Origin of the sequence: Ensifer sp. R-19, assembly GCF_049905105.1 — a bacterium.
GTDB lineage: Bacteria > Pseudomonadota > Alphaproteobacteria > Rhizobiales > Rhizobiaceae > Ensifer.
The window spans coordinates 2,075,054-2,129,398 of sequence record NZ_CP184569.1 but is presented as its reverse complement, the minus strand read 5'-3'; the positions used below and the strand labels follow the sequence as shown (position 1 = coordinate 2,129,398).

55 protein-coding genes and 1 pseudogene (2 of these 56 only partly in view) are annotated in these 54,345 nt (G+C 63.4%); 35 read left to right on the top strand and 21 right to left on the bottom strand.

Annotated elements, in window-relative coordinates; translation table 11 throughout:
- Window positions 1-342 carry the 5' portion of an FMN-binding negative transcriptional regulator gene (locus ACN9MO_RS10470; RefSeq protein ID WP_057253740.1) on the bottom strand. It extends 282 nt beyond the left edge of the window, so 342 of the gene's 624 nt are visible here — the first part of the coding sequence; its start codon is at window positions 340-342; the stop codon falls past the left edge of the window.
- An 87-nt stretch (window positions 343-429) separates the two neighbouring features.
- Here ACN9MO_RS10470 and ACN9MO_RS10465 point away from each other — a divergent pair, with 87 nt between their 5' ends.
- From ACN9MO_RS10465 to ACN9MO_RS10450, 4 genes are all read left to right on the top strand, one after another.
- The gene (locus tag ACN9MO_RS10465) at window positions 430-1,914 is read left to right on the top strand and encodes a PLP-dependent aminotransferase family protein (RefSeq protein ID WP_244495690.1); all 1,485 of its coding nucleotides are present in this window, start codon (window positions 430-432) and stop codon (window positions 1,912-1,914) included.
- Between the two features lie 170 nt (window positions 1,915-2,084).
- Entirely contained in the window at window positions 2,085-2,768 is a 684-nt protein-coding gene (locus tag ACN9MO_RS10460; RefSeq protein ID WP_057253744.1) for a redoxin domain-containing protein, read from the top strand.
- Window positions 2,769-3,060: 292 nt separating this feature from the next.
- Window positions 3,061-3,465, top strand: coding sequence for a hypothetical protein (locus tag ACN9MO_RS10455; protein ID WP_210334445.1), 405 nt, complete (start codon window positions 3,061-3,063; stop codon window positions 3,463-3,465).
- Window positions 3,466-3,536: 71 nt separating this feature from the next.
- Complete coding sequence (locus ACN9MO_RS10450; RefSeq protein ID WP_057253746.1) at window positions 3,537-4,520, top strand: threo-3-hydroxy-L-aspartate ammonia-lyase; 984 nt, start codon at window positions 3,537-3,539, stop codon at window positions 4,518-4,520.
- A gap of 30 nt (window positions 4,521-4,550) precedes the next feature.
- Here ACN9MO_RS10450 and ACN9MO_RS10445 read toward each other — a convergent pair whose 3' ends face one another.
- Window positions 4,551-5,486 carry an IS110 family transposase gene (locus tag ACN9MO_RS10445; protein WP_425984772.1) on the bottom strand — a complete coding sequence of 312 codons (936 nt, stop codon included), beginning with the start codon at window positions 5,484-5,486 and terminating at the stop codon, window positions 4,551-4,553.
- A gap of 329 nt (window positions 5,487-5,815) precedes the next feature.
- Here ACN9MO_RS10445 and ACN9MO_RS10440 point away from each other — a divergent pair, with 329 nt between their 5' ends.
- The 8 genes from ACN9MO_RS10440 (at window position 5,816) to ACN9MO_RS10405 (ending at window position 12,233) form a co-directional block, all read left to right on the top strand.
- Window positions 5,816-6,286 carry a c-type cytochrome gene (locus ACN9MO_RS10440; RefSeq protein WP_425984769.1) on the top strand — a complete coding sequence of 157 codons (471 nt, stop codon included), beginning with the start codon at window positions 5,816-5,818 and terminating at the stop codon, window positions 6,284-6,286.
- Between the two features lie 518 nt (window positions 6,287-6,804).
- Window positions 6,805-7,467: a peroxiredoxin gene (locus tag ACN9MO_RS10435; protein ID WP_057253750.1), complete on the top strand. Its 663-nt coding sequence runs from the start codon at window positions 6,805-6,807 to the stop codon at window positions 7,465-7,467.
- 353 nt (window positions 7,468-7,820) lie between these two features.
- Window positions 7,821-8,870, top strand: a complete 1,050-nt coding sequence (locus tag ACN9MO_RS10430; protein ID WP_057253752.1) for an MBL fold metallo-hydrolase — start codon at window positions 7,821-7,823, stop codon at window positions 8,868-8,870.
- A 54-nt stretch (window positions 8,871-8,924) separates the two neighbouring features.
- Window positions 8,925-9,140: a hypothetical protein gene (locus tag ACN9MO_RS10425; RefSeq protein ID WP_057253754.1), complete on the top strand. Its 216-nt coding sequence runs from the start codon at window positions 8,925-8,927 to the stop codon at window positions 9,138-9,140.
- A gap of 137 nt (window positions 9,141-9,277) precedes the next feature.
- Window positions 9,278-9,808, top strand: a complete 531-nt coding sequence (locus ACN9MO_RS10420) for a metal-dependent hydrolase (RefSeq protein WP_057253755.1) — start codon at window positions 9,278-9,280, stop codon at window positions 9,806-9,808.
- A 380-nt stretch (window positions 9,809-10,188) separates the two neighbouring features.
- The gene (locus ACN9MO_RS10415) at window positions 10,189-11,103 is read left to right on the top strand and encodes a glycine betaine ABC transporter substrate-binding protein (RefSeq protein WP_113133713.1); all 915 of its coding nucleotides are present in this window, start codon (window positions 10,189-10,191) and stop codon (window positions 11,101-11,103) included.
- Entirely contained in the window at window positions 11,100-11,807 is a 708-nt protein-coding gene (locus ACN9MO_RS10410) for a L,D-transpeptidase (RefSeq protein WP_057253759.1), read from the top strand. Before ACN9MO_RS10415 ends, ACN9MO_RS10410 begins: the two co-directional genes overlap by 4 nt.
- 123 nt (window positions 11,808-11,930) lie before the next feature.
- Complete coding sequence (locus ACN9MO_RS10405; protein ID WP_244495711.1) at window positions 11,931-12,233, top strand: hypothetical protein; 303 nt, start codon at window positions 11,931-11,933, stop codon at window positions 12,231-12,233.
- 98 nt (window positions 12,234-12,331) lie between these two features.
- Here the strand turns inward: ACN9MO_RS10405 and ACN9MO_RS10400 are convergent, their stop codons facing one another.
- Window positions 12,332-13,783, bottom strand: a complete 1,452-nt coding sequence (locus tag ACN9MO_RS10400; protein WP_244495691.1) for an arylsulfatase B — start codon at window positions 13,781-13,783, stop codon at window positions 12,332-12,334.
- Window positions 13,784-14,495: 712 nt separating this feature from the next.
- On the opposite strand from ACN9MO_RS10400, the gene ACN9MO_RS10395 reads away from it, so the two are divergent.
- Together ACN9MO_RS10395 and ACN9MO_RS10390 are read left to right on the top strand one after the other, a co-directional pair.
- Window positions 14,496-14,891, top strand: a complete 396-nt coding sequence (locus tag ACN9MO_RS10395; protein ID WP_425984763.1) for a DUF4339 domain-containing protein — start codon at window positions 14,496-14,498, stop codon at window positions 14,889-14,891.
- Window positions 14,867-15,709, top strand: coding sequence for an RDD family protein (locus ACN9MO_RS10390; protein ID WP_425984760.1), 843 nt, complete (start codon window positions 14,867-14,869; stop codon window positions 15,707-15,709). The genes ACN9MO_RS10395 and ACN9MO_RS10390 overlap by 25 nt, the downstream gene beginning before the upstream one ends.
- Before the next feature lie 170 nt (window positions 15,710-15,879).
- Here the strand turns inward: ACN9MO_RS10390 and ACN9MO_RS10385 are convergent, their stop codons facing one another.
- From ACN9MO_RS10385 to ACN9MO_RS10375, 3 genes are all read right to left on the bottom strand, one after another.
- The gene (locus ACN9MO_RS10385; protein ID WP_058322434.1) at window positions 15,880-16,476 is read right to left on the bottom strand and encodes a class I SAM-dependent methyltransferase; all 597 of its coding nucleotides are present in this window, start codon (window positions 16,474-16,476) and stop codon (window positions 15,880-15,882) included.
- 283 nt (window positions 16,477-16,759) lie between these two features.
- Entirely contained in the window at window positions 16,760-17,206 is a 447-nt protein-coding gene (locus ACN9MO_RS10380) for a hypothetical protein (RefSeq protein WP_057253765.1), read from the bottom strand.
- Window positions 17,207-17,368: 162 nt separating this feature from the next.
- Window positions 17,369-19,006, bottom strand: a complete 1,638-nt coding sequence (locus ACN9MO_RS10375) for an arylsulfatase (protein WP_082616045.1) — start codon at window positions 19,004-19,006, stop codon at window positions 17,369-17,371.
- A gap of 553 nt (window positions 19,007-19,559) precedes the next feature.
- Here ACN9MO_RS10375 and ACN9MO_RS10370 point away from each other — a divergent pair.
- The 3 genes from ACN9MO_RS10370 to recX all read left to right on the top strand — a co-directional run bounded on the left by ACN9MO_RS10370 (window position 19,560) and on the right by recX (window position 22,653).
- Entirely contained in the window at window positions 19,560-20,789 is a 1,230-nt protein-coding gene (locus tag ACN9MO_RS10370; RefSeq protein WP_057253767.1) for a PLP-dependent aminotransferase family protein, read from the top strand.
- A 270-nt stretch (window positions 20,790-21,059) separates the two neighbouring features.
- A complete protein-coding gene (locus ACN9MO_RS10365) occupies window positions 21,060-21,830 on the top strand; it encodes a siderophore-interacting protein (protein WP_113133712.1) in 771 nt (256 codons plus the stop codon).
- A gap of 310 nt (window positions 21,831-22,140) precedes the next feature.
- On the top strand, window positions 22,141-22,653 hold the full coding sequence (gene recX / locus ACN9MO_RS10360; RefSeq protein WP_113133715.1) for a recombination regulator RecX: 513 nt from the start codon (window positions 22,141-22,143) through the stop codon (window positions 22,651-22,653).
- Between the two features lie 21 nt (window positions 22,654-22,674).
- Here the strand turns inward: recX and ACN9MO_RS10355 are convergent, their stop codons facing one another.
- Together ACN9MO_RS10355 and ACN9MO_RS10350 are read right to left on the bottom strand one after the other, a co-directional pair.
- Window positions 22,675-23,142, bottom strand: a complete 468-nt coding sequence (locus ACN9MO_RS10355; protein WP_113133711.1) for a truncated hemoglobin — start codon at window positions 23,140-23,142, stop codon at window positions 22,675-22,677.
- Window positions 23,143-23,292: 150 nt separating this feature from the next.
- Window positions 23,293-23,802, bottom strand: a complete 510-nt coding sequence (locus ACN9MO_RS10350) for an NUDIX hydrolase (protein ID WP_113133710.1) — start codon at window positions 23,800-23,802, stop codon at window positions 23,293-23,295.
- A gap of 339 nt (window positions 23,803-24,141) precedes the next feature.
- Between ACN9MO_RS10350 and ACN9MO_RS10345 the strand changes: the two genes are divergently transcribed.
- Window positions 24,142-24,573, top strand: a complete 432-nt coding sequence (locus ACN9MO_RS10345) for a GNAT family N-acetyltransferase (RefSeq protein WP_113133709.1) — start codon at window positions 24,142-24,144, stop codon at window positions 24,571-24,573.
- A 138-nt stretch (window positions 24,574-24,711) separates the two neighbouring features.
- Here ACN9MO_RS10345 and ACN9MO_RS10340 read toward each other — a convergent pair whose 3' ends face one another.
- The 8 genes and pseudogenes from ACN9MO_RS10340 to ACN9MO_RS10305 form a co-directional block, all read right to left on the bottom strand.
- Window positions 24,712-25,053, bottom strand: a complete 342-nt coding sequence (locus ACN9MO_RS10340; protein WP_065376314.1) for a DUF6616 family protein — start codon at window positions 25,051-25,053, stop codon at window positions 24,712-24,714.
- A 388-nt stretch (window positions 25,054-25,441) separates the two neighbouring features.
- Window positions 25,442-26,236 (bottom strand): DUF1194 domain-containing protein, encoded by a 795-nt coding sequence (locus ACN9MO_RS10335; RefSeq protein ID WP_113133708.1) that lies wholly within the window; start codon window positions 26,234-26,236, stop codon window positions 25,442-25,444.
- Between the two features lie 139 nt (window positions 26,237-26,375).
- A pseudogene (locus tag ACN9MO_RS10330) lies at window positions 26,376-27,257 on the bottom strand (NAD(P)/FAD-dependent oxidoreductase).
- A gap of 271 nt (window positions 27,258-27,528) precedes the next feature.
- Window positions 27,529-27,963 (bottom strand): Rrf2 family transcriptional regulator, encoded by a 435-nt coding sequence (locus ACN9MO_RS10325; RefSeq protein ID WP_065376267.1) that lies wholly within the window; start codon window positions 27,961-27,963, stop codon window positions 27,529-27,531.
- 529 nt (window positions 27,964-28,492) lie between these two features.
- On the bottom strand, window positions 28,493-29,224 hold the full coding sequence (locus ACN9MO_RS10320; RefSeq protein WP_113133707.1) for a hypothetical protein: 732 nt from the start codon (window positions 29,222-29,224) through the stop codon (window positions 28,493-28,495).
- Between the two features lie 66 nt (window positions 29,225-29,290).
- A complete protein-coding gene (locus ACN9MO_RS10315; RefSeq protein WP_113133706.1) occupies window positions 29,291-30,214 on the bottom strand; it encodes a DMT family transporter in 924 nt (307 codons plus the stop codon).
- Window positions 30,215-30,230: 16 nt separating this feature from the next.
- Window positions 30,231-31,202, bottom strand: a complete 972-nt coding sequence (locus ACN9MO_RS10310; RefSeq protein ID WP_425984749.1) for a DMT family transporter — start codon at window positions 31,200-31,202, stop codon at window positions 30,231-30,233.
- Window positions 31,199-31,774 (bottom strand): TetR/AcrR family transcriptional regulator, encoded by a 576-nt coding sequence (locus ACN9MO_RS10305; protein WP_113133705.1) that lies wholly within the window; start codon window positions 31,772-31,774, stop codon window positions 31,199-31,201. Before ACN9MO_RS10305 ends, ACN9MO_RS10310 begins: the two co-directional genes overlap by 4 nt.
- Before the next feature lie 305 nt (window positions 31,775-32,079).
- On the opposite strand from ACN9MO_RS10305, the gene ACN9MO_RS10300 reads away from it, so the two are divergent.
- The 4 genes from ACN9MO_RS10300 (at window position 32,080) to ACN9MO_RS10285 (ending at window position 35,406) form a co-directional block, all read left to right on the top strand.
- Window positions 32,080-33,483 carry a DUF1254 domain-containing protein gene (locus ACN9MO_RS10300; RefSeq protein WP_113133704.1) on the top strand — a complete coding sequence of 468 codons (1,404 nt, stop codon included), beginning with the start codon at window positions 32,080-32,082 and terminating at the stop codon, window positions 33,481-33,483.
- 276 nt (window positions 33,484-33,759) lie between these two features.
- A complete protein-coding gene (locus ACN9MO_RS10295; protein WP_057254411.1) occupies window positions 33,760-34,455 on the top strand; it encodes an SOS response-associated peptidase in 696 nt (231 codons plus the stop codon).
- 10 nt (window positions 34,456-34,465) lie between these two features.
- Window positions 34,466-34,744 (top strand): hypothetical protein, encoded by a 279-nt coding sequence (locus ACN9MO_RS10290; RefSeq protein WP_057253802.1) that lies wholly within the window; start codon window positions 34,466-34,468, stop codon window positions 34,742-34,744.
- A gap of 56 nt (window positions 34,745-34,800) precedes the next feature.
- Window positions 34,801-35,406 (top strand): histidine phosphatase family protein, encoded by a 606-nt coding sequence (locus tag ACN9MO_RS10285; RefSeq protein WP_057254414.1) that lies wholly within the window; start codon window positions 34,801-34,803, stop codon window positions 35,404-35,406.
- 67 nt (window positions 35,407-35,473) lie between these two features.
- Here the strand turns inward: ACN9MO_RS10285 and ACN9MO_RS10280 are convergent, their stop codons facing one another.
- Entirely contained in the window at window positions 35,474-36,397 is a 924-nt protein-coding gene (locus ACN9MO_RS10280; RefSeq protein ID WP_057253804.1) for a bifunctional helix-turn-helix transcriptional regulator/GNAT family N-acetyltransferase, read from the bottom strand.
- 353 nt (window positions 36,398-36,750) lie between these two features.
- Here ACN9MO_RS10280 and ACN9MO_RS10275 point away from each other — a divergent pair, with 353 nt between their 5' ends.
- On the top strand, window positions 36,751-38,487 hold the full coding sequence (locus ACN9MO_RS10275) for an adenylate/guanylate cyclase domain-containing protein (RefSeq protein WP_057253806.1): 1,737 nt from the start codon (window positions 36,751-36,753) through the stop codon (window positions 38,485-38,487).
- A 212-nt stretch (window positions 38,488-38,699) separates the two neighbouring features.
- Here the strand turns inward: ACN9MO_RS10275 and ACN9MO_RS10270 are convergent, their stop codons facing one another.
- Window positions 38,700-39,353 carry a hydrolase gene (locus ACN9MO_RS10270; protein WP_025430698.1) on the bottom strand — a complete coding sequence of 218 codons (654 nt, stop codon included), beginning with the start codon at window positions 39,351-39,353 and terminating at the stop codon, window positions 38,700-38,702.
- Between the two features lie 155 nt (window positions 39,354-39,508).
- Here ACN9MO_RS10270 and ACN9MO_RS10265 point away from each other — a divergent pair, with 155 nt between their 5' ends.
- The gene (locus ACN9MO_RS10265) at window positions 39,509-40,402 is read left to right on the top strand and encodes a LysR family transcriptional regulator (RefSeq protein WP_057254416.1); all 894 of its coding nucleotides are present in this window, start codon (window positions 39,509-39,511) and stop codon (window positions 40,400-40,402) included.
- A 322-nt stretch (window positions 40,403-40,724) separates the two neighbouring features.
- On the opposite strand, the gene ACN9MO_RS10260 is transcribed toward ACN9MO_RS10265, so the two are convergent.
- Window positions 40,725-41,636 carry a LysR family transcriptional regulator gene (locus ACN9MO_RS10260; RefSeq protein ID WP_057253809.1) on the bottom strand — a complete coding sequence of 304 codons (912 nt, stop codon included), beginning with the start codon at window positions 41,634-41,636 and terminating at the stop codon, window positions 40,725-40,727.
- A gap of 310 nt (window positions 41,637-41,946) precedes the next feature.
- On the opposite strand from ACN9MO_RS10260, the gene ACN9MO_RS10255 reads away from it, so the two are divergent.
- Complete coding sequence (locus tag ACN9MO_RS10255; RefSeq protein ID WP_113133736.1) at window positions 41,947-43,389, top strand: MFS transporter; 1,443 nt, start codon at window positions 41,947-41,949, stop codon at window positions 43,387-43,389.
- Between the two features lie 79 nt (window positions 43,390-43,468).
- On the opposite strand, the gene ACN9MO_RS10250 is transcribed toward ACN9MO_RS10255, so the two are convergent.
- Window positions 43,469-43,843 carry a DUF4180 domain-containing protein gene (locus ACN9MO_RS10250; protein WP_057253813.1) on the bottom strand — a complete coding sequence of 125 codons (375 nt, stop codon included), beginning with the start codon at window positions 43,841-43,843 and terminating at the stop codon, window positions 43,469-43,471.
- Between the two features lie 388 nt (window positions 43,844-44,231).
- Between ACN9MO_RS10250 and napE the strand changes: the two genes are divergently transcribed.
- The 9 genes from napE (at window position 44,232) to ACN9MO_RS10205 (ending at window position 52,858) form a co-directional block, all read left to right on the top strand.
- Window positions 44,232-44,420: a periplasmic nitrate reductase, NapE protein gene (gene napE, locus ACN9MO_RS10245; RefSeq protein ID WP_057253815.1), complete on the top strand. Its 189-nt coding sequence runs from the start codon at window positions 44,232-44,234 to the stop codon at window positions 44,418-44,420.
- Between the two features lie 2 nt (window positions 44,421-44,422).
- Entirely contained in the window at window positions 44,423-44,929 is a 507-nt protein-coding gene (gene napF / locus ACN9MO_RS10240; RefSeq protein WP_375293055.1) for a ferredoxin-type protein NapF, read from the top strand.
- Entirely contained in the window at window positions 44,922-45,206 is a 285-nt protein-coding gene (locus ACN9MO_RS10235) for a chaperone NapD (protein WP_113133737.1), read from the top strand. The genes napF and ACN9MO_RS10235 overlap by 8 nt, the downstream gene beginning before the upstream one ends.
- Complete coding sequence (gene napA / locus ACN9MO_RS10230; RefSeq protein WP_113133738.1) at window positions 45,203-47,710, top strand: periplasmic nitrate reductase subunit alpha; 2,508 nt, start codon at window positions 45,203-45,205, stop codon at window positions 47,708-47,710. The genes ACN9MO_RS10235 and napA overlap by 4 nt, the downstream gene beginning before the upstream one ends.
- Window positions 47,711-47,820: 110 nt before the next feature.
- Window positions 47,821-48,276 carry a nitrate reductase cytochrome c-type subunit gene (locus ACN9MO_RS10225; protein WP_058322419.1) on the top strand — a complete coding sequence of 152 codons (456 nt, stop codon included), beginning with the start codon at window positions 47,821-47,823 and terminating at the stop codon, window positions 48,274-48,276.
- Between the two features lie 4 nt (window positions 48,277-48,280).
- Window positions 48,281-48,973: a NapC/NirT family cytochrome c gene (locus ACN9MO_RS10220; RefSeq protein WP_162733738.1), complete on the top strand. Its 693-nt coding sequence runs from the start codon at window positions 48,281-48,283 to the stop codon at window positions 48,971-48,973.
- 536 nt (window positions 48,974-49,509) lie between these two features.
- Window positions 49,510-49,932, top strand: a complete 423-nt coding sequence (locus tag ACN9MO_RS10215) for a YciI family protein (protein WP_113133739.1) — start codon at window positions 49,510-49,512, stop codon at window positions 49,930-49,932.
- 475 nt (window positions 49,933-50,407) lie between these two features.
- On the top strand, window positions 50,408-51,256 hold the full coding sequence (locus ACN9MO_RS10210) for a hypothetical protein (protein ID WP_058327127.1): 849 nt from the start codon (window positions 50,408-50,410) through the stop codon (window positions 51,254-51,256).
- A gap of 162 nt (window positions 51,257-51,418) precedes the next feature.
- A complete protein-coding gene (locus ACN9MO_RS10205; protein WP_113133740.1) occupies window positions 51,419-52,858 on the top strand; it encodes a DUF1254 domain-containing protein in 1,440 nt (479 codons plus the stop codon).
- Between the two features lie 181 nt (window positions 52,859-53,039).
- Here ACN9MO_RS10205 and ACN9MO_RS10200 read toward each other — a convergent pair whose 3' ends face one another.
- Window positions 53,040-53,396 carry an antibiotic biosynthesis monooxygenase gene (locus tag ACN9MO_RS10200; protein WP_057253833.1) on the bottom strand — a complete coding sequence of 119 codons (357 nt, stop codon included), beginning with the start codon at window positions 53,394-53,396 and terminating at the stop codon, window positions 53,040-53,042.
- Window positions 53,397-53,521: 125 nt separating this feature from the next.
- On the opposite strand from ACN9MO_RS10200, the gene ACN9MO_RS10195 reads away from it, so the two are divergent.
- Window positions 53,522-54,345, top strand: the 5' portion of a protein-coding gene (locus ACN9MO_RS10195) for a LysR family transcriptional regulator (protein WP_058327125.1). The gene runs 64 nt beyond the window's last position; 824 of the gene's 888 nt are visible here — the first part of the coding sequence; it begins with the start codon at window positions 53,522-53,524; its stop codon lies off the right edge, out of view.

Below are 54,345 nucleotides of genomic sequence, written 5' to 3'. Positions count from 1 at the left end.
CTCGACCTCGCCATAGGCATGCACGGCCGAATAGTTCCAGGTCGGCACGACCTTTCCGTGCTCGCGCTTGGAGGCGTACCAGGAGGGGGTGACATAGGCGTCCGGCCCCATGAAGGTCGCCATGGCCGCGCCGATCGGCGCGGTCGTCCCTTGCGGGTTGGCGCGGGCGAGGTGGCCGTAGAGCGTGCCATGGGGGCCTTCGTCGCGATCAAGCAGCAGCGGCAGCGGCGTGGCCAGCAGGCCATCGGCCGTGGCGGTGACGAAAGTGGAAAGCGATGCGGCCTCGATGATCGCGTGCAGCACGCTCAGTGTTTCCTTCTTGAAGGCTGCGGGTGTGTACATGATCTCGCTCCTTGTGCTTGCCACTTCATAGAGGCAAACTGGACCAGAACGAATATCCAGTTTCCGTATAAATGAGTGGGCCAGTTGGTGACGGAGAGCAACGAGGCGAGGGGCGGGACCACCCGGCGTATCTACGAAGCGCTGAAGGCGCAGATCCTCGGCGGCACCTATGGTCCTGAGGATCGGCTGCCATCGACGCGGGCGCTGGCGGCCGAGCTCGGCGTCTCGCGCACCACCGTGACTGCGGCCTATGAGCAGCTTCTTTCCGAGGGGTTTCTGGAGAGCCGGCAGGGCGCGCCTTCAAGGGTGGCGCTGCTGCATGCGCATGAGGGTGTCAAGCCACGCCCCGCAGGGACGACTTTCCGGCCTGCGCCGAGACCGGCAGCCCCTGTTCGCCTGTCGCGCTTTGGAGCGGCCCTTGGCGACGGGCCGACCTGGGTGCCGCCGCAGTCCGGTGGGTTGATCGCCGATTTTCGCTACGGCGACCTGTCGGCCGCCGATTTCCCGGCGGAAGCCTGGCGCCGGTCGGTCAACGCCGCACTTCGGCGGCGCCAGCCGCGGCTCGCCTATGACGACCCCGGCGGCTCGGCGGAGCTGCGGGCAGCCCTTCAGGCCTATCTCTGGCGGGCACGCGGGCTCAGATGTGCGCCGGACCAGATCATCATCGTCAACGGTTCGCAGCAGGGACTGGATCTTGCCGCCCGCGTGCTCGTCGACCCCGGCGACCGCGTTGCGATCGAGGATCCCGGCTACGTCATGGCGCGCCGGGTGTTTGCGGCCGCCGGTGCTGAGGTGGTTCCGATTGCCGTCGACGGGGAGGGGCTGCGGACCGAGGCGCTCGCGGGGCTTGACGCCGTCAGGCTCGCCTATGTCACGCCCTCGCATCAGTTTCCGCTCGGCGGCGTGCTATCGGCCCGGCGCCGGCAGGAGCTTCTCGCCTGGTCGCAACGCAGCGGCGCCTACGTGATCGAAGACGATTACGATGGCGAGTATCGCTACGATATCCGCCCGATCCCGCCGCTGCAGACGATGGGCCATGCGGAGAACGTCCTCTATCTCGGCACGATCTCGAAGAGCCTGTCGCCGATGCTCCGGCTCGGTTATCTCGTCGTGCCGCCGCCGCTTCGCGCCGTCTTCGCCGCCGCCAAGCAGCTCGTCGACCGGCATTCGCCCAGCCTCGAGCAGGAAGCGCTGGCGACGATGATTGCAAGCGGGGCCTATGAACGCCACATCCGCAGGAGCCGGCGCAGCAATGGCCGCCGCCGCGAGGCGCTGCTCGCGGCGCTCAAGGCGGAACTCGGCGACGAGGTGACGATATCGGGCGCCGATGCCGGATTGCACGTCGTCGTCTGGTTCGAGCGGCTGGACCGGACGCAGGAAGGCGAACTGATCGCGCGGGCGCGGGCAGCGGGCATCGGCCTTTATCCGATCTCGCCCCTCTACGGCGCCGATGAAGCCGGTCACCGGCCGGACCGCGCCGGCATCGTCATGGGCTACGCAAGCCTCGAAGTGCCGCAGATCGGTCAGGGTGTCGCGGCGCTCGCGAAGCTGCTGGGTGATTGGCTCGATTAGCACCGGCGGCACAAAACGCCATGCAGATCACCATTCGGCGTGGGCCGTGCGTCCACCTGTGATAGGGTGGGGCTATCTTCCGCCATGGCCCGGCCTCGGGGCGGGCGGCAATGGGAGCGAAAATCACGGGCAGGGACGGAGCGGCGCAGGGGCGTCGACTGGGGGAGCAGATGGCAGACCGGAGAGTGCAGCCGTTGCAGCCGGGACAACCCGCACCCGCCTTCGAGCTTGCAAGCGCCAATCGGGACGATCCGGTTTCGCTTGCGAGCCTTCGCGGCCGGCCGTTTCTGATTGGCCTGTTCCGCGGCCTGCACTGCCCGTTCTGCCGGCGCCAGATGCGGCAGTTTTCCTCCGTCGAGCCGGCATTGCGCGCCGTCGGCGTGGAAACGCTGGCGGTGGTCAATACTCCTGTCGAACGGGCGCGCCTCTATTTCCGCTTCCAGCCGACGCCGGTCACGGTCCTTGCGGATCCGGACTGCCAGACGCACAGGGATTTCGGCGCGCCACAGGCCGCGCTGCTTCCGCCCGAAAGTACGGAGACGCCGCAATGGCCCCATCGCACGCGGCCTGCCGATTTCGCCGCAGCGCGCATCAACCCGACAGGCGAGCTCGCCGAACCGATGCATCCGATGCAGGCCAATAAGCTGCTCAATGCACGCGAAGGCTTCGAGCCGGACGAGACCGATCTGCGCATCTTTGCCGAACACGGCACGCAACTGGTCGGCCACTTCCTGGTCGATGCAGCCGGCATCATCAGCTGGAGCGAGATCGAGGCGCGCTTCGGCCCCGACGAACTGGGCGTGTTCCCGAGCGCCGCGGAGATCATGACGGCCGTCAAGAGGGTCGCAACCTAGTACGGGCAACCGGCTTGCAAGCCGGGGCCTGCAAACAGGGTGCAGGCCAAGGTCGCAACCGGCCGCGCGTTACGGTTAGCTGCTTGCGCCCTGGCCGGGTCTGCTCACAGTGGCCAACTCTTCAGTGTGGCGGTGTGGCCTTCATGAGATCTCTTCGCATACATCCCCAGCTTCACGACATGTTCGGTGAATAGCAGCCGCCGGCCTATCTGCTGGCGATCCTCCTGTTCGGTGTCGGTGTTGCGGCCACCTTTGCCCTGTCGGCGGGCCAGATGCTGGCAGGCCTTGCCTGGTGGCGGGCGGCACTGGCGCTTGTCCTCGTCCTCGATATCGCCGCCGGCTGCATCGCCAACTTCACGCCCTCGACTTCTACGCGGCGCGGCCGCGCAATCGCTGGATCTTCATCGCGATCCACTTCCATGTGGTCATCGTCGCGCTGCTCGTCGGCACCGGGCTCGGTGCTGCGGTCGCCGTCTGGGCCTATACGATCGCTGCGGCCGCGGTCGTCAATCTGCTTGCGGGACGCGCCGCACAGACCTTTGTCGGCGGGCTGCTGCTGGCGGTCGGCCTCACTGGCTTGCCGCTGTTGCCGGGCTTGACGCCGGCGATGGCGGCGGTGTCGGCCCTGTTCATGCTGAAGGTGCTTTTCAGCTTCGCGGTCGATCACTACCGCACCGTCGTTTCCAGCAGTGGGTAGCCGCGCTGGCATCCTTGCCTTGCAGGACCGCATTCAATAGCCTCGGAAGTGGCAAGCTCAGGGAGAGGCTCATGGCAGTTTCAGCGGCAGAGGCGGCATTGCGCCTTCCAACTTTCGACGACGTGCAGGCGGCACGGGACCGCATCGCCGGCATGGCGCATCGAACGCCGGTGCTGACCTCGCGTACAGCCGATGCCGCCACCGGCGCGCGGCTTTTCTTCAAGGCGGAAAATTTCCAGCGCGCCGGCGCCTTCAAATTCCGCGGTGCCTACAATGCGATCGCCGCCTTGCAGGAAGGCGGCCAGAAGCGCGGCGTCGTCGCCTTCTCCTCCGGCAATCATGCGCAGGCGATCGCCTATGCCGCACGGCTGCAGGGTGTTGCCGCGACGATCGTGATGCCGAAGGATGCGCCCGAAATGAAGGTGGCGGCGACCCGCGGCTATGGCGCCGATGTCGTGTTCTATGACCGCTACACCGAGGACCGGTCGGCGATCAGCGCGAAGCTGGCGGCCGAGCGCGATGCCGTCCTCATCCCGCCCTTCGACCATCCTGATGTGATCGCCGGGCAGGGCACGGCGGTGCTGGAACTGATCGAGGAGGTGGGCGAACTCGACCTGATCGTCACGCCGCTCGGCGGCGGGGGCCTGCTCGCCGGCACGGCACTCAGCGCCCAGGAGCGTTCGCCGGGCGCGGTCGTCGTCGGCGTCGAGCCGGAGGCTGGCAATGACGGCCAGCAGTCGCTCAGGAAGGGCGAGATCGTCCATATCCCGGTGCCGAAATCGATCGCCGACGGGGCGCTCACCAATCATATCGGCGAACACAATTTCCCGATCCTCAAGCGCGGTGTCCGCGAGATCGTCACGGTGAGCGACGCCCAACTCGTGGAGACCATGCGCTTCTTCGCCGAGCGCATGAAGATGATCGTGGAGCCGACCGGATGCCTGGCGGCGGCCGCCGTGCTGCAGGGCGTGCTTCCCTGCGCCGGGCAAAGAGTGGGCATCGTGATCAGTGGCGGCAATGTCGATCTCGCGACGTTCTGTGCGCTGCTGCAGTAGAGAGCGGCGGTCCCAGAGTATCCGTGTTGGTCAAGTACGGGTTGGTTCCCATATGCGGCCATCCCTGAGCAATGCGTTTGCGATGATGATGAGCTTTCGCATGACGGCGGTAATGGCGAGTTTTGAGGCTTTTCCGGCGGCCTTGAGCCGGTCGTATTTGGCCTTGAGGTCGGGATTGAAGCGGATGGCGACGAGCGCGGGCATGTAGAGTGCTCGTCGGACATTGGCCCGGCCGCCGCGGATGAAGGCGCGGCCGATCCACTGTCCGGACTGGCGAGCGACCGGAGCGAGGCCGGCGAGGGAAGCGACCTGGGCCTGGTCGAGTGTACCGAGTTCGGGCATGTCGATGAGAAGCGCGAAGGCGGTGATTGCTGACACGCCCGGGATCGAGACGAGAATGTCGAAGCGTCGTGCGAGGTCGGGATCGACCTTGATGAGCGCCATGATCTCGTTTTCGAGGGCCGCGATCTGGCGCTCGATCTGCCTGAGCTGTTCGGCGTTGTGGCGCTTGAGGATCGGCAAGGTCAGGTTTTTCGCCCTGTTCCTGGCCGCCGTTCGGTTCTTCACCAATGCCTCGCGGGCCATGCGCAGGTCCTTGAGATCGTTGAGGGTCGGGCCTCGCGCCGGCCGCGCCTGAAGTTCGAGCAACGCCCCCATGCGGGCGAGCATCGCAGCATCCAACCGGTCGGTCTTGGCGAGCCTGCCGGTGGCCTCGGCAAATCGCCGCGCCTGACGCGGATTGACCTTGACCAGCGCGAAGCCCGCCTCTGCCAGCCTGTGCTCAAGGTCCCGATGATAGGGGCCTGTCGGCTCGCAGACGATACGCAGCCCAGGCCGCTCCAACCAGCCGATCAATGTCCTATGGCCACGGCTGTCGTTGGCGAAGCGCCGGCTCACACCGTCGCTCAGCCTGTGGACGTCGAGATGGTCTTTCGAGATGTCGACCCCGATGCTATCGTTCATCATCTTTCGCTTGTCCTGTGCTTGTCATCCGGAGCCGAACTCCGGGTATCCGTTCAGGCCTCAAGGGAAAGACGAGGGCGATCCGACTCTAGCTCGACCCATCAAAAGGTCCGCAATTCCAACGATCCGACCCTCGCCGCTGCGGGAGGGCGGCGACCCTCCCGCAGCGGTTCCGTTCTGACCTGTTCGGCAGCCAATGTCATAAGACAAGCAATTCCAGGGAAAGTTTGCAGCGGTTTTCCTTCCGGAATTGCGAAATTCCAAACCAGAACAACACGAAAGCGTGAATTGGGGGGGTGAATTTTTTGCGTGTATTTTGGTTGGGTTTCGTCATGCCGCTCAACCGCAATCTAGAGGGTTTGCTCATGAGAACGCTCATTCTTGCCATCGCCGCACTCGCGCTTACGGGCTCCAGCGCCTTCGCTGATCCAATTGCAGATCGCAAGGCTATCATGAAGGAGCGCGGTAGACTGGTCGGCACCGTCGCTCCCATGGTCAAGGGAGAAAAGCCGTTTGACGCTGCCGTTGCCATGACCGCCCTCAAGGGCCTTAGCGAGAACGCAGCAAAATTCGACGTGGACGTCTTGTTTCCCGCCGGCAGCGAAACCGGAGACACGGCCGCCTTGCCGGCAATTTGGCAAGATATGACCGCGTTCAAGGCGGCTGCCGAGAAATTCCGGGTGGATGCGGCCGCTGCCGTCGCTGCCAATCCGCAGGATCTCGAAGCATTTAAGACGCAGTTCAACGCGGTAACCACGAATTGCGGCAGCTGTCACGAGAAATTCCGAATGAAGAAAGAGTAGCAGCGACAGGCATACGAGCCTGCTCAAGTCGCCCGTCGGATGCGAACCTTCCGGCATTGGCGGATGAAACCGGCGAGCGATGTCCGCATTGTCGAATAGCCAAGGATAAGATCAATGGCGCTTGGCGCGTCTGCACACGCGTGCAGCGGCGAGGCTGACGTTGCGACAACATTTCGACGCGTGGCTGGCTTGCCGCGGCGACCGACGATCGATGATGCAAGCCTCGATCCGGCCGGTTGCAATGGCTGCGTCTTTCCGGTTGCCTTAAGCGGCAAAAGTGGCACACTGGGCATCGCGCCTTGGCGCCGGGCTTCCCGGTGTGCTCCAAGGCTGCCGTAATGATTTGATTTTCTAAAGGAATTTTTCCTCCGGACGGTTGTCGCCGGAGCGTAAACAATGGACGAAAGCAGAGGATTGCAGCGGCCGTTGGGCGCCTTGCCGGACGCGGCGCTGTCAAGAAAATAGAGTGCTCCCATCGCGCCCGGCGGGCGCGGCGCACACACACATTGGAGGGTATCGTGACGCTTGCAATCAATGACCTCGCACCGGACTTCGAGGTCGGAACGACCGATGGCACCATCCGGTTTCACGACTGGATCGGCGACTCCTGGGCGGTCCTGTTCTCGCACCCCAAGGACTACACGCCCGTCTGCACCACCGAGCTCGGCTACATGGCGCGCATCAAGCCGGAATTCGACCGGCGCGGCGTCAAGATCATCGGCCTCTCCGTCGATCCGCTCGACCGGCATGCCGGCTGGGCCGCCGACATCGAGGAAACGCAGGGCCATGCGCCGAACTTCCCGATGATCGCCGACGTCGACTACACCGTCTCGAAGCTCTACGGCATGCTGCCGGCGCCTGTTTCCGGCGACCCGACCAAGCGCACGCCAGCCGACAACCAGACGGTGCGCAACGTCTTCGTCATCGGTCCGGACAAGAAGATCAAACTCGTCCTCATCTATCCGATGACCACCGGCCGCAACTTCGACGAGGTGCTGCGCGTCATCGACTCGCTGCAGCTGACCGCCAAGCACAAGGTGGCGACGCCAGTGAACTGGAAGCAGGGCGACGACGTCATCATCGCCGGTTCGGTCAGCGACGAGGACGCCCGCAAGGTCTATCCGGAAGGCTGGAAGGCTCCGAAGCCCTATATCCGCATCGTGCCGCAGCCGAAGGGCTGAGGCGTCGCATCGGCAAAGGGTGAGGGAAGTGCCCCTCATCCGCGCGGTGAGGGAAATGCCCCTCATCCGCCTGCCGGCACCTTCTCCCCGCAGGCGGGGAGAAGGAGACATGCGGTACCCGCTCGGCTCTTCGCCTCCTCCAACGTTTGGAGGTTGCGGCTGGCGCGGTCGTGGGTGCAAGCTTAGCTCCCCCCCGCACGGGGAGAGGGCAAACTCGGGCGTCCGGCAACGTCCCTTCGCCCCGCTTGCGGGGAGAAGGTGCCGGCAGGCGGATGAGGGGCGCATCCCCTCACCGTGCGGATGAGGGGCGGGCCGCCGTCTGTTGCATGACGCCTCGATGCAAGGAGCCGCCGATGATCTTCCGTCAATTGTTCGACAGCGTGTCCGGCACCTACACCTACCTGATCGCCAGCCGCCAGGGCGGCGAGGCGCTGATCATCGATCCGGTGCTGGAAAAGGTCGAGCGCTACCTGCAGCTCGTCCGCGAACTCGACCTCCGGCTGGTCAAGGCCGTGGACACCCATCTCCATGCCGATCACATCACCGGCCTCGGGGCGCTGCGCGACCAGACCCATTGCATCACCGTGATGGGCGAGCAGACGGCGGCCGACGTCGTTTCCATGCGGGTTGCGGAGGGCGACCGGGTGTCGATCGAGGGTCTAAGCCTCGACGTGCTCTATACGCCCGGCCATACCGACGATTCCTATTCCTTCCTGATGGGCGGTGACATGGGGCGGCGGGTCTTTACCGGCGACACGCTCTTGATCCGCGGCACCGGGCGCACGGATTTCCAGAACGGCGACCCGCGCCAGCAATATGACTCGATCTTCAACAAGCTCCTGAAGCTGCCGGACGAGACGCTCGTCTACCCGGCGCACGACTACAAGGGCGACACGGTTTCGACCATCGGCGAAGAGAAGCACTTCAATCCACGTCTCAGGGTGAAATCCGTCGACGAATATGTCGACCTGATGAACAACCTCAAGCTGCCGAACCCGAAGATGATGGATGTGGCGGTGCCGGCCAACGTCCATATCGGCCTGCACCAGGACGAGATCGCGCGGCGTGGCTGGGCGCTTTCGGCCAAGGAGGCGCTGGCGCTCTGCGGCCGGGCGAAGATCGCGCTGGTCGATCTCCGGGAGAAGGCCGAGCGGGAAAAGCACGGGGTCATTCCCGGCTCGCTGCACGCGCCCTATCCGGATCTCGAGCAGAACATCGCGACCGGCGGCGTGCTGCATGAACTGGCGGAGGCGACCGGCAAACGCATCGTCTTCTACTGCGCCTATGGCGAGCGTTCGGCGATGGCTGTCGAGGCGGCACAGCAAGCCGGCATCGCGAGCGCCTGCCATATCGAGGGCGGCATCGCCGCCTGGAAGAAGGCGGATGGGCCCGTGACGCATTGACGCCGGGCGCGGGCGCGCCATCTCATAGGTGCGTTCAAAGAGCAGGGGCCGGCCATGCACAAGTTTTCCGTCAGCGTTGTCAGAGAGTTCGAGGCCGATAGCGCCGAGGAAGCAGCACTTCTGATGTACCAGTATCTGACGCGCGAGCCGGCGCCGCTCACCTACGCCGTCACCGATGCGGCGAAGAAAGCCACCAGCCTGACGCTCGACCGGGAAAAGGCCGACGAATTCGCCAGCATCGATCACAGTGCTGATCCGGGCAACTGGTAGCACCCGCTGGCAGCGGCGGCTGTGGGCAACAGCCACGAATCCGACATTTTCGGTTGCAAATCCTCAAGCATTCACGTCTCGACTGCGGGTGTGAAAGACGCGGTTCCGCGGGATTGCGCTTCAGGAGGAAACCTGCCTTGTTCATTGCCCATCTGCCGGCAGGCTATCTGCTGAGCCGCCCCTTTGCGCGTCGCAATCCCTCGCAGGCCCGCGCCATCTTCGGCATCGGGCTGCTCTGTTCCGTTCTGCCGGATTTCGATCTCGCCTATTTCTACCTGATCGACCAGCGCCGCACGCCGCATCACGACTACTGGGTGCATACGCCGGTCTTCTGGCTGGTGCTGGCGGCGGCGATCGCGCTTCTCCTCATCGCCACCGGGCGACGCAATCAGCTCGTCCTCGTCAGTGTCGGGCTCATCAGCGTGCTCCTGCATCTGGTGATGGATTCGATCGCGGCAGATATCCGCTGGCTCTTTCCCTTCGCCGATCTCCGGGTGAACCTGGTGCATGTGCAGGCGGTCTATAAGCCCTGGTATCTGAACTTCCTGCTGCACTGGACCTTTGCGCTTGAGCTGGCGATTTGGTTGGTTGCAGGCCAGTTCGCCCTGCGCGATTTCAGGGCGCGGCGCGCCATCGGGAAAGAGGCTGCCCGTGCGGCAGAGCCGTAGGCTCCACGAACTCCGGCATGCAATGCTTGCGGTCTCGCGCGGTGCTGCGGCGTGAACGCCGATGAAGAGGCCCTCCCCATGCAACGTGCGGTGTAGCCGGATCGTTGACGAAGGCCGTCGTTCTATGCATCCTGCCGGCCAAGAAACGAAGATGCCGGCAGACGGCACAGGGAACACTGCAGCGCCGCGGTCTTACCGGACCCGCAAAGGTCGCTGTATCACTTTGATAGCATTCGCATAGCCGTGGCGCGCGCCTCGTGTTGCCCCGGAACTTGGACGCATTCCTGATACGCATTCACGACGTCATTCGCATCGATTAATCGAGGCCGGAGGGGACTGTGAAGGGAAAGTCGAGGTATCTGCCAGCGGCGCTGGCTGTCATGCTTGCCGCATCCGTGACCGTGCCGGCCACTGCCGCCGACCTGGTGATCGCCATGCCGAACTGGCCGTCGGGCCAGGCGACGGCCAATATCCTGAAGGTCGGCATCGCCAAGAAGTTCGGCCTCGATGCCGAGGTCAAGGAGCTCGGCACGCTCAATGCCTTCGTCGGCTTCGAGACGGGCAAGGTCGATATCCAGCCCGAAGTCTGGCGGCCGAATTTCGAGGATGTCGTGCGCAAATACGTGACCGACAAGGGTGTCGGTCAGCTGACGGAACGCAGCGTGCCGGCCTGGCAGGGGCTTTGCGCCACGCCGGAAGCCGCCGCGACGATCAAGACGGTCGCCGATCTCAGCGACCCCGAGAAAACCAAGATCCTCGACACTGACGGCGACGGCAAGGGCGAGATGTGGATCGGTGCTGCGACCTGGCTTTCGACCGGTATCGAACGGGCGCGGGCGGCGGGCTACGGCTATGGCGAAACCCTGACGCTGTTCGAGGCGGAAGAGGAAGTGGCGATGGCGGCGGTGGACGCGGCGGTCGCGACCGGGCGGCCGATGGTGTTTTACTGCTACGCGCCGCACCATGTGTTCGAGCTGCACCAGATTGCCAGGCTCGAAGAGCCGCCGCACGATGCCGCCAAGTGGAAGATCGTGCCGCCGAGCGACCCGCTCTGGGTGTCGAAATCCAGCGCCTCGACCGCCTGGGAGGCGGCGCATTTCCAGATCGCCTATGCCACCGCCTTCGGCAAGAAGCACCCTGACATTGCGAAGTTCCTGGAGAAGGTGGATTTCTCGCCGGAGGAAGTGACGAAGATGAGCTACGCGCTGGAGGTCGAGCGGCAGGCGCCGGCCGACTATGCGAAGAAATGGGCCGAGGACAACGCAGCGCGCATCGACGGGTGGGCCAAGCCATGACCGCGACATCCGACCATAACCGTCCTGTCAGCAAGGATCAGCCGGCATGGACGCGGCGCAAGCTCGGTGCTGCCGTTCTTGCCGCTGCGCTCTGCCTCGGTCCGCTGGCCGCACTGGCACAGACGCAGATCTATGATGCCCGCACCAAGAAGTGGGTGAATTACGACAAGAAGAAAGCGCGGCAATACTTCGCCCGCAACAACCAGCTGCCGGAAGCCTTCCGCCGCCAGGTGGTGCCGTTCCGCACGGCGGAGCAACCCGGCACCATCATCATCGACGGCAACCAGCATTTCCTCTACCTGGTGCAGCCGGGCGGCCAGGCGATCCGCTACGGCATCGGCGTCGGCCGCGAGGGCTTCGGCTGGGCCGGAATCGTGCGCGTCGGACGCACGGCGGAATGGCCGACCTGGACACCGCCGGCCGAGATGGTGGCCCGCGACCCGAACGCCGCCAAATGGGCGGCCGGCATGCCCGGCGGGCCGGACAATCCGCTCGGCGCCCGCGCGCTTTATCTCTACGAGGGCGACCAGGACACGATCTACCGCATCCACGGCACGGTCGAGCCCTGGACGATCGGGCTCGACGTTTCGTCCGGCTGCATCCGCATGAACAATGACGACGTCACCGACCTGCATTCCCGCATCGAGATCGGCGCCAAGGTGATCGTGCTGATGCAGGGGGCAGCACTCTACAAGGGGGTATGACGTCGCTCGAACAGGGGTGGCGAGTGCTTTTAATTGGCCGCAGGGTCAGGCGTGGCCAATCCGTCCCGCAGGACCCAGTGACAGGCAAATACTCAAAGGGGAGAACAGATAGTGAGCGAGGGGATGTTGCGTTCGAAGGGGTTTGTTCCCGTGGCTTTGGCGCTGGCCATAATCGGTGGCTGCCAGTCAGCGCCCAAACCTGAGGATATGGCGCGCACGAGCCTGCAGACGGCGCCGGCCGACCTGCAGCTGATCTGCGCCAACGCGGTCGCGGGCACGGCGAAGCTCGAAAGCACCAAGGTGCTACCGACGAGCTCCCGGGCGCTCGACGCGACAAGCTACAGCGTCGATCTCGACGCAGGCGGCCGCAAATACAACTGCGTCGTCGATAGTACCGGCAGCGTGAAATCCGTGACGCCGGTTTAGGCGGGCAAGCGCCCGCGCTTGCGCGACCTTCGCTGATAATCAATCTCCAAGGCTGAACAGCGTCGCAGGGTCGGCGACGACCGGCGGTGCATAGAAGGTCAGCCGCGCGGCATCCATGAGAAGAAGCGGCTGGACCATTTCGCCGGCGAGCCTGGTGATCCAGTCCTGAAGTTCGCGCAGCTTGTCGCCGTTCTCTGCCGAGAGATCCTTCGTCTCGGACGGGTCGGCGGCGATGTCGAAAAGCTCCAGCCTGGAGGGCAGGGCTGCCTTCCAGACGAGCTTCCAATTGTCCTTGCGCACAGCACCAGCGGATCGACATTGTAGACGAGCTCCCCGCGCGGCGAAGGTTTGCCTTCACTCAAGGCCGGCCAGAGGTTCATGCCGTCGAGCGGCTTGTTCTTGCCGAGCGGCGCACCGGCGATGGCTGCGAGCGTCGGGTACATGTCGACGACATGGACCATGCCGCCGACCTTGCCCGGCTTGATCCTTCCCGGCCAGTTGGCAAGCGCTGCGACGCGGGTGCCGCCTTCGTAGAGCGTGCCCTTGCCGTCGCGGTAGGGGCCGTTGTTCGCCGGCAATCCGCCGCTGACCTTGTTGTCGCCGGCAAAGAGCGAGCTTGTCACGCCGCCATTGTCGCTGTGAAAGACAATCAGCGTGTTGTCGCGCATGCCGCGTTTTTCGAGCGCTGCCACCAGTTTGCCGATGCCATCGTCAAGCACGGAAATCATCGCCGCGTAGGCGCGGCGGTTTTCATCCGCGATGTGCTTGTAGCGGTCGAGATAATCCTCAGGCGCCTGGAACGGCGTGTGCGGCGCGGTAAAGGCGAGGTAGAGGAACAGGGGAGCGGCGGCATCATGCCCTTCCACGACCCGCGCCGCCTCATCGCCGAAGAGCGTGTTGTCGAAACCGCTTTCCTCGAGCGGCTTGTTGTCCCGGTACCAGTCCTTCACCCCGTGGGAGGAATGCTTGAAGTGATCGATTTCGCCGACCAGCGCACCGTAGAACGTATCGAAGCCGCGCTGCTTCGGCCAGTATTCCACCTTGGCGTGGCCGAGATGCCACTTGCCGACAAGCGCGGTTTTATAGCCGGCATCCTTCATCACCTGAGGCAGCAGATATTCGTCGAGCGCCAGCCCGTAGGAGCCGGGCGAGGGGATGACCCCGGTCTGCAGTCCGTAGCGCAAGGGGTAGCGGCCGGTGAGGAAGGCGGCGCGCGTCGGCGTGCACATGGGCTGGGTGTAGAATTCGTCGACGGTCACGCCGGTTTCGGCGAGCTTGTCGAGATTGGGCGTCCTGATGTCGGAGCCATGGAAGCCGACATCGGCCCAGCCGAGATCGTCGGCGATGATGTAGACGATGTTCGGCGGTGTCGTGCCATTGGCGAGGGCCGGGTTTGGGGAGAAGGCGGCAAGGCCAGCCGGCATGCCGGCGGCAACGGCAAACGCCGCGCCGCTCATGAGCGCCTCGCGCCGCGTCAAGCCGCTTTTGTCCTTGTCGGCGACAGCCGTTTCGCCGCCCGCGCGGGCGTTGTTCGCTTGCAGTTCAGACATGCGCACCCCCTGGAAAATAGACCCGCCGGCCGGTGGATCTTTTTATTCGATATTACTAATGTCTACATCTTCCGGTAGCGCCGTCAATCGGTTTGCCGCGACGCCGGCGCTGGGCTTTTTCCTCAGAGCCGTTCGTCGACGAAGGCGACTGAAGGCCGCCACGGGCAGGACTGGCGTCACCTCCAAGCGGGCCGGCGCGTCCCGGGCGGTTGAAGGAAATCAAGTCGTTCGGCATTCCGATCGAGAGCCGAATCTTCAAGTTGTGCCGGGTCTCGATGTTGAAGTCGTATTGTGCGGTGCCGAAATAAATTTGCTGCAGAGCAATAATAATGCCGAGTAATATCGATTGAACGTCAGTATAGCCCGGTATTCTTCTTCCAAACCGTGGAAATATGTGCTCTCATAGGTTTAGTTGGAAGGAGGAAATGCCATGCTCTCGTTCTTCGAGCATTTTGCACTTTTCGACGCCTTGATCGTTGCAGCGATCTGCACGCTTTTGATCCTGAGTTACTTTAGCAGCGAGGCCTGAGGCGAAGCGGATCGGATACCGGGTTCGGCCGATGCGCGGTGCCGGCTGCTGCCGCTTCGGCGCGCCAGAGCTGTTGTTGTGGCGACGGCGCGGCGACAACTCCTGGAATGTTCATTTTGATTTCCGCAACTTTACCGCTGCGATGGCTTTTGCTACTCGTGCCGCAAGGCAAGGGGCAACAGCATGGCAGCTTGGTACTACTCAGCAGGACCAGAACAACATGGGCCTGTCGGTGACGACGAGGTTCGTACCCTCATTCGAGACGGCAAGATTGCGGACGAGACCGTCGTCTGGCGGGAAGGGGCGGAAGAACGGCGGGTGGCCGCAAGCCATCCCGAACTTGCCGAGGTCTTCGCAACGCTGCCGGAGCAACCGGGCGCGCTGGAACCTGTCGCCGAACCGGTCGCGGTCCTGCCAAGGCCGGCCGTCAGCTACCGGCCCTGGCCGCGGTTTTGGGCGCGCTTCATCGACAATTTCCTGTCCCGCTGCTTGGCGCGGGCATCGGTCTGTGGGCTGTCTTCTACGCGCCGAGCACCTACCTGCGAATGGTTTCCATGCCCAGCGTGCTGCTGGGCTTGATGTTGTTGCCCCTCGTCGCGGTGGTGCTTGCCATCAGCATGGCCGTCACGGGGACCACGCCCGGCAAGGCAATCGTCGGTGTGCGAGTTCCCGTGCCGCCCGGTCGCGACCGCTTCGCGTTCTTCCTGGTCAGGGAGTTCATGGTCTGGGTGGCGGGCCTGGGGTTCGGCATTCCCTTCGTTTCCCTGTTCACGCAAATCCGGCAGCACCGGCGCGTTGCCCTGGGGCAGCCCGCGAGCTACGACGATGGCAATCCGGCAGTTCTTGCCGATCCCTCAGAGGTTCGTTTCGGGGTCGCGCTCGCCGTTTCGGCCGCTCTGTTTGTCGGCACCTCCGTGCTCGGGATGGAGGATCGGCAGATGGAGAGGAACCTCCGCACAACCCAATCCTGGTCCAATCCGGTGACGCAGAGGGCGGCAACTATCGGAGCGTCCTGGCAGCCCGAGGAACTCGAAGTCGAGGATGGTCGCGCCTTCTATTTCTTTTCCGCCGAACTTCTGTCGGAGGCGGTGTTCGGTCACGAACAGCTCCCGTCCGAAGGCGTCGAAACCGCCGTTTATGCGGAGGCGCTTGCGTTCGCCTTGGCCTCGGATATCAAGATCACCTCTGCGTGGCAGCCAGTCACGGTCCTCGACATGACAGCCTTGCAGGCAACGGGGAAGGCTTTGGGTGTCGAGGATACGCGTGTTGAAGTGACGGTGGCCGTCAGCGGACGCGACGCGTGGAGAACGTTGGTCTACACCCGCGGAAGTTCTGGGGAGCAGCAGGCGGAGGCGAAGCGGTTTGTCGACGCCATGTTCGCAACGGCGCCGAAGTAGGCGTCGCTTGCATCGGTGGGGGATCGAATGCCTGTCGGGCAGAAGTGTGCAGCGGTTTTGCGGCGACGACGTTCATGAAAACAAGAGCTTAAAGCCTGGCGTGTGACACCTTTTCATGCGACAGGCCTTGGGGACACGCAGGTTGGCGAGACTCGGGCGCTGAGCGGGCGTCAGGCCGATCGGATTGCCGCGACATGCAGCCAGCGGGTCGGCTCGCCGTCGTAGCCGCCGCCATCGGCCTCGCTGATCTCGATGTTCGACCAGCGGCTGTGCTGGAGGCAAGTGCGAAGCCATTCTGCCGAAGGATAGTTGTAGTAGCGCCCCAGGCGGTCGTACCCCTCCGCCTCGCCGGCCTTGAAGCTCGCGTGGAGAACACCGCCCGGCCTCAGCGACCGATGAACGCGCTCGAGGACGTCGGCGAGCTCGGCGCGCGGCACGTGCAGGAGCGACGCTTCGGCCCAGATCCCATGGAAGCGGTCGTGCCAGTCGATCTCCTGAAACCTCATCACCTTGACCTTGCGACCGATGCGCTTTTCCGCCTCGCGGGCCAGTTCCGCCGAGCCGTCGCAGGCGGTGACGTCGAGAGCGGCTTCGAGCATGACGAGGCTGTCGTCCCCGCCGCCGCAACCAAGGTCGAGGACGGCGGCGCCCGGCGGCAACGCGCGCATGAAGGCGGCGAGCCGCGCCGTCGGCGGCTTGCGGTCGCGTGCGGCATAGGTGGCGGCGTTGTCGCGGTAAAAGGCGAGGGTGTCGTCGGGTTCGGCCATGCGTTCGTCTTGGCTGCGGTCCATGAGCGAGCGAGCGTAGCGGATGGTAGTCGCCTGCCACTGTCAAGGCCTGCGCGGCGCAGGCCGCTCGACGACCGGTTCGTCGGTGCCGATCACTATTGCAAACACTGGAATTTCTCTTCGGAAGGCTTGAAGCCATCCGATCCGATCGATCCGCGACTGACGTCCGTGGCGAACGTCGGCCTCGCCGCCAATGTCACCTGATCAGGTGTCACGCCCTGAACTCATGTCAAACAGCCGGCGAGACCGGCTTCTTAACGTCTCACTTGGCGGCCTGGGTGGCGCCGAGGACGTAGCCTCCGTCCCAGTGCCAGATCTGCTTGTCGTCGACCGTGACCTTCACGATCGCCTGGAAACCGGCGAGCGTGCCGCTGCCCGCATGAAACGCACAGGTTCCAAGCGGCGGGCTGGCCGATTCGTAGACGATGCAGTATCCGAGCGCCGAGTCGCCGTTTCCGACGGCGATGACCGCATTGCTGCTGGAGAAGAGCGGATTGGTGATCACCGGTCCGTAGTAGAGGATCTTGGTGCCCGCCGGGATCGCCTCAAGGTTCGATTCCGTGATGGTGCAGAAGCTCGGCGTGTCGCCGGTGAACTGGCTGCACTCCTTGGAGATCTTCAGGGGTTGCGTCGCGGGCGCCGTGGGTGCCGCAAAGGCTGCGGATGCCAGCGCCAGGGTGGCGCCAGCCGACAGGATAAACAGTCTCATGGCCTAGTCCCTCCGGTCGAATGAAGGGCGAAATTCTACTCTTCAGCTCCTCTGTCCGCAATTTCGTTCCTTTGAACTCTCCGGCAACGGGTGCGGCTTCTTCCGCCGCCGCCATCCCGCAGAGGCTGCCCTGCGAGATGGAAGCGGCGAGGGGCATCATGCCTATTGTTTGCCGCCGGTCGAGAGCTTGTCCATCACCTCGTCGAGATTGAAGCTTGCCGGCTTCTGGCGGATCGGGAACTCCCTGAAGCTTTCCAGCCACTTGGCGACCAGCGCCTGCGAGGGCACGAGGATGAAGGCGCGCTCTGCCATCCAGCGGTCGTATTCGAAGGATTCCGGGCCGCGCTCGAAGGGGTCGGCGCGGATGTTGATGATCCAGGGGACGCGAAGGCTGGTGAATTCGCGCTGCCAGACGCCGATGCCGGTGTGTTCCTGGATCTTGAAGTTGACCTTCCAGTCCTGCACCCGGATCGCCACCAGTTCGCCGTCATCGTTCCAGTAGAGGAATTCGCGCCGGGGCGAATCCATCACTTCGCCGCGGAAGAAGGGCATCAGGTTGAAGCCGTCGAGGTGGACCTTGAAGGTCTTGCTGCCGGCCTCATAGCCGGTGAGGCACTTCGCCACGATATCCGGCTCGCCCGCGGCGGCGCAGAAGGTCGGGATCAGGTCGTAATGCGAGAACATGTCATTATAGACCGTGTTCGGCTTGATGACGCCCGGCCAGCGGATCAGCATCGGAACGCGATATCCCCCTTCCCAGTTGGTGGCCTTCTCGCCGCGGAACGGTGTCGTACCGCCATCCGGCCAGCTCATCACTTCGGCGCCGTTGTCGGTCGTGTAGATGACGATGGTGTTTTCGAGAACGCCAAGATCCTCGAGCTTCTTGAGCAGCTCGCCGACATGGCCGTCATGCTCCACCATACCGTCGGGGTAGAGACCCTTGCCGGTCTTGCCTTGAGACTCTGCCTTCAGGTGCGTGAAGATATGCATGCGGGTCGAGTTGAAATAGCAGAACCACGGCTTCTGGGCATTGTGCTGGCGGTCGATGAAATCGAGGGCGGCCGCCAGGAACTCGCTGTCGACCGTTTCCATGCGCTTCTTCGTCAGCGCGCCGGTATCCTCGATCCGGCCATCGGCATAGGAGTGGATGACGCCGCGCGGGCCGAAGCGCTTGGCAAATTCCGGGCTCTTCGGATAATCGGGATTTTCCGGCTCCTCCTCGGCATTGAGGTGGTAAAGGTTGCCGAAGAACTCGTCGAAGCCGTGGGCGGTCGGCAGGAACTCGTCCTTGTCGCCCAGGTGGTTCTTGCCGAACTGGCCGGTGGCATAGCCCTGCGCCTTGAGCAGTTCGGCAACGGTCGGGTCTTCCGGCTGCAGGCCGAGATCGGCGCCGGGCAGGCCGACTTTCGTCAGGCCGGTGCGGATCGGCGACTGGCCGGTGATGAAGGCGGCGCGCCCGGCGGTGCAGCTCTGCTCGCCATACCAATCGGTGAAGAGAGCACCCTCATTGCCGATGCGGTCGATGTTGGGCGTGCGATAGCCCATCATGCCGCGGTGATAGATGCTCGGATTGAGCCAGCCGATATCGTCGCCCATGATCATCAGGATGTTCGGCTTGCCGCCGCCGGCGGCAGGCGCTGCTGATTGCTGCGCGTGCGCCGCGGGGGCGGAGACGGTCAGCGCCGCTGCGGCCAATGCACTGCCACCAAGCAGCAGGTCGCGGCGGCTGACACTCAAAAGCGGTTCGTTCTGAGGCTGTCCGTTCTGTTCGGGTTGATCGGATATTGGATGCTTGCTCATGGCATGTCGCTCCATATCGCCAGTGGATCGGGACCTTTGTGCCGCGTCATTGCTGCGATCGGGCCTGCGATCGGATCGAGCCGAGGGCAAATCATGCGGCACGTGAAAGCGCTGCAGCGGCCGTTGACGTCCGTCCGGACAGACGGCGCTGCCATGAAACACAATCGGTGGACGCATGACTGTGCGCCCGGCAGAGGCAGGCGGCAAGAGCGTAACAGTTACGCAGTGGCTTGCTTTGCCCGGGGCCGCGTGGCATTCGGCTTGGACTGACGTAACGTCAGGCCCCGGACGCAACGTGCGAAGAGCCCAAAAAGCCCGAAAAACGCACGGATTTAGGTCAATAATATTGACATAAATTAGCCATCGTGGTCCTGTCGCTTCGCCGTCCAGAGCGTCGCGCTCTCAAGTGGGATCGCTTGAAGTGGAAAGATGCTCTAGAACGAAAATGCCCGAGCGTCCTTTGTGCGTTCACCTGAAAGCACGGCGCTCTACAACGACGCGGGAGAAAGCGGAGAACCGCTTTCCGCACCAATAATCTCTGAGGAAACACCCCATGCTGGATTGGGAACACATCTTCGCGACGCGCTCGAGCCGGATGCGCGCCTCGGAAATCCGCGAACTTTTGAAGCTGCTCGATCGTCCTGACATCATCTCGTTTGCCGGCGGCATTCCCGACCCCGCGCTGTTTCCGGATGCGGAATTCAAGGACGCCTATGCGGAGATCTTCGCAGGCCCGGCCGTTGGCGCGGCGCTGCAGTATTCGGTCAGCGAAGGCTACAAGCCACTGCGCGAATGGCTCGCCAAGCAGATGGAAAAAATCGGCATTCCCGCAGGCGCCGACAACATCTTCATCACTTCGGGTTCGCAGCAAGGCCTCGATTATCTCGGCAAGCTGTTCCTGTCGCCGAACGATACCGCACTCGTCACCTGGCCGACCTATCTCGGTGCGCTGCAGGCCTTCAACGCCTATGAGCCGACCTACGACCAGCTGAACCCGAACGGCAACCGCACGCCGGAAGCCTACCGCCAGGCGGCAGGCGAAGCGGGCGGCCGCGTCAAGTTCGCCTATCTGTCGGCCGATTTCGCCAACCCGACCGGCGAGACCGTCGACCGGGCCGGCCGCGAGCGCGTGCTGGCGCTTGCCGAAGACCTCGACATCGCCGTCATCGAAGACGCGGCCTACCAGTCGCTGCGCTACGACGGCGAGCCGGTGCCGCCGATCCTGGCGCTCGAAATCGCGCGCAAGGGCGACATCAACAACACCCGCACGATCTATTGCGGCTCGTTCTCGAAGACGCTGGCCCCGGGCCTTCGCGTCGGCTGGGTCTGCGCCTCGGAAAAGGTGATCCGCAAACTGGTGCTTCTGAAGCAGGCGGCCGATCTCCATTCCTCGACGATCAACCAGATGGCGATCTGCACGGTTGCCGAGCGCGGCTTCGACCAGCAGGTGGCCAAGATCCACCGGGTCTACAAGCAGCGCCGCAACGCCATGCTGGCGGCGCTCGAAAAGTACATGCCCGAGGGTGTTTCCTGGACGAAGCCGGAAGGTGGCATGTTCGTCTGGGTGACGCTGCCGAAGGGCATGGATGGTGCCGCACTGCTGGCGAAATCGATCGAGACGGTGAAGGTCGCCTTCGTGCCCGGCCGCGCCTTCTTTGCCGACGGCTCGGGCGAAAATACGCTGCGCGTCTCCTTCTCCTGCGCCAACGACCAGATGATCGACGAGGGCATTCGCCGCCTCGGCGATCTCGTCCGCGGCGAAGCGGCGGCGCTGGCTGCCTAAGACGCCAAGCTTCCGGTCCAGAAAAAGAACGCCTCCGCTACGGCGGGCGCGTTTTTCTTTTGGCTGGCGCCACCACGAAGATGTGATCAGGATGACGCATTGATCGGTGCAGGCCCTTCCGGTAGACAGAAGGCGTGACATGACCGGGCGTATCCCGGCCACGTAAGCGTTAACGTCACTCAACGCGTATGATCGAACGGCTTGAAGCGGCTTCGATCTGCGCGACTGTGTCCTGCGGATCGAGGTTTTCGAGCCCCCTAAGGGATGCAAATGGACAATCCTCTCAACTATTCCAACCTTGCTGCGCCGCGCATCGAGCGTGTTCGCCATGAGCTCAGGCGGCGGTCTCTCGTCGTCTCCGGCATCGAGCGTATTACGCCCGGCATGCTGAGGATCACGCTTTCCGGTGAAGATCTCGCGGACTTCGTCAGCCTCGGGGCGGACGACCACATCAAGATCTTCGTGCCCGGCGCCGATGGCACCGTGGAGCACCGGGACTATACGCCCCGGCGCTACGACAACGACGCACGCATCCTGGCGCTCGATTTCGCGCTGCACGAGGCGGGGCCCGTGACCGCCTGGGCGATGAATGCTGCGGTCGGCGATCACCTCGAAATCGGCGGGCCGCGCGGTTCGGCCGTCGTCTCGGGAGATTTCCGGCGCTGGCTGCTGATCGGCGACGAAACGGCGCTGCCGGCCATCGGGCGGCGGATCGAAGAGACGCCTGATGGCCACGAGATCACCAGTATCGCGGCTGTCACCGGGCCGGACGAACGCCAGGCCTTCCGCACCGAAGCGGCGCTCACGACCCATTGGGCCTATCGTCCGCTCGATAGGGCGAGCGACCCTTCGGCGCTGCTCTCGGTCGTGCGTTCGGTGAAGCTCGAGCCCGGCACCTTCGTGTGGATTGCGGCTGAGGCCGCGGTGACACGGGCGATCCGCAGCCATTTCGTCGAGGAGCGTGGCCTGCCGCTCACCTGGCTCAAGGCCTCCGGCTACTGGGTGAAGGGTAAGGCGGACAGCACCGAGAAGTTCGACTAGCGACCGCGAGAACGGAGGGCCACCGGTTCGAAAGATCCGCGCGGCCCTTCCGTCGCGGCGCCCTCATGCCCGCGCCCGCCTTTCGGTGCGCTCGCCGCCATTCCAACGGAACAACGCCCGCGAAAACTGTGAGCCGGGTTGGCGGCGGAATTGCCTTGTCCGGGAGAGTCAGGTCATTTCGCATTTCGATGCGGCGCTGGTCCGATCCCTCGGATCGCGATCGGCTGTTGCTGACTGTGGTCACTACGAGGGTAGGGCAGGCTTGAACCTCAACGACGAGACAGAGCAATCGGATCAGCCGACGCCACGCATGTATGCCTGGGCGCGCAATTCCGCGGCCTATCGGCTTCACCGCCAGATGCTGACGGAGAAGCAGCTTTTCGATGCGATCGCGCGCAAGGCGCGGGAGAAGTTCGAGGATATCAGCACCACCCAGGTAGAGTTACTGGCCGCTGCCGCCGTGACCTTCGCCTATGACAACGGCGCGCTCAACGATCAGGCCTATGCCGAGATCAAGACCCGCTCGGGCATGCGCGGCGGCAAGTCGAAGCGGGCGATCGCGCAGAAACTGTCGCAGAAGGGCATCGCGAAAACCGATGTCGCCGCGGCGGTTGCGGAGGCCGACGATCTCTATGCCGCCGTCGTTCTGGCGCGGAAGCGCGCTTTCGGCCCGTTTCGCAAGATCGATCTCGACGAGAAGCGCACGATGAAGGAGCTTTCCGCCTTTGCGAGGGGCGGTTTCAGTTTCGAGCTGGGCAAGCGGGTTTTCGCAATGTCCTTTGACGAGGCCGAGGAAATCCTGATCGCAGGCCGCTTGCTCTGACGGCAGGGCAAAGCCCGGTCGTTACCCGCGCTTCAGCGCGGGGTCGTCGAGGGCGGGATTGTAGAAGAGGGAAAGCGTCAGGCTGCGGGCAATGCGCTCGGCCGTCGCCATGAACCAGGCCTTGGCCTCCTGGTTGGGCGCGATGTCGTCGAGGGTGGTGGAGAAGAGTTCCAGCCATTTCGGGAAGAGATCCGGCGTCAGTTTGGCGACGCCGACATGGGCCTGCACCGGCTTGCCGCCATAGGCGCCGTTGCGGAAGGCGACGGCCGACCAGAAGCTCTTCATCTTTTCCATATGCTCCGGCCAGCGGCCCGAAAGCCTGGCGCCGAAGACGGGGCCGAGCTCCGGATGGGCGAGCACGCGCGCGTAGAACGTATCGACCAGATGGCCGATGAAAGCGTCATCGACGCCGATCGCCTTCATCTCGGCTTCCGCCCGTTCACGGATCGCCGCGACATGGACGGCGCGGCCCTGCAGTTCGTCGTTCATCCTATTACCCCGGCTTCGGCCCTCGGCTTTGCCGGCCTCATATAGGCGCTGTTGCGCCGGCGCCAAAGGCCGAACCGCCGATTGCGGCAATCTGTCGTCAATGCGGGGGCGAGTGTTTGCGGTTTGGACCGGACCGCAGGATGCTATCGTTCAGCGCGGCACGAATTCGACCAGCAGCGACTTCAGCTCGATTTCGCGGACACGGCGCGCCGCTTCGTCGGGACTGACCCAGGCAAGAACGCGCTCGCCGCGCTCCTTGAAATCATCCGCAATTTCATCGACTTCGATCTGAAAGATATCGACCACGCAGGGCACGACGTCGCCGTCATCGAGCGATTTCAGATAGGTGTAGCTGCCGACCGGCTTTTTCCGGACCTTGCCGCGTACGCCGGCCTCCTGCCAGGCCTCGATTTCCGCCGCCTCGTATGGCTTCTTGCGCTTCATCGGCCATCCCTTGGGAATGACCCAGCGACCGCTCTCACGCGAAGTGACCACCAGGATTTCGATGCCGCTGCCATTTTTCGTTGGGCGGAAGCAAAGCGCGGCGATTTGCTGGCGAAACGACCCTGAAAACAGCTTCTCGGGCGCTCTTGCAAGTTGTTGCAAGAGCGTTCCGGCCTTGCCGGTCTTTTGCCCGCTGTCCTTCTTGGTCGATTTCATGCGTCCCTTTTCTGTCGCGCCCTTGTTGCGAGCGCCGGCAGTTTCGCGGCGAGATACTAATGGCAACCGCTTGTTACGCGGAAGCGGTGGCGGATGGCAATCCGATGATCGGACGTGCTTCATCCACCGAATACTTGCCGCCGCGAGGCGCGCAACTGCGCGCGCCAAGCGTCCCACTTCGTAACCATTACGTACAACTGTCGCCGCGCTAAGGCGCAATCCCCCGCCGCTGGCATTGGCTGGCGGCGGGGATGGCGCCCTTTTGGGGGCAGCATTCCATCGTCATTGCGCGGATCGATCAATCGCCGTAGGTTCCCGCGAAAATTGCGGAACCGGACCATGCGAATTCGACTTGCGGTCAAGGATGACCATCCGGCGCTCTGTGCGATCGACACCGTTGCGGCGGGCGATCCGACACGATGCGCTGACATCGCCGGCTGGCTGGAAAACGGCTGCTGCCATCTGGTCGAGGTCGATGGCGAGGTTGCGGCCTATGGCGTGCTGACCCGCCACTTCTTTGGTCACGCCCTCATCGAGATGCTGATGGTCGGAGCCTCCCATCGCCGGCGTGGTCTCGGCGCGGCGCTAATCGCGCATTTCCAGACGATGTGCGCCGGCTCAAAACTCTTTACCTCGACCAACATGTCCAACCGCGTCATGCAGGATCTGCTTGTCAGGGCCGGTTTTCGGCCGAGTGGTTATATCGACAATCTCGACGAGAACGACCCGGAGATCGTGTTCTACAGCCCCCTCAAGCCGATCGCGAGTTGAAGCGAAGGGGCTACTGCATGTCTCCTTAAATCGACTCGATTTAAGGACAAAGACATGCAGAAAATCAAAGCGCTACAGCGACCTTTGCGCGTCTGATATGACGCGCGGCGCTGCAAGGAAGCGGGACACAGGCAAGACCTATGCGGCTTCGCCGAGCTGCGTAAGGTGGCCGGCAAAATCGGTGCCTTTGCCGCCGGCGTTGATCGTGTCGAAATACTCATGCCAGCCGGATTGCGCGATACCCGAAACGAGGGCTTCCAGCGCCGTCGCATCCGGGCAGCGCCAGACCGCGAAGAAGGTCTGCGAGGCCGCGTGCAGCTTGGACTGGTCGACCTTGCCGAAGGTGATCAGTTCCACGCCGAGCGCCGACAGCGCCGGCATGGCGGAGCCGATCGCGGTGAAGAACTGCTGGCGTCCCTGCCTTGAAAGGGCAAGCCACGCCGGCTTGGCGCTGTAAAGTTCGGTCAGGTAGTGAGGCATCGTCTGCTTTCGTGTCTGCTTGTCAGTCTGAAATCGGAGTGTTCGGTCGGAGAGCCGTTTCATGCTCCTGCAATTTCAGAGTCAACACGTTGCCTGTTGTTGGCTGTGGATGGAGATCCCGGTCGTTGACTGAAGCGGCGCGCCTGCAACCGCGCTGATGGCGCATAGCGCCGCGTGCCTTAGCTGGCGCACCTGGCCCTCCGTCATGCTCGGGCTTGACCCGAGCATCCAGAACGGTGGCCTGAGTGTTTTACGTCGCGCGCATGGATCCTCGGGTCGAGCCCGAGGATGACGGGTGGGGATGTGGCGGACTAGAGCATCCTGCCTCCAAGCCGCATCACTTGAGGGCAGAAGGACGCTCCACGGCAACAGGGCAGCAAGATTGTGTCTACCGTCCGATCATCCGCTCCTGCATCTCCTCGCCGATGAAGCAATTGTAGCCGCTGCCGGCCTGAACCGGCCGCACGGTGGCCGGCTCCATGCGACTTACCTCCAGGCCGGAGATCTCGGTGATCAGCTTGCGCAGGATGGCGCTGGCGAACTCGCCGCTATCGGACACCTTCACCAGAAACGCACCGTCGCCGCCGATCACGCATTCGCGGTAATAGGCGTCGAGGTCGGGGATGGAGGCTGAGTCCGAGGCTGCGTGTGTTTTCAGCATGATCGGCAGGCCATCGATGACGATGCCGCGGGCGACGGTGGAATTGCGGGCGACCGGCGCCGGGACGCCGGAATTGTTGGGGCCGTCGCCGGAGATATCGATGACGCGGCGGCTGCCCTCGAAGGGGCTGAAATCGAACAGCCGTCGGGTGAACGCAAGGGTGTTGGAGATCGAGGTGAAGGCGATCCGCCGGATCGGTTGCCGGCGCAGGAGCTCGGAATATTGCACCGCCGTGCCACGACCGTCGATCAGCGTCCAGGGCGTGACCTGCACCGCCGCGCCGCCCCACTCGACATAGGTGACGGCGATGCGGCCGAGCGGGCCGTTCTCGATGGCCTCGATCAATTCGGGCTCGAGAAAGGCGGCGACATAACCCTGCCGCTGCAGCCGCTGCTCGTCGAGTTCCATCGAGTAGGAGACGTCGACGGCGAGCACCAGTTCGAGGTCGACCGATAGCGGCTTGGCGGAGATGCTTCCGCCGAGCAGACAGGCGCAGGCAAGAAGGACAGATCTGAGCGTCATTGCAGCCGGGCCTCTGTATGGGAGCGCCGAAGCGGCTTTGCGCGCCTGACGCGGCACGCAAAGCTGGAGGCAACAAGTGCATGCTACGCCGAACGCGGTCGATCGCAACGGACGGCCGCGATCGGCCTTGGCTCCCCGATCAGAAGACCAGCGAGCGGTGCAGTTGCGCGCCGGCCCAGGCGCCGTCGCCGACGGCGAGCGAGACAGAGTGGGGGACGCGGCCGACGTCGCCGCAGGCATAGGCGCCGGGTATGGTTGTTTCCTTGGCGGCCGTGGCCCGGATCTGCAGCCCCATCGGTGTTTCCTCGATCTCGCAGCCGAAGCGTTCGGCGATGTCGCTGGCGGGCGTGGTGCGGGTGGCGACGAAGATGCCGGAGAAGGGCAGGCGGCGGCCATCGGTCAGCACCACTTCCGCGTGGCCTTCGAGCCTGACGATCGGGGTTTCGTCGATGGTGACACCGCGTTTGATGAGGTCGGCACGGCCCTCCTTGTCGAGCGCGATGGCGCCATTGGTGAAGAAGGTCACCTTGCCCCATTCGGGAATGAGCTGCGCCTGGTGGATCGACATCGGGCTTGCCGCGATGACCGCGATCTCGCCCTCATTCAGCTCGTAGCCGTGGCAATAGGGGCAATGGAAGGCGCTCTTGCCCCAACGTTCGGTCAGCCCCTCGATCTTGGGCAGGCCGTCCTTGACGCCGGTAGCGAAAAGCAGGCGTCGTCCCTTAAAGGACGCACCGTCCGCGGTGGTGACGACGAAGGCATCGTTCTTGCCGCTGGCGGTCACGGCGCGGCCCTCGATCTAGGTGAGCGTCGGGTACTTGGAGAGCTGCGCCCGCGCGGTTGCGGCGATCTCGGCGGGATCGATGCCGTCCTGGCCGAGGAAGCCATGGGAGTGGCTGGCAAACCGGTTGCGGCGAATGCCCTCGTCGATGATAGCCACGCGCCGGCGGGCGCGCAGAAGCTGGAGGGCGGCGGCCATGCCGGCATAGCTGCCGCCGATGATGATGACGTCCTGTTGCATCGTTCAAGTCCTTTCGGTTGCGCGCGGACCAGCCCACCGGTTCTCCGAACCAGTGTCTCGACCCGAGCTTTGGGCAATAGAGTTCCGGCCGGAAAACCGCCTTCATGCGGTTCCGGGAATTGTCACTCTTCGAATGGATGCAATTCCGGACGGAAAAACCGTTCTTTCCGGGAATTGCCGGAAGCGGGGCGGGGGACATCTATGGGCCCCCGCATCCCGCGCTTACGTAACGGGACCGATCGCGCCGTGACGTGGATCGGTCCGGCGCAGTTCACTGAGCTCGAAGCCGGTGCCGCCTTGCGAAATCCTCGGCGAGATCGGCGAGCGTCACATGGGCGAAGCGGTCGAGCAGCAGCGCTTCCGCTTCCGCGAAGGCGGTGTCGAGGGCGGCATTGACCGCTTGCTCGACGAGGCATTCCGGCATTTCCTGCCGGTTGCCGATGGCAAAGATCGCGGGCTCGCCAAGCGTCTCGTGCAATTGCCGGAGCGTCACGGTCTTGAGATCGGCGGTGATCGCCCAGCCGCCCGCGTGCCCGCGGGCGGAGGAAACGATGCCGGCATCGCGCAGGAAGCCCATAGTGCGGCGGACGACGACCGGATTGGTGCGCATGCAGAGCGCAAGCTCGTCCGAGGTCAAAGGTTCGCCGCGCTCGGCCATGTGGAGAAGCGCGTGCAGAACGGAGGAAAGGCGGCTGTCTTTTTTCATGTAACTTCAATTATTACGAATCGAAGCGTGATGCAAGGGGCGTGTGACGGGCAGCGGGCCTGACGGTGTGGCAAGGCGTTTCTCCAGTCCTCATTCCTGTGCTTGTCACAGGAATCCAGCCGCGCCGCGTCCGCGACGCGAGGGACTTCTTCCCACAAAGCTAGAAGGCATCGCGCCGGGACCGCCTATTACGCCGCGCCGACGCACGGCTGCTGGATCTCTGTGACGAGCACAGAGATGAGGGTGGGTGGGCTCCCTCACTCCAAACAGCCAGAGAAACTTTGGACGCTACTGACGCCAACAACACCTCCCTCATTCCTGTGCTTGTCACAGGAATCCAGTAGCGCCGCGTCCGCGGCGCTAGGGGCTTCTCCACAAATGTGGGAGTCAGCGCCGGGGTCACATCTCGCGCCGTGCCGACGCACGGCTGCTGAATCTCTGTGACGAGCACAGAGATGAGGGTGGGTGGGGGTCTCTCGTGGCAAGCAGACAGGGCAGCGATGGGGACCATGCTGACCTCAGGCTAGGCCTAAGGCGCCAGATGGAGGGCGCCATAGGGATTGTACTTGAACTCGTCCTCGTCGTAGGCGTCGACGGGCAGCAACTTGGCGCCGCGGCGCGCCACGACCTTTTCGACACCCTCGGCGAAGACCTCCTCGGCAACGCTGTCGATGATCGCGCTCAGCGCCAGTTCGTCGTCAGAAAGGCTTCTTGGCGCGTAGACGTCGGGTATTCCGACGAGATGGAAGCCGATGCTGTAGAGGTATTCGGCCGTGCCGATCGGCCGCTTGCCGAAGGCGAGGCGGCAGGGACGGGCGAGGGAAGCGCCCGTCTGGCCCTCCGCGTCGCGGGCAAGCTGCTTCCACCTGGCAACGCCGTGTGCGACGCCGGCGCTCTCGCCCTTGGCGGCAACGATGCCATTTTCCAGTGCATGGACGACCAGCCGAAGCGCCGTGCCGGAGGTCTCCACGGCATCCTCGGCCGTCATCGCAGGGCCGAGCACATAGATCACTGAGCGGTGGTCGCCGACAGCCTCTTCGTCGTCTTTAGTCCACGCACCCTTCTGCACGCGATCCCAGCAGACCTCGAAGGACATCGGCATGCGGTCATCCGGCGCGTCCTCGGAAAACGTATAGTCGATCTCGAAGCCGGGGGCGAAACTGTCGATCGCCGACTGGATCATGCCGCACAGCTCGGAGAAGGGCCGCTCTCCGCCGAGCAGGCAGAGCACGTGACGTGGTTTGACTTCGGAAAAGCTCATGGCCGCTGCCCTGATTGTTTGGTGGAGAGCTTTTGCAAGGACCACCGCAAGATGCAAGCCGTGCCGTCAGCCGTGAACCGGCCGTTGCGCCCGTGCGACGATGACGATGCCGATGAGCGAGACGGTGAGGCCGGCTGCCATGGCCCAGGAGAGGGGTTCGGCGAACATGACGAAGGCCCAGATCATCGTCACCGGTGGGCTCAGATAGAGGATCGCGGTGACGCGGGCGGGCGAGGATTTTTTGAGCGCGAGATAATAGAGGCTCCAGGCGCCGAAGGTGGCGATAAAGACCAGCCAGAGGATGCCGCCGATAAAGCCCGGATCGAGAACAGGCAGCACGTTGCCTTCATGCCAGGCAAAGAGCGCGAAGATCGCTGCCGCCGAAAGGCACTGGATGCAGAGGCTCTGATGCACCGGCATGGCGCCCGCCGGGCTGCGCTTCTGCAAAAGTGTCGCCAGCGCCAGCGACAGGGTGCCGAGCACCGGCAGGCCATAGGCCCAGAGCGGCACATTGCCGAGATCGAGCGACCAGCCGGAGGCAATGAGCACACCGGTCAGGCCGATGAAGGAGCCGAGCCATTGGCGAGGGTTAAGCGACTGGCCGAGAATGGGCCAGGAGAGGATGGCGACCGCCAGCGGCAGCATGTCGGCGATCAGCGCCACGAGGCCGGTCGGCACGCCGTAGGAAATGGCCAGCGCAAAGCCCGCGAGATAGCCGGACATGGCGAGCGCGCCGAAGAGCATTTGCGGGACCGCATTCTTCATCCGGATTTTCGGCCCGATCGTCAGCGCGAAGGGAAGCAGCAGCAGGCCGGAGACGAGGCTGCGCCAGAGCAGGATCAGGAAGATCGGCGCGTGGTCGATCGCGAAGCGGATGCCGACGAAGCCGGCGCTCCAGGAGACCACCAGCGCCGCTTCGAGCAAGATCAGAATGACGATCGCGGAGAACCGGTTTGCCTGGCGTTGGGGCAGCGCAGCAACGTCGCTCATCTCAAGGCTTCCGGCTTCAGCGGGTGTGGAGCGCCGCGTCGATCGCGGCATCGGATCGCTCAGGCTTGGCGCGGCGATGCCGCCCCGGCACCGGAACGGTCAGGACGAAGAGCGAGCCGACGATCAGGCCGATACCCACCCAGCCCTCGGCCGGCAGGCGCTCGCCGACGATGACGACCGCAAGCACGGCGGCAATGACCGGTTCGAGCAGCGACAGCGTGGTCGCCATGGTGGCCGACACGCGGGCGAGACCATAGGCGAAGAGCACATAGGCGACGAGCACCGGCACGAGCGCCATGTAGACGCCGACGGCGATGTTCGTCCACGACGAAAGCAGCGGCGCGCCGGTGAAGGCGAGCACCGGCAGGAGAGCCACGCCGCCGACGCCGAAGATCGAGCCCATGGCGGCGCGCGGCGGGATGCCCGCCTGCATCAGCCGGCGCGCTACCCAGGAATAGAGCGCATAGAGCAGGCCGGAGACGAGGCCGAGCAGAACGCCGTAAAGGACCGCCGCCGCGTCCTGAGCGTTTCCGCCGCCGTGGCCGGCGCTTTCGGAAAAAGTGAGAAGCACGGCGCCAGCAAGGCCGGCGGCAGCGCCCAGTAGCCAGCGGGTCGTGAGCTTCTGGCCGTCGAAGATGCGCTCGATCAGCGAGGCTGCCAGCGGCGCCGAGCCGATGGAGATGACGGTGCCGATGGCGACACCGGCGAGGTGCATGGAACTGTAGAAGGCGAGTGGATAGATCGCGACCGAGAGCGAACCGAGGACCAGCATCGGCCATTGTGCAGCGATCCGGCTGCTGCTCTTGACGATCGAGTGCAGCGCCGTCAGCGCCAGGAGCAGGCCGCCGAAACCCATGGCGACGGCGCCGATGCCGAGCGGGCTGACACCTGAGGCAAAGGTGGCGGTGGTGCCGGTCGTGCCCCAGAGGGCGGAGGCGATCAGCACGCAGGCAAAGCCGACGAAAGAAACGGAATTCTGGGAGGTCATAGCTGCTCCATGATCGAGATGGCGATCCTGCGCGCGGACTTCAGCCTGATGTCGTTGCCGTCGAGCCCGGCGCGCGACATCGCGCCTTCGAGCAGGAAGGAGAGATGTTCTGCGGTCTCGTCGATCGCGGCCCCGGCTTCCGGCCGCATCTCGCGCAGATATTGCTTGAACAGCGTTTCGACCTCGTCCTTCTGCAGGGCGACGATGGCGCGGGCGGGGTCACCGACGGAAAGCTCGGCTGCGGCATTCAGCAGCCCGCAGCCGCGGAAGCCCCAGGAGTAAGCCATCTCGGCGTGGTCGACATAGCTATCGAAGATCGCCAGCACCCGGTCTCGCGGCGTTGCCGCGTGTGCCAGGCGCTCACGGTAAAGCTCCTGCCATTCCTTGTGCCGGGCCTCGATATAGGCATTCACCAGATCGGTCTTGGACGAGAAGTTGTTGTAGAGGCTCATCTTGGCGACGCCCGCATGCGCGGTGATTGCATCGATGCCGGTGGCACCGACCCCATCTCGATAGAACAATTCGGCCGCGGCCTTCAGCAGGCGCTCGCGCGCCGGCGCTTTCTCGCTCATCGCTTTCTCCAAAACGTTAGGTAGACCGATCTACCTAATTTGTCCTGATGTCAAGGGCCGGATGTAAGGGGCCGGATGCCAAGGGCGCTATGCCAAGGGCTCAATGCCAAGGCAGTGTCCGGTCTGAGGAGGAGCCGGCGATCACGGGCCTGGTTTTCTGATTTAGGTAACTGTTACGTACTTCCGCGGCGAAAAGGCGGGAGGTCTACTTCCCAGCGGTTCATCGCGGTGGAAAGATGCGGCCTGGCGTCACGCCGCATTGCGTTTCGCGCTTCAGATGGACATTGCCGAAAGTGAGGATCCACATGCTTCGGGTTGCCTTTACAGCGCTTGCGCTCCTTGCCGGAACGGCGAGTGTCGTCGCACAGGACGTTTCGCCGGAAGGTCTTCAGCGCCGCGCCGTCGAGCGCCGGGCGACGGAGGCGGTCATCTGGGGCATGCCGGCGGTCAACGCCGACCTGATGCTGCAGGAGGCGCTTTCGAAGACCAAGGCCAAGGTCAACGAGATCGTCTACTGGTCGCGGCCGGTCAACTGGAAGAACCAGACGCTGACGCCGAACCCGGACGCGATCTACTTCATGTCGTTCTGGAACGTGAAGGACGGACCCATCGTCATCGAAATCCCGCCGGCAGAAGGCGGATCGATCGCCGGCAACATCGTCAATGCCTGGCAGATGCCGCTTGAGGATGCCGGGCCGGAGGGAGCGGACAAGGGCAAGGGCGGCAAGTACCTGATCCTGCCGCCGGACTACATGGGCGAGGTGCCGGAGGGCTTCATTCCGCTTCGCTCGGACACCTTCACAGGTTTTGCGCTGCTGCGCTCTAACCTGAAGAGCCATGCCGACGCCGATATCGAAAAATCGGTCGCCTATGGCAAGAAGATCAAGATCTACCCGATGCCGGTGACCGACAAGCCGCCGGAAACGGTCTTTACAGACGCCTATGATGTGCTGTTCGACAGCACCATCCGCTACGATGCGAGATTCTTCGACAACCTGAACCGCGTCGTGCAGACGGAGCCCTGGCTCGAACGCGACCGGGTGATGATCGATCATCTGAAAACGCTCGGGATCGAGAAGGGCAAGCCCTACCAGCCAAGCGACGAGACGAAGAAGCTTCTCGACGCGGCGGCCGCCGAGGCCAAGGCCGAGCTTTCCGCACGCTATGACGCTGGCTTCCCTGTGATCAACGAGGGCATCCGCTGGTTTCCGGCCGGCCTGCCGGACATGGTGGCGGCCGCCACGGACGCCTATGCCGACCCGAACAGCTATCCGGTCGACGCCCGCGGCGTGACCTACACGCTCGGCTTCACCGGCATCAAGCATATCGGCACGGCGCAGTTCTACCTGATGGCCAACAAGGACAAGGACGGCAACGCCTTCGACGGCAGCGCCAATTATCGCCTCGTCGTGCCGAAGGATGCGCCGGTCAAGCAATACTGGTCGGTGACGGCCTATGACCGCGAGACCCATGCTCTGATCCGCAACATGGACAAGGCAAGTGTCGCCTCGATCGGGTCAGGCGTTCAGAAGAACGCCGACGGCTCGGTCGAGGTCTTCTTCGGCGCCAAGGCGCCAGCGGGCAAGGAGGCCAACTGGGTGCCGGTCGATCCGAGCCGCAAGTTCGAGCTGCTCTTCAGGCTCTACGGCCCGGAAAAGCCGCTGTTCGAAAAGAGCTGGAAGCTGCCCGATGTCGAGAAGATGAAGTGACGCGCCACTGCATGTTTCCTTTAATCGTATCCGATTAAAGGACAAAAACATGCAGCAATTCAAAGTGCTACAGCGACCTTTGCGCGTCTGATAAGACGCGCGGCGCTGTAGAAGAGGGCGCTGGCGCCAAACTTCTTGGAGCCCGGAGAGGGCCATGGGCTACGGCCGTTGACCCGGAGCGGCCGGGCTATACCTTTTGCCTGCGGCTCCGGCGCCTGTTGAATGCGCAAAGCCGATGCTGCCGTTCGTTTTGCCGCCGGTTCCAGAGGAGCGATCATGTGCGGACGCGTCTATCTGAAGACCAATCTCGAGGGATTGCTGCGCGCCTTCGGCTTTGCGACGCGCGGCGGCGTCGAAGCGCTCGCCAACCAGTTTCCGCGCTATAACGGCGCGCCGACGCTGATCTATCCAATCATCATCCGCGACGTGATCCGCGATCCCGATCTCTTCGGCCCGGTCTTCGTTTCGGCGCGCTGGGGGCTGATCCCGAGCTGGACGAAGGATCCGAAGGCAGGGCGGCCGCTCGTCAACGTGCGCAGCGACACGATCGCGACGAAGTTCCGTTCGTCCTATCAGCGGCGCCGCTGCCTGGTGCCGATCGACGGCTTCTTCGAGTGGAAGGACATTCACGGCACCGGCAAGGACAAGCAGCCCTATGCCATCGCCATGAAATCGGGCGAACCCTTCTGCCTTGCCGGCATCTGGGAGACATGGCGCGACCCGGCAACCGACGAAGATATCCGCACCTTCGCGATCGTCACCACCGATGCCAACGCCATGATCGCCGATATCCACGACCGCATGCCGGTGATCCTTCACCCTGAGGACTACGAGCGCTGGCTTTCGCCAGAGCCGGAAGCCCCTGACCTGATGAAACCGTTTCCGCCTGATCTGATGACCATGTGGAAGATCGGCAGCAAGGTGGGCTCGCCGAAGAACGATACGCCGGATATTCTCGATCCGGTGGAGTGAGAGAATCATCTTGCTGAAGAACGAAGACCCCGTTTACGTACTGTACTTGGTCGTACCTGTACTCGCCGCATTTCTGATCCGGGAAACCTATTGGTTCATCTGGTCATTGCGCTTTTACAAAGGCAATGGCTGGGATTTTACCGTCGATTTCGGGCCGAAGATGTACAAGGGAGATTCGACCGATCCTGACTTTGAGATGTCGCCTCGGGAAAAATTACTCTATGGCTATCCTATGGGCATACTTATTTGGGCTACCTTGTTAGCCGGTTTCTCCATCCCTTTGTTCTGAGCGAAACTCCGGTGGACCGAACCAACGCTTCCCTTTCAAAGTCGGCTGTGCCGACCGTGATCTACCTTCTGCGCCACGGCGAGACCGTCTGGAACACCCTTGGCCGCTTCCAGGGGCAGCAGGATTCGCCACTAACCGGACGCGGGCTTGAGCAGGCGGATTTCGTTGCGCGGCTGCTATTGGAGGAAATGACGGACGATCCGCATACTGTCGAGTTGCACGTCAGTCCCCTCGGCAGAACACGGGAAACAGCGGAGCGGGTGCAGCGCGTGCTGCCGCTGGCGCGTCGCGAGGACGCACGCCTGATGGAGGTTTCCGTCGGTTCCTGGGACGGTCTGACGATGTTCGAGATCGACAACGAGTTTCCGGGCGTGCTCGACGGTTCCGACGCCTTCGACTGGTACTTTCGATCGCCGGATGGAGAGAGCTTCGACGCAGCCTGCGCCCGGGCAAAGAGCTGGCTCGCCGATATCAAGGGGCCGACGGTCGCGATATCCCACGGGCTCTTTGGCCGGCTGGTGCGCGGCGTCTATGCCGGCCTCTCGCGGCGGGAAATGCTGGAACTGCCGGTTCCGCAGAACGGATTCTACCGCCTCTGTGACGGGACGTTCAGCCTCGTCAGCGGCTCGCCGGTGCGTGCCCCATCACTGCAAACGCAGTAAACGGGTGCGCCCGGCGGGACGACATGGCCTTCGGCCTTCTGTCGCGTGCAAGCCGCCGGCAAGATCCTCACAGATCGCGTGCCCACGTCTGGCCGGTAAGATCCTTGCCGAAACTGTGGTGCTGCTCTTCCTCGATCAGCGCGAAACCGGCCTTCTCATAGATGTGGCGGGCAGCGTCGAGGCCGGCATTGGTCCACAGCACCATGCGCCTGTAGCCCTGAAGGCGGGCGTGTCGCATGCATTCCTCGACCAGGCGGCGGCCGATACCGAGGCCCCGCGCGCTCGGCTCGACATAGAGTAGCCGGAGCTTTGCCGTCGTTGCGTCGTGCCGGACGAGAAACACCGAGCCGACCACCTTGCCATCCTTTTCAGCGATCCAGCACCGGTCCGAAGCGGGGTCGTAGTCGCGCATGTATTTGACGATGATTTCCGCGACCAGGGCCTCGAACTCGGTGCTCCAGCCGTATTCCTGCGCATAGAGCGCGCCCTGGCGATGGATGATCCAGCCCATGTCGCCCGGTTGCGGATCGCGCAGGATATAGCCTGGCGTCCGCTCGTCCCGCAGCAGGCTCTCGATCTCGCCCATCGCGGCGACCAGTTGCCGCTGTTCCGGCACCGAGAGCTTTTCCAGCATGGCGACGACTTCGCGCTGGGAGGCATCCTCCAGCGGCTGGAACGTCGCGCGCCCCGCTTCCGTCAGTTCCAGCTGTGCGACCCGGCCGTCCGCCGGCGAGCGTGTCTTTTCGACCAGTCCCTTCTTCTCGAAGCCGGCGATGACCCGGCTCAGATAGCCGGCATCGAGGCCAAGTTCGCGGCAGAGGTCGGTTGCCGTCAGCGCCGGCCGGTGCGCCAGTTCATAGAGAATGCGAACCTCCGTCAGCGAGAAGGCGCTGGCGAGCAGGTGCTCGTGCAGCAGGCCGATCAGGCGGGTGTAAAACCGGTTGAAGCGCCGCACCGTCTGGGCGCGGTCGTCGATTTGTTGCGGAGACATGCGGTGACGCCTTCATAAAGTTGCCGTGAGCATATAAATAGTTGCCTAAGTCAATTAATGTCAAGTGGAGACGGCACCGTAGGCCCCAAGGCTCGACGACCTGAACGGGAATCTGCTCTGACCCAGGCTTGCTTCGCGAGCAGCTTTCGAGAAGCCTCGATCGCCTGGTTCGTCGCTCGATGCCGCAATCGAATGATGCGCAGCGCCGGGTTGCTTCCGGACACTTGCTCCCTCTTGATTTGGTGAGTGCTAATTTAGGTAGGCGATCGCGTCGCCGTACGATAGTATTCTGCGGTGATCTCCTTGGTCCGGAAGCCCGGAACGGGCCGCTTTTCAAAGTGTTTGGCAAGCCCATGGAGCAGAGACTCGCCGCAGTGCTGGCGGCCGACATGGCCGGCTACAGTCGGTTGATGGAGGCCGACGAAGCGGGCACGCTTGCGCGGCTCAGAACCCACCGCATCGAGCTCATCGATCCGGCGATCGCCAAGAACAAGGGCCGGCTGATCAAGACCACCGGCGACGGAATGCTGGTCGAGTTCCAGAGCGTGACCGATGCGGTCAAATGCGCGGTCGAGATCCAGCAGCGCATGAAGCGGCGCAACAGCGACGTGCCGGAGGACCGGCGGATCGAATTCCGCATCGGCATCAATCTCGGCGACATCATCTTCGAGGACGACGACATCTTCGGTGACGGCGTCAACATCGCCGCGCGCATCGAGCAACTGGCCGATGTCGGCGGCATCTGCGTGACCGCCGCGGTGGCGACACAGGTGGCCGACCGCCTCGAACTGCCGATCGAAGACCTTGGCGAGAAGATACTGAAGAACATCAGCCGCCCCGTGCATCTCTATCGCATCGGGCCCGAAGGCGTGATCCTGCCGGCTTCGCCCGACGAGGCCGATGCGAAAAGGGCCGTCTGCAAGCCGACGATCGTGGTGCTGCCGTTCGACAACATGAGCGGCGACCCGGATCAGGAGTTCTTCGCCGATGGCCTGACCGAAGACATCATCACTGCGCTGTCGCGCCGCCATGAGCTCTTCGTCATCTCGCGCAATTCGAGCTTCGTCTACAAGAACCAGCCGGTCAACGCGCGCGAGGTGGCCGCACGGCTCGGGGCGCAATACCTGGTGGAAGGCAGCGTTCGCAAGATCGGCGAGAGGGTGCGCGTCACCGTCCAGCTCATCGACGCGCTCAACGACGCCCATATCTGGGCCGACAAATACGACCGGCAGCTGGACGACATCTTCGCCATTCAGGACGAGGTGACGGCGGCGATCGCCGCCACCTTGCCGGGCCGCGTCGAGGCCGCCCAGCGCGACCAGCTCTCCCGCACGAAGCCGGCCAACATGGCGGCCTATGAATGCGCGCTCGCCGCCAAGGTGCTGCACCATCGCAGCACCGTCGCCGACAACAGCCAAGCCCAATCGCTGATCGACCGGGCGGTGGCACTCGACCCCGGCTATGCCCATGCCCATGCCTGGCGGGCCTGCATCCTCGGGCAGGCCTGGGTCTACGGATGGTGCGCCGACAAGGACGCGACCTGGGTGGAGGTCAACGCCGAACTGGAACGGGCGCTGGCGCTCGACGACAACGACGCCGACGTGCACCGCATCCTTGCGGCCGTCAACGTCAACAACAACGAGCTGACGATGGCGCGCTATCACCAGGAGCGGGCGCTCTTCCTCAACCCCAACTACGACCTTGTCGTGGTGCAGCAGGGCGAACTCCTGACCTGGCTCGGACGGCCCGAAGAGGGGGTGGAATGGATCCTGAAGGCCATGCGCCTCAACCCGCATCATCCGGAGCGGTTCTGGAGCCACCTCGGCAAGGCCCATTTCGCCGCCCGCCAATATGGCGAGGCGATCGAGGCCTTCATGCATCTTACGAGCATGGACGAGACGCAACACGCCTTCGTCGCCGCCTGCCACGGCTGGCTCGGCGACAACATTGCGGCGAACGCGCATATGGAGAAGGTTCGGACGCTGGCGCCGACGTTTGGGATCGAGACGTTTCTTTCGACGCTGCATTATGCGCAGGAGAGCGATGCGCAGCATTTGCGTGAGGGGCTCACCAAGGCTGGGGCGGGGTGAGCTGTCTCGACGCCAGGCGACGGGCATTGCGCGATGACGGTCGCCCTGGTGGCGCCCGGAAAAACGACTGTAGCTCGCCACGATTTTCTGGAATTTTGACCGCCAAAGCCGGGAAAACTGCAATTCCAGTTAGCGACGCTGGTCGCGTTTCTAGCGACCAGCCCCAGTTTCAGAGGCCGCTCAAATGGGCAGCCTTGAGAATTCGCCACGCATCAGCCTGCGTTGCTCGGTATCGGCGTGTTGAGCAGTTGTTGCTCCCACAGGAACGCGATGCCGCTACCAGCGGCATGATGCTTGAGCACGTCCGTCAGCTCGGCGGCATGCTGGGTGCGGGCCCAGTCGCGCTGCCATTCGGACGCCAGCGCCAGCCAGGTCATCATGTTCGCACCGGCCGCGATCATCCGTTGGATAGCGACCTCGTGAGCCTCGACCGAAGTCCCTCCCGAAGCGTCGGTGATGACCGTCACGTCCCAGCCTTCGCCGAGGGCCTGGATCACCGGCATCGCGACGCAGATCTCGGTCCACAGGCCGGCGATGATCAACTGCTTGCGGCCCGTCGCCTTGACCGCATCCACCACCTTCCGGTCCTCCCAGGTGTTGATGAACGTCCGGTCGATCACTTCCTGGCCCGGGAACACATCGGTGATTTGCGGGAAGATGAGACCGCCACGCTCAGCGATCACGCTGGTCAGGATGGTCGGTACGCCGAAGGCCTTGGCGGCCTTCGCCAGAGCCGTCGAATTGTTGACCACCATCTGCGGATCGTGGCTGTTTAGGTTTGCGAGCTGGTAGGGCTGATGGTCAATCAGAACGAGTACGGAATCCTCCGGGCGAAGAAGCGAAGCAAGGCCGTTACGAAAGGTCATGAATACATCCTCTGCTGCCGTTTTGTGTGAGGTCGGCTTACCGGCAGACATGCGCTGACAGCGGCGCTGCCTACGAAACGGACACTGCCATTCCCATTTTTGATACGGTAGCCTTCGTTTGTGCCAAGCTGTGTCGCGAAATGGGGAACGCCAAAGTGGATATCGAAGATCTGCGGACATTCGTGGAAGTGGCTGATGCTGGGGGCGTTTCGCCCGCCGCGCGGCGGCTGGGCGTCTCCAAGTCAATGGTCAGCCGGCGGCTCGTCCGACTTGAAGCGGAACTTGGCGTGCAACTTCTTGCACGAACAACCCGCGGCGCAGCTCTCACAGAAGCCGGGATCACGTTTCGGGACCATGCAGCCAGAGTCTGTGCCGAGATCGACATGGCAAGGGAAACGATCCTACCCGCCGGTGACCTTTGCGGCCGCTTGAGAGTTGCTGTGCCGCTTTCTTTCGGCCCGACCCACTTCGCGCCCGTACTCGCGCAAATGGCGCAACGCCACCCGCAGCTCCATATCCATGCCGCCTACAGTGATCGCTTCGTCGATCTCATCGCGGAGGGCTTTGATTGCGCGATCCGGGTTGGGTATCTCCAGGACTCTAACCTGGTCGCAAGACGCGTCGGGCCGATCTACGGGAAGTTGGTCGCGAGCCCGGACTATGTCAAAACGCATGGTTCCCCCGAGACGCTGGAGGAACTCGTCGCCCATCAGGCCCTCATGCAAGGAACGGAGGGCTGGCAATTTATGGATGGCGACAAGATCATTACGGTTTATCCGCGGGGGCGCTTCAAGGCCGACAACGCCCTAGCTCTCGCCGCCGCTGCATTGACAGGACTCGGCATCGCGTGGCTCCCCGATGGCGTCACCCATGAATATATAGCCTCCGGCGCGCTGGTTCCGGTCATGACACGCCATCCGCCACCTCCGGCAGGTGTATATGTTATCCGTCCGCCGGGGCAGCATCCCGCAAGGAAGGTACGTGTCCTCACCGAAATGCTGATCGAGTGTTTCGAACAAACTCCGGACCCTGCGGGCGTCGGTCTCTAAGACACGAACGGTGCGCAGCCCCGGCCGATCTCAATCGATGTCAGGATGCGGGGATGATCGGTCGTGGCGAATGTCCACGTTGGTTTGGGGGCACTACGGCGCCGCGTTTTTTAACAGACGCCCAAAGGTCGCTGTAGCGCTTTGATTTGCTGCACGTCTTTGTCCTTAGATCGAGGTCGATTTAAGGAGACATGCAGTAGGGATAGCGCGGGATCTTCCGCTGACGATTCATCATCGCTGGCTCGACCTATTCCGCATCCGTTAGTCTGACGTGACCTAATTCCTCGAACATGCAAGTGATACGTCCATTGGTCAGGTGAGATCAGCCGCGGATCCCTCCAGCTCCACCCCCACACACCTCCCGCACACACAACCTTAACCACCGGTGCGCTGGATCCGCGTCGAGGCGGGGGTGCCAGATCAGCGAGATGGTGATCTCGGGCAGGGTGACCGGCAGGGGGAAGGTGAAGAGGTTTTCGCGGAGTGTTCCGGTGTAGCGTTCGGGGACGCTGGCGATGAGGTCGGTGGCGCGGGCGAGCGCTAAGGCCTCGGAGAAGCTGCCGACGGATGTGGCGATCTCGCGTTTGAGGCCGAGGGGCTGAAGGGCGGCGTCGATCGGGCCGGTGTCGTTGCCGCGTCGGGAGACGTGGACGTGGCGGCCTCTGGCGTAGCGGGCGGCGGTGATCTCGCCGCTCGAAAACGAGTGGCCTGATCGCACCACGCCGACGAAGCGGTCGTGGAAGAGGGCCTGCGCCCGAAGCTCCGGGCCTGTCGCTTCCCCAATCACGCCGGTTTCGAGGTCGACGCTGCCTTCGCGCAACGGGCTGCTTTCCCGGTCGAGTTTCTGCACGAAGCGAAGGCGCACGCCGGGGGCTTGCCTGGCTACGCGGGCAATCAGCGCCGGGCCGAAATTCTCGACGAAACCCTCGCGGTTCCTGAGCGTGAAGGTGCGGGTAAGCGTCTTCAGGTCCAGGCTTTCGGCGGGGCGGAGGCAGGCTTCGGCCGCTTCGACCAGCGGGCCGACGCGGGCTGCGAGTTCGAGGGCCCTTGGCGTGGGCACGAGGCCACGGCCGGCGCGCACCAGCAGCGGATCGCCGGTCGCCTCGCGCAGCCGGGCCAGCGCCCGGCTCATGGCGGATGGGCTGAGCTGCAGGCGCCTGGCGGCGCGGGCGACGCTGCCTTCCGAAAGCAGCACATCAAGGGTCACGAGCAGGTTGAGGTCGGGTCTGGTCATGGCCTTTCATAGCATGAGTTCGACCATGATGTGGCGTCAAACGCACGAATGAAGTGCAAATGCTGCGCCTTCCGCCCTATGTTTCAGGAGATTAGGTTCTCGGGGAACCGAATTTGGAGGGTTTCCCGATGCTTACACGCCGACTGGCGCCCATGGCCCTTGGCCGTTTTCCGATGTCCCCGATGCCCCGGTCCAATCGCATGGGATTGCCGCATAAACAGAGTCACGAAGTTGCTCTAACTCTTTATTTTCAAGGGATTTTCTGTGCGAGAACTGCGCGTCGCGAAGCCTTGTGCGCGGGAGGTGGCCGATGACCTCGACAGACACCACCATGCCCCCGGCCGCTCTAGCGCCTTCCGTTCGCTGGGTGCTCGCCAGCCTCTCGCTTTCCATGCTGCTCTCCTCGCTTGGCACCAGCAGCGCCAATGTCGCCCTGCCGGCGCTGGCGGACGCTTTCGGCGCGTCCTTTCAGGCGGTGCAATGGGTGGTGCTTGCCTATCTGCTGGCGATCACCACGCTGATCGTCAGCGTCGGGCGGCTTGGCGATATCGTCGGCCGGCGGCGGCTGCTTATTGCCGGTATCGCGCTCTTTACCGCGGCTTCCGTCCTTTGCGGCCTCACGCCAGGCTTTGCACTACTGATTGCGGCGCGGGGGGTGCAGGGGATCGGCGCCGCTATCATGATGGCGCTGACCATGGCCTTTGTCGGCGAGGCGGTGCCGAAGGCGAGGACCGGCAGCGCCATGGGCCTGCTCGGCACCATGTCGGCGGTCGGCACAGCACTCGGGCCCTCGCTTGGCGGTGCGCTGATTGCCGGTCCGGGCTGGCGGGCGATCTTTCTCGTCAACGTGTCGCTTGGTCTCGTGGCGCTCTTTCTCGTCCGTCGGCATCTGCCGGCCGACCGGAAGACTGAGGGCGGGCAGCGCCCGCGCTTCGATGTGCCGGGCACGCTGTTGCTGGCGTTTTCGCTCGGCGCCTATGCGCTGGCGATGACGCTGGGGCGCGGCAGTTTCGGCGTGCTCAATGTCGTGCTGCTCTCGGCCGCGGCTCTCGGGCTTGGGCTCTTCCTGCTGGTCGAGGCGAAGGTCGCCTCGCCGCTCGTCCGGCCGTCGATGTTTCGCGACCCCGCTTTAAGCGTCGGGCTTTCGACCAACGTGCTGGTCTCGACGGTGATGATGGCGACGCTGGTGGTCGGGCCGTTCTTTCTCTCCCGCGGGCTCGGGCTCGATGCGGCGACGGTCGGGCTCGTCATGTCGGTCGGGCCGGTCATCTCGGCCTTCGGCGGCGTGGCCGCCGGCCGGATCGTCGATCGGCTGGGGGCGCGATCGGTGGTGACGGCCGGTCTCGTGGCAATGGTTGCGGGGTGTGCTGCTCTTGCGCTGCTGCCGGGTCTCCTTGGCGTCGTCGGCTATATCGCGGCGATCGCGATGCTGACGCCCGGCTACCAGCTCTTCCAGGCGGCCAACAACACGGCCGTCATGGCCGACGTCGGCCCAGACAAGCGCGGCGTCGTTTCCGGCCTGCTCAACCTTTCGCGCAATCTCGGTCTGGTCACCGGTGCATCGGTCATGGGCGCGGTCTTCGCCTTGGCCGTGGCCGCAAGCGATATCGCCAAAGCCGCGCCGGAGGCGGTCGCGGGTGGCATGCGGGTGACCTTTGTGGTCGCGGGTGTGCTGACCGTGATCGCACTGGCGATCGCGGCCGGGAGCCGGGTGTTGGGCGGAGCGAGCATGGGCTCTCGTAACGCCTCGTGACAAGGGACGGATGCGGGATCACGATGGTTTGGTCGTGCCAAACCACGTGCTCGTTCTCCTATCCCTTGCCGGCCCGGGATCAGGCGACCGGCGCGCTCGCAAGCCTGGCGCTGAGCGTCTCGAAATCCGGGACGAACCAGATGGAATTTCCCTTGTTCGTCTCGCGCACGAAATCGGTCAGCGCCTTGCTGCCTTCGAGCCTGGCGCTGATATCGCCGACGATGGCGAGCCGCATGCGGTAGTTGACGAACTTCTGGAACACGTCGCCGGCAATACGGGTCGAAAGATCGAGGAAATCGGCCCCAAGCCGTTCCACAGGGATCGCCACCAGGGTGGCCTCATGCGCCCAGGCGTCGCCGAGAAAATCATTGGCGTCGCCCGGCACCTTGAGAAGGGGGCCATCATTTGCGCATTTCAGCACGCGCGCGGTTCCGATTTCGAGAAGCTGTGTCATGCGTTCGGGATAGGGGATAAAGCCCTGGGTTGCAAGAGGGGTCGTGTCAGGCGCTGCGGCCGAGCAAGCGCCGCGTTCACCGTCCGTGAAATTCGCCCGACGTTTGCGCTGTTTGACTGGCTCGGGCGATCGGTCCTGAATCGATGTATTCTTTTAAACATAACGAATCTCGTAAAATTGTTTGTTCTTCGCGAGTTATTTCGGCGCGCGATCCGAGAGTTTCGGACGATTTTCCCGTTGGAATCCTGTTGTTTTGACCCAGATCAATGACCCGCTCAGTTCGCTATCTATTCTGCAACAGGATACATTCTTGTCATCTGCCGGTTACGGGATTGATTTTTATTTCGGGTGGCGCATCTTACCTTAGATTGTGTTGGGGGACGCAGAAATGCCAGAACTCGTTCAGCCACAGCCGATCGAAAGGCCGCCGCGCTCGCGGCGTGCGGAGCTGCTCACCTTCCTGGTGCTCGCCTTCGGCATCTGGCCGATCGTCGCCGTCGGCATCGTCGGCGGCTATGGCTTCCTCGTCTGGATGCTGCAGATCATCTTCGGGCCGCCTGGTCCTCCGGGACATTGAGGTTGGCCATGGGCATCGAACCTCTTTCCCGCCGTGAACTCTTTACCGGCCGCGCCGCCGCAAAGCCCGCCCGCATCCGGCCGCCCGGTGTTTCGGAGGCAAGCCTTGCGGCCTGCACCGGCTGCGGCGCCTGCGGGGAACGATGTCCCACCGGCATAATCCGTCTCGCAGACGGTCTCCCCTTCGTCGACTTTTCGCGCGGCGAATGCACCTTTTGCGGCGCCTGCGAGGAAGCCTGTCCTCAGCCGGTGTTCGAGGCAAAGGACGTGCGGCGCTTCCCCCATGTCGCCGCGATCACCGATACGTGCCTGGCGCGCCGCAACGTCGCCTGCCAGTCCTGCGGCGAAAGCTGTTCGGAGCAGGCGATCCGCTTTCGCCCGCGCATCGGCGGGCCGTTCCTGCCTGAGATCAACGAGGCCAAATGCACCGGTTGCGGCGCCTGCCTCTCGGGCTGCCCGGTCAGCGCGATCGCGGTCAAGGCAATGGAAGCGGAGGTGGCTCATGTCTGAGGCCGCAACGGCAAAGGCGGGCACGCCCTATCACATTTCGAGCGCCGTGGTCGCCACGATGCCTGCCAGCACCGAGAGCATCCTTCAGATGCTGCAGGGAATGGAAAACGTCGAAATCCACGGCCATGGCGGCGGCAAGATCGTCATCGTCATCGAAGGCAGAAGCACGGGCCAGCTCGGCGAGTGCCTGACGAAGATCTCGCTGCTTGATGGGGTGATCTCGGCCAACATGGTTTTCGAGCATGTCGAAATGGAAGAGGAAAGGCAGGAGCCATGAGCGGACAACTGACGCGGCGTGACATTCTGAAAGCCCACGCAGCCGGCATCGCCGCCGCCACGGCCGGCATTGCGCTGCCTGCCGCCGCACAGCCGGTGCCGGGCGGTGTAAACGCGCTGGAGATCAAATGGTCCAAGGCGCCGTGCCGCTTCTGCGGCACGGGCTGCGGCGTGATGGTGGGCGTGAAGGAGGGCCAGGTCGTCGCCACCCACGGCGACATGCAGGCGGAGGTCAACCGCGGCCTCAACTGCATCAAGGGCTATTTCCTCTCCAAGATCATGTATGGCAACGACCGGCTGACGACGCCGCTCCTGCGCAAGCGCGGCGGCGCCTACGCCAAGGACGGCGAGTTCGAGCCGGTGAGCTGGGACGAGGCCTTCAACGTCATGGCCGAGCAGGCGAAGAAGGTGCTGAAGGAGAAGGGGCCGACGGCGGTCGGCATGTTCGGCTCCGGCCAGTGGACGATCTTCGAGGGCTATGCCGCGACGAAGCTGATGCGGGCGGGCTTCCGCTCCAACAACCTCGACCCCAATGCCCGCCACTGCATGGCGTCTGCCGCCGTCGCCTTCATGCGCACTTTCGGCATGGACGAGCCGATGGGCTGCTACGACGATTTCGAGAACGCCGATGCCTTCGTGCTCTGGGGCTCGAACATGGCGGAGATGCACCCGATTCTCTGGACGCGCGTCGCCGATCGCCGCCTCGGCCAGCCGCATGTGCGGGTCGCGGTGCTTTCGACCTTCACCCATCGCAGCATGGACCTGGCCGACATCCCGATCGTCTTCAAGCCAGGCACGGATCTGGCGATCCTCAACTATATCGCCAACCACATCATCGAGACTGGCCGCGTCAACGAGGACTTCGTCAGCAAGCACACCAAGTTTGCCCGCGGCGTCACCGACATTGGCTATGGCCTGAGGCCCGACAATCCGGTCGAGGTCAATGCCGCCAACTCCAAGGACCCGGGCAAGACCGAGCCGATGGATTTCGAGGCGTTCAAGGAATTCGTTTCGGAATACACGCTGGAAAAGACCGTCGAACTGACCGGCGTCGAGCCGGAATTCCTGAAGCAGCTTGCCGAGCTCTATGCCGACCCCAGCCGCAAGGTCATGTCGCTCTGGACCATGGGCTTCAACCAGCATGTGCGCGGCGTCTGGGCCAACCAGATGGTCTATAACCTGCACCTTCTGACCGGCAAGATCTCCGAGCCCGGCAACAGCCCGTTCTCGCTGACCGGCCAGCCTTCGGCCTGCGGCACGGCGCGCGAGGTCGGCACCTTCGCGCACCGCCTGCCGGCGGACATGGTGGTGACCAATCCCGAGCACCGCAAGCATGCGGAGGAGATCTGGCGCATCCCGCACGGCATCATCCCGGAAAAGCCCGGCTATCACGCCGTGCAGCAGGACCGGATGCTGAAGGACGGCAAGCTCAACTTCTACTGGGTGCAGGTCAACAACAACGTCCAGGCGGGACCCAACACCGCCAACGAGACCTGGCAGGGCTATCGCAACCCGGACAACTTCATCGTCGTTTCCGATGCCTATCCGACGATCACGGCGATGAGCGCCGACCTGATCCTGCCCGCCGCCATGTGGGTGGAGAAGGAGGGCGCCTACGGCAATGCCGAGCGGCGCACCCATGTCTGGCATCAGCTCGTCCAGGCCCCCGGCGAGGCGCGCTCGGATCTCTGGCAGTTGGTGGAATTCTCCAAGCGCTTCGTAACCGACGAGGTGTGGCCGAAGGAAATCCTCGACGCCAGCCCCGAATATCGGGGCAAGACGCTGTTCGAAGTGCTGTTCAAAAATGGCGAAGTGGACCGCTATCCGATTACCGACGTCAGCGCCGAATACGACAACAACGAGGCCAAGGACTTCGGCTTCTACGTCCAGAAGGGCCTGTTCGAGGAATATGCCACCTTCGGCCGCGGCCACGGCCACGACCTGGCGCCCTACGACACCTATCATGAGGTCAGGGGCTTACGCTGGCCCGTCGTCAACGGCCAGGAAACGAAGTGGCGCTACCGCGAGGGCTTCGACCCTTACGTGAAGGCGGGCGAGGGCGTGAAATTTTATGGCAACAAGGACGGCAAGGCGATCATTCTCGCCGTGCCCTACGAGCCGCCGGCCGAATCCCCCGACGAGGAATACGACACCTGGCTGGTGACCGGCCGGGTGCTCGAACACTGGCACTCGGGCTCGATGACCATGCGGGTGCCGGAGCTTTACAAGGCGTTTCCGGGTGCACGCGTCTTCATGAATGCCGAGGACGCGCGCAAGCGCGGCATCAACCAGGGCATGGAAGTGCGCATCGTCTCGCGGCGCGGCGAAATCCGCTCGCGCGTCGATATCCGCGGCCGCAACCGCATGCCGCCCGGCGTCATCTTCGTTCCCTGGTTCGACGCCAGCCAGCTCATCAACAAGGTCACTCTCGACGCCACCGATCCCATCTCCAAACAGACGGATTTCAAAAAATGCGCGGTCAAGATCGTTCCCGTCACCCTCTAGGGTTTTTTCGGCTGAAGCGGATTTGCGGAAACGTCCTGTCTCTTTGTTTCGGGGCAGTTCCTCAGGCAAGACCGCTTCGCACCTTTGCTGGCCCGAAGCGGCCCGTCTGGATGGCGATGGCCGCCGGGCTGATGGTGTTCGTCACCACTGCCGCCGTGGCTCAAGTTGCGGAAAAGCTGGTGCCGCAGCTCGAAGGCCCGACGCCGCAGATGGCCACCGAAGCGGCGGCACCGCTGCCGAAATGGGTGGTCGACGACAAGCGCAAGATGCGCGCCTACCCCGACCAGCCGCCGGTCATCCCGCATTCGATCGAGGGCTACGAGCTTTCGGTCAATGCCAACCGCTGCCTTTCCTGCCACAAGCGCGAATTCACCCAGGATTCGGGCGCGCCGATGATCAGCGTCACCCACTACATGACGCGCGACGGGCAGATGATCGCCGACGTTTCGCCACGGCGCTATTTCTGCACGGCCTGCCATGTGCCGCAGGCGGACACCAGCCCGCTGGTGCCGAGCAATTTCAAGGATATGAGCGAGTTGGGCTTCAAGCCGGCCGGAAGCGAGTGACATCATGATCGCATGGATCAGGAAACTTATCCTCTGGGCCTGGCACATCATGGCGACGCCGGCCGGCACGCTGGGCTTGGGCTTCCTCACGCTCGGCGGCTTCATCGGCGGCGTGATGTTCTGGGGCGCCTTCAATACGGCGTTGGAACTCACCAACACCGAGAAGTTCTGCACCTCCTGTCACGAGATGCACGACAACGTCTACCAGGAGCTGACGCGCACCATCCACTTCTCCAACCGTTCCGGCGTGCGCGCCACCTGTCCGGATTGCCACGTGCCGCACCAGTGGACCGACAAGATCGCCCGCAAGATGCAGGCGTCGAAGGAGGTCTGGGGCAAGATCTTCGGCACAATCAACACAAGGTCGAAATTCCTCGAAAAACGGCTGGAGCTGGCCCAGCATGAATGGGCGCGCATGAAGGCCAATGACAGCCTGGAGTGCCGCAACTGCCATTCCTCCGTTGCCATGGACCTGCAGAAGCAGACGCAGCGCGCGGCCGAGATCCATACCCGCTATCTGCTCTCCGGCAAGGCCACCTGCATCGACTGCCACAAGGGCATCGCGCACGAACTGCCCAACATGGAGGGCATCGACCCCGGCTGGAAGATGCCGCCGGAGCTCGAGGGCAAGAAGATGGCGAACCAGACGCCGATCGACGATCTGAGGCAGGCGCTGGCGGAGTTGCATCAGCCTTAACATGTGGCCGGTCGTTCGGCTTGTCGAGCGGCTGTGAAGGTGGGCTGCTGCCGGTTGAGGGGTGCCAACCAGGATCTCCCTCATTCCTGTGCTTGTCACAGGAATCCAGCCGCGCCGCGTCGGCGGCGCGAGAGATCTTCCAAATGTCGAGTGTTGGCACTCCATCTCCCGCCGTGCCGACGCACGGCGGCTGGATCTCTGTGACGAGCACAGAGATGAGGGTGGAGGGTGCTGCGACCGCCGAGCCTACGGAGCCTACGAGGACGGGCAGCAATGGACAGGCTGGCCTTGGCTTTCCGTTCGCCTCCCTCCACATCATCATTTTTCCTGAAAAATTTCGCCAGCGATGTCGGACCCATCGTTGCCCGTTCGTCATTTAGCCAGGGAGGCCAATCTGGCTTCCTCCACTGGAGCGGGATAGGAAAAAATCCGCGCGGGTCTTTCGCCCGCAAACCGCTCTCACTATCTGGGTTTCACCGCGCCGATACCCCCAGGGGTCGCAACGACCGGGACGGCGTGACAGAGGAGATTGGACGATGCGCGTAGTGGTTTTTGTAAAGGCGACCGAGGACAGCGAAGCGGGCAAGATGCCTTCGACCGAGCTCCTGGAAGCCATGGGCAAGTTCAATGAGGAACTGGTCAATGCCGGCATCATGCAGGCGGGCGAAGGCTTGCATCCTTCCTCGCGTGGCGCCCGCGTCGCCTTCGACGGGCCCAATCGACTGGTCATCGACGGCCCCTTTGCCGAGACCAAGGAACTGGTCGCCGGCTTCTGGATCTGGACCGTCAAGGACATGGACGAGGCGATCGCCTGGGTCAAGCGCTGCCCGAACCCGATGCCGGGCCCGAGCGAAATCGAAATCCGCCCGGTCTTCGAAGCCGCCGATTTCGGCGACGCGCTGACGCCGGAGATCGCCGCACAGGACGAGCGCCTGCGCGAGAAGATCGCCAAGCAGTAGGGACGTCACTCTGCTGACGCTTAAGGGTGGGCTTGCCCCTCTCCTCGGGTTTAACCCGAGGACTAACCCTCTCCCTGCCAAGCGGGGAGAGGGGACGAGCCCGGTTCGCGGCGTTTTCGAACGCGGCCGCAGTCAGGGTCAAACGGGGTTTAGTCGGGGGGCAAACCAATTAGCCCGGAGTGAAACTGTGGCGCTTGTTGTCGAGGCGAGCGGGCGCCACGCGTGCCCTTCTCCCCGCGCGCGGGGAGAAGGTGGCCGGCAGGCCGGATGAGGGGCAAGCCCTCACCGGGCGGATGAGGGGCAGCCGCAAGTGTTGGGCGGTGAGCGGGAAGAAAGCAGCCCACATGCCGGATGAGCGGCTACCACAGTGTCCGAACTGTGGCGCCGTTAGCGGTCCGCTCGGTCGGTTTCCCGTAGAGATTGTATTAACCATATTTGCTTACCTATTCTCAGGGGTTTCAACCGGAGTGGGGCAATGGTCAGGGCGAGCGGTTTCGTCATTTTTCTTTTATCAAGTGTTCAGTTCGCGGCCGCCGCCGATATCGACGGTCCGCTGGTCGGGACGCAGGACGCCTATGAAGTGCCGGTGGAGCAAGCATCCGGCGGCATCGTCGGCTACATCGAGGGCTCCTATGGAGCCGGCGTCGATACACCCGGCGATATCGATACGGATGCCTGGGACCTGCGCGGCGCCGTGAACTTCGATGCCGGTGCCGGCCTGAACCTGCAGGTCGATCTCGGCTACACGCGCGCGTCCTATGAAGACGTCGATACCAACAGCTATGACGGCGCGCTGCACGGCTACTACCGCAACGATCTCTATGCGGCAGGCGTCTTTGTGCAAGGCGCGCGGCTCGACCCGGGCATTGGCGTCGACCTCAACGATTACATGGGTGGCCTCGAAGGGGCCTATTTTCTCGATACCTGGACGCTGCATGGTGCGGTCGGCTACGGCCAGGCGAGCGTGGAAGACTTCGACGACATCGACGCCGATCATTACATGGGCTCGCTCGGTGCCCGCATTTACGCGACCGACAACCTGCGCTTCGACGTCGACGGCTCGCTTCATCGCATGAGCGAAAACGACCTGGATTACGATCTGCGCAGCCTGAAGCTGACGGCCAACTACCGGCTGGACGCTTTCCCGGTCACGCTCTTTGCCGGCTACAAATACACCAATGAGGAGCTGTCGGGGCTGAGCGCATCGGTCTCCGGTGACACCAGCACCATCTTCGGGGGCCTGCGCTTCTCCTACGGTTCCGCGACGCTTAAGGAAGAAGAGCGCCTCGGCCCGGTCTGGTCCAGCAACCGCCTGTCGTTCTGATCGGCTGCTTGGCAGTCGCATCTCGTGCTGCCCCGCGAGTCGGGGCAGCTGATCGCAGCAAATGCCCCTAGCTCGCGTGAAATTCACACGGATACAATGCCTAGTAGCATTATTTAGTATGTGCTAACCTCTCGTCGCCATGAGGGCAAGAGGGAGGCGAATATGGACATGACACGCCGTGCCGTCGCTTTGGGAGGCGCTGGCCTGCTCGCAACGGTTTCAACTTTACCTGCGAATGCTCTGGAATCTCCGCTGATCGATCCGGTCGAGGCGGCTGACGATTTCTGGTTGGCGGTGGAAGCCTATATCTACGGCTATCCCCTGGTGACGATGGAAATGACCCGACGGGTCGTCACCAATGTGGCGCAGCCCGAAGGCAGCAAGGGGCCGATGGGGCATATCATCAAGCTTAGGGAGTATCCGAACGCTTCCTTCAAGGATGTGACCGCGCCGAACGCCGATACGCTTTATACGACGGCCTTCGTCGACGTGGGCAAGGAGCCCTGGGTATTGTCGATCCCGGACATGAAGGATCGCTACTTCCTGTTTCCGATGCTCGACGGCTGGACGACGGTGTTTCAGGTGCCGGGCAAGCGGACGACCGGCGACGGGGCGCAGTCCTACGCGATCACCGGGACCGGCTGGCAGGGCACCATTCCCGACGGCGTGACCGAATACAAGTCGGCAACGAGCGTCGTCTGGATCCTCGGTCGCATCTATTGCGATGGCTCGCCCGAGGACTATGCGGCGGTTCACGCGCTACAGGATCAGTGCAAGCTTTCGCCGCTCAGCGCCTATGGCAAGGACTGGACGCCGCCGGCGGGCAAGATCGACCCGACCATCGACATGAAGACGGCGGTGCGCGAACAGGTCAACCGCATGGACGCGGTCGAGTACTTCACATTGCTCTGCGAACTGATGAAGACCAATCCGCCGACGGCTGCGGATACGGAAGCGGTCGCCAAGTTCGCCGAAATCGGCATCGTGCCCGGCAAGGACTTCGACAAGAGCAAGCTGGATGCCGCTTTCGTCTCGCGCATTCCCGCCATGGCGTTCCATCGCATCATGCTGCATTTCAAGTTCAGCGATGGCGACGTTCAGGACATCAATGGATGGGGCTTTACCACCAAGACCGGCATCTACGGCACGGGCTATCTGCAGCGTGCACTGATCACGGCGATCGGCCTCGGCGCCAATCGTCCTCAGGATGCGATCTATCCGACGTCGCTGAAATCCAAGGACGGCCTCTTCTCCCGCGCCTACCACGGCTCGAACAAATACGTCGTTACGTTTCCAAAGGGACAATTGCCGCCGGTGCGCGGTTTCTGGTCGATCACCATGTATGACGAGGACTATTTCTTCGTCGACAATCCGATCAATCGCTATTCGATCAGCGCACGCGTCAGCCCCAAGGCCAATGCCGACGGGTCGACGGAGATCTACATCCAGAACGAAACGCCCGGAGCTGACAAGGAGAACAACTGGCTGCCCGCGCCGAAGGGCAAGTTCATCCTGATGATGCGGCTCTACTGGCCCGACGACAGCCCGCCGTCCATTCTCGATGGCTCATGGGTCATCCCGCCGGTGAAGAAGGCGGGATGATAGAGGCGCTATAGCACTTTGAATTGCTGCATGTTTTTGTCCTTTAATCGGGTACGATTAAAGGAAACATGCAGTAGCGCCGCGCGTCTTGTCAGACGCGCAAAGGTCGCTGTAGCACTTTGAATTGCTGCATGTTTTTGTCCTTTAACCGGGTACGGCTAAGGGAAACATGCAGCAGCGATCAGGCCACGGATACGCGCTTCGGCAGGACGAGATCGCCGACCGAGTAGGTGTGAAACTCGCTCCGGGAGACCTCGTCCAGCTTCCGGAACTTCTCCACGAACACCGGGTCGGAGAAGAACTCACCGACATTTCCGGTTCCCTGGATTGCCTCGACATTGACGACCGTCTGTCCGTCCGTGCTCTTCGCCAAAGTGCTCCACAGGAACCCTTCCTTCCGCTCGGCGACGTAGTGCACGACGTCCTGGATGATCGCGAAGGCTTCCTCCTGCTTGCCGGGGTGAGCGTGGATGACGTTGACGACAAAGGTCGTCGGAGCGGGGGAAGCTGAGAAAGTGGGGGTAAGGCTCGTATTCATGGGGCTCTCCATTTGAACGTCGCAGCGCATCGACCGCGACGACCTCTGGATATCGACGGGGAAATAGCGGATAAACGAGCGGGTATTCTCATCACTTCGGAAATTAATTCCGCAATCGGCAGACGATGGACAAGCTCGGAACGCTCAGCATTTTCATTCAGGTCGCAGAGGCAGGCAGCTTCGTGGCCGCCGGCCATCGGCTCGGCCTTTCGGGTTCTGCGGTCGGCAAGGCCATCGCGCGGCTCGAAGACGAGATGGGCGTGCGTCTCTTCAATCGGTCGACGAGAAGCATGGCGCTGACCGAGGACGGGAGCTTCTTTCTCGACACTTGTCGCCGCATCCAATCCGAATTCGAGGCAGCCCAGGCGCAGCTGTCGCGGTCGCACGCGACGCCGCGCGGGCAGCTCCGTGTCAGCCTGCCTTTGGCCGGCATGCTCCTGATGCCGACCATATCGGATTTCATGCGAGCCTACCCATTGATCAACCTCGACCTCGATTTCACCGATCGGCTGGTCGACGTCATCGAGGAGGGCTTCGATGCCGTCATCCGAACAGGCGAGGTCAAGGATACGCGCCTCATGAGCCGCAAGCTCGGGACGTTCCGGCACAGGATCGTCGCGGCTCCGGAGTATCTCGCCGCGCACGGTCGGCCGAAGGTGCCGGAAGACCTGCTCGGGCATCGCTGCCTCCATCACCGGTACGCGAACTCCGGCCGCCTCGAACCCTGGCCGCTCGTTCGTGACGGGCGCGAGGTCAAGCTCGATCTGCCCGTGACCACGGTTGCGAGCACACTCGAGCCCTTGATCTTCCTGGCGGAGCGATCCTTCGGCATCACCTGTCTGCCGCCGTTCGCCGTGTCGTCGGAACTGGCGGAAGGCAAGCTGGTATCGCTGCTGGAGGATTGCCTTCGCGAAACGGGCACATTCCGCGTGCTGTGGCCGACCAATCG

What these genes read in the sequence shown, in the direction of transcription:
- ACN9MO_RS10410 (WP_057253759.1), top strand. Translation starts at nt 11,100, where the DNA reads ATGACCGCGACATCCGACCATAACCGTCCTGTCAGCAAGGATCAGCCG.
- ACN9MO_RS10380 (WP_057253765.1), bottom strand. Translation starts at nt 17,206, where the DNA reads ATGAGACTGTTTATCCTGTCGGCTGGCGCCACCCTGGCGCTGGCATCC.
- ACN9MO_RS10405 (WP_244495711.1), top strand. Translation starts at nt 11,931, where the DNA reads ATGTTGCGTTCGAAGGGGTTTGTTCCCGTGGCTTTGGCGCTGGCCATA.
- ACN9MO_RS10365 (WP_113133712.1), top strand. Translation starts at nt 21,060, where the DNA reads ATGGACAATCCTCTCAACTATTCCAACCTTGCTGCGCCGCGCATCGAG.
- ACN9MO_RS10200 (WP_057253833.1), bottom strand. Translation starts at nt 53,396, where the DNA reads ATGAATACGAGCCTTACCCCCACTTTCTCAGCTTCCCCCGCTCCGACG.
- ACN9MO_RS10385 (WP_058322434.1), bottom strand. Translation starts at nt 16,476, where the DNA reads ATGGCCGAACCCGACGACACCCTCGCCTTTTACCGCGACAACGCCGCC.
- recX (WP_113133715.1), top strand. Translation starts at nt 22,141, where the DNA reads ATGTATGCCTGGGCGCGCAATTCCGCGGCCTATCGGCTTCACCGCCAG.
- ACN9MO_RS10335 (WP_113133708.1), bottom strand. Translation starts at nt 26,236, where the DNA reads ATGACGCTCAGATCTGTCCTTCTTGCCTGCGCCTGTCTGCTCGGCGGA.
- ACN9MO_RS10210 (WP_058327127.1), top strand. Translation starts at nt 50,408, where the DNA reads ATGGTCAGGGCGAGCGGTTTCGTCATTTTTCTTTTATCAAGTGTTCAG.
- ACN9MO_RS10300 (WP_113133704.1), top strand. Translation starts at nt 32,080, where the DNA reads ATGCTTCGGGTTGCCTTTACAGCGCTTGCGCTCCTTGCCGGAACGGCG.
- ACN9MO_RS10400 (WP_244495691.1), bottom strand. Translation starts at nt 13,783, where the DNA reads ATGTCTGAACTGCAAGCGAACAACGCCCGCGCGGGCGGCGAAACGGCT.
- ACN9MO_RS10255 (WP_113133736.1), top strand. Translation starts at nt 41,947, where the DNA reads ATGACCTCGACAGACACCACCATGCCCCCGGCCGCTCTAGCGCCTTCC.
- ACN9MO_RS10220 (WP_162733738.1), top strand. Translation starts at nt 48,281, where the DNA reads ATGATCGCATGGATCAGGAAACTTATCCTCTGGGCCTGGCACATCATG.
- ACN9MO_RS10260 (WP_057253809.1), bottom strand. Translation starts at nt 41,636, where the DNA reads ATGACCAGACCCGACCTCAACCTGCTCGTGACCCTTGATGTGCTGCTT.
- napE (WP_057253815.1), top strand. Translation starts at nt 44,232, where the DNA reads ATGCCAGAACTCGTTCAGCCACAGCCGATCGAAAGGCCGCCGCGCTCG.
- ACN9MO_RS10425 (WP_057253754.1), top strand. Translation starts at nt 8,925, where the DNA reads ATGCACAAGTTTTCCGTCAGCGTTGTCAGAGAGTTCGAGGCCGATAGC.
- ACN9MO_RS10305 (WP_113133705.1), bottom strand. Translation starts at nt 31,774, where the DNA reads ATGAGCGAGAAAGCGCCGGCGCGCGAGCGCCTGCTGAAGGCCGCGGCC.
- ACN9MO_RS10340 (WP_065376314.1), bottom strand. Translation starts at nt 25,053, where the DNA reads ATGCCTCACTACCTGACCGAACTTTACAGCGCCAAGCCGGCGTGGCTT.
- ACN9MO_RS10225 (WP_058322419.1), top strand. Translation starts at nt 47,821, where the DNA reads ATGGCGATGGCCGCCGGGCTGATGGTGTTCGTCACCACTGCCGCCGTG.
- ACN9MO_RS10450 (WP_057253746.1), top strand. Translation starts at nt 3,537, where the DNA reads ATGGCAGTTTCAGCGGCAGAGGCGGCATTGCGCCTTCCAACTTTCGAC.
- ACN9MO_RS10250 (WP_057253813.1), bottom strand. Translation starts at nt 43,843, where the DNA reads ATGACACAGCTTCTCGAAATCGGAACCGCGCGCGTGCTGAAATGCGCA.
- ACN9MO_RS10370 (WP_057253767.1), top strand. Translation starts at nt 19,560, where the DNA reads ATGCTGGATTGGGAACACATCTTCGCGACGCGCTCGAGCCGGATGCGC.
- ACN9MO_RS10440 (WP_425984769.1), top strand. Translation starts at nt 5,816, where the DNA reads ATGCCGCTCAACCGCAATCTAGAGGGTTTGCTCATGAGAACGCTCATT.
- ACN9MO_RS10205 (WP_113133740.1), top strand. Translation starts at nt 51,419, where the DNA reads ATGGACATGACACGCCGTGCCGTCGCTTTGGGAGGCGCTGGCCTGCTC.
- ACN9MO_RS10390 (WP_425984760.1), top strand. Translation starts at nt 14,867, where the DNA reads ATGCCCAGCGTGCTGCTGGGCTTGATGTTGTTGCCCCTCGTCGCGGTG.
- ACN9MO_RS10375 (WP_082616045.1), bottom strand. Translation starts at nt 19,006, where the DNA reads ATGAGCAAGCATCCAATATCCGATCAACCCGAACAGAACGGACAGCCT.
- ACN9MO_RS10320 (WP_113133707.1), bottom strand. Translation starts at nt 29,224, where the DNA reads ATGAGCTTTTCCGAAGTCAAACCACGTCACGTGCTCTGCCTGCTCGGC.
- ACN9MO_RS10270 (WP_025430698.1), bottom strand. Translation starts at nt 39,353, where the DNA reads ATGACCTTTCGTAACGGCCTTGCTTCGCTTCTTCGCCCGGAGGATTCC.
- ACN9MO_RS10325 (WP_065376267.1), bottom strand. Translation starts at nt 27,963, where the DNA reads ATGAAAAAAGACAGCCGCCTTTCCTCCGTTCTGCACGCGCTTCTCCAC.
- ACN9MO_RS10345 (WP_113133709.1), top strand. Translation starts at nt 24,142, where the DNA reads ATGCGAATTCGACTTGCGGTCAAGGATGACCATCCGGCGCTCTGTGCG.
- napA (WP_113133738.1), top strand. Translation starts at nt 45,203, where the DNA reads ATGAGCGGACAACTGACGCGGCGTGACATTCTGAAAGCCCACGCAGCC.
- ACN9MO_RS10215 (WP_113133739.1), top strand. Translation starts at nt 49,510, where the DNA reads ATGCGCGTAGTGGTTTTTGTAAAGGCGACCGAGGACAGCGAAGCGGGC.
- ACN9MO_RS10430 (WP_057253752.1), top strand. Translation starts at nt 7,821, where the DNA reads ATGATCTTCCGTCAATTGTTCGACAGCGTGTCCGGCACCTACACCTAC.
- ACN9MO_RS10235 (WP_113133737.1), top strand. Translation starts at nt 44,922, where the DNA reads ATGTCTGAGGCCGCAACGGCAAAGGCGGGCACGCCCTATCACATTTCG.
- ACN9MO_RS10275 (WP_057253806.1), top strand. Translation starts at nt 36,751, where the DNA reads ATGGAGCAGAGACTCGCCGCAGTGCTGGCGGCCGACATGGCCGGCTAC.
- ACN9MO_RS10310 (WP_425984749.1), bottom strand. Translation starts at nt 31,202, where the DNA reads ATGACCTCCCAGAATTCCGTTTCTTTCGTCGGCTTTGCCTGCGTGCTG.
- ACN9MO_RS10315 (WP_113133706.1), bottom strand. Translation starts at nt 30,214, where the DNA reads ATGAGCGACGTTGCTGCGCTGCCCCAACGCCAGGCAAACCGGTTCTCC.
- ACN9MO_RS10355 (WP_113133711.1), bottom strand. Translation starts at nt 23,142, where the DNA reads ATGAACGACGAACTGCAGGGCCGCGCCGTCCATGTCGCGGCGATCCGT.
- ACN9MO_RS10280 (WP_057253804.1), bottom strand. Translation starts at nt 36,397, where the DNA reads ATGTCTCCGCAACAAATCGACGACCGCGCCCAGACGGTGCGGCGCTTC.
- ACN9MO_RS10295 (WP_057254411.1), top strand. Translation starts at nt 33,760, where the DNA reads ATGTGCGGACGCGTCTATCTGAAGACCAATCTCGAGGGATTGCTGCGC.
- ACN9MO_RS10350 (WP_113133710.1), bottom strand. Translation starts at nt 23,802, where the DNA reads ATGAAATCGACCAAGAAGGACAGCGGGCAAAAGACCGGCAAGGCCGGA.
- ACN9MO_RS10415 (WP_113133713.1), top strand. Translation starts at nt 10,189, where the DNA reads ATGCTTGCCGCATCCGTGACCGTGCCGGCCACTGCCGCCGACCTGGTG.
- ACN9MO_RS10395 (WP_425984763.1), top strand. Translation starts at nt 14,496, where the DNA reads ATGGCAGCTTGGTACTACTCAGCAGGACCAGAACAACATGGGCCTGTC.
- ACN9MO_RS10445 (WP_425984772.1), bottom strand. Translation starts at nt 5,486, where the DNA reads ATGATGAACGATAGCATCGGGGTCGACATCTCGAAAGACCATCTCGAC.
- ACN9MO_RS10460 (WP_057253744.1), top strand. Translation starts at nt 2,085, where the DNA reads ATGGCAGACCGGAGAGTGCAGCCGTTGCAGCCGGGACAACCCGCACCC.